The sequence below is a fragment of the Metabacillus sp. SLBN-84 genome, assembly GCF_053629595.1.
In genome coordinates, this window is sequence record NZ_JBRJIP010000001.1 from 115,343 (window position 1) to 173,013 (window position 57,671).

The following is a 57,671-nucleotide window of genomic DNA, read 5'->3' on the forward strand; positions in this document are numbered from 1 at the left end:
CGTTGATGGACGTCTTCAGTCACGCAGCTATGAAGACCAGACTGGCAAGCGCGTATACGTAACCGAAGTGGTTGCAGAAAGCGTCCAGTTCCTTGAGCCTAAAAGCGGCGGTGGTGGAAACAGCGGCGGTGGCGGAAACAACAATTATTACGGCGGAGGCCAGGGTGGACAAGGCGGACAGCAAAATCCATTCAGCCAAAACCAAAACCAAAATCAAAATCAGAATCAGCGTAATCAAGGGCGTTCGAACTTTGATGACGATCCATTCGCTAACGATGGAAAGCCGATTGATATCTCTGATGATGACTTACCGTTCTAAAACATACAGCTCGAACTAAATAAAGTTACGGAAGGAGGAAACAACTATGGCAGGCGGACGCAAAGGTGGACGTGCAAAACGTCGTAAAGTGTGCTACTTCACTGCACACGGAATCACTCACATCGACTACAAAGATGTAGATTTGCTTAAAAAATTCGTTTCTGAGCGCGGTAAAATCTTACCACGTCGTGTAACAGGAACTAGCGCTAAATATCAGCGTAAATTAACGATTGCTATCAAACGCTCTCGTCAAATGGCTTTACTTCCATACGTTTCTGGCGAATAATAAGATGAAAAAGGCAGTGAGGATTCCTTGCTGCTTTTTTTATTATTCAAAGAAACCCTGACATGATTTGATTTGCATGCAGCGCTTCATTTAAAATAAGCTTGGAAGGTAAAAAAGAGGTGAATCTGTGAAACGTGTTAACGTACTGACAGAAGGCGCGATTCTTTTGGCGCTGTTTGCTGTCTTAACATTTATGACGCTTTATCTGCCGCTGTTTGGGGCAATATTAATGTTCTTTATGCCGCTGCCGTTTATTTTGTATACGGTCAGGCATGGGTTAAAGCCGGCAGGCATTCTGACGGCTGCATCGTGTGCTGTGCCATTGTTAATTGGTTCTTTGTTTGCTTTGCCGCTGACCCTGATTTTTTCAATAAGCGGGATTGTGATGGGTCATTTCTACAGAAAAAAGCAGACAGCAGGAGCTTTAATCGCTGGAACACTTTCCTTTCTGCTGAGCTTTGTCGTGCTGTATGCTGCATCCGTTGCGTTTTTTCAGGTTGATCCTGTGAAGGAAATGACAGCTGCGATGGATGAAACCTTTGAAATGGCGAGATCCATGATGGCAGCAGTGGGCCAGGAAGCAAATGAAGACGCAATTCAACAATTGGAAGAGCAGATGAAGCTCATAGGCTACTTGATTCCAAGTGTCCTTCTCTCTTCTGCTTTTATTTTCACCCTGCTCTCGCACGCCGCGGCCATTCCGGTGATGAAAAGACTGAATGTGCAGATGGCAAAGCTTAAGCACTTCCGCGAGTGGAAACTGCCTTCAAGCATCGTATGGTATTACCTCGGTGTAAGTTTTCTGATGTTTTTCGATCTTCAGGAAGGAAGCTTTCTTTTTATCGCCGCTGTTAACCTTCTGTTTATGCTGCAGATGCTCCTTGTCATCCAGGGATTTTCATTCATCTGGTTCTACAGCTATGTGAAAAATTATTCAAAAGCGATACCGGTTGTTGCGGTCATTGTGTCATTGATTGTGCCGATCCTGATGTATCTCGTAAGAATCTTAGGTATAATTGATTTAGCATTTAATTTGCGGGGCCGTGTGAAAAAATAAAAGAAAAGCGCATAAACTAGATTCATACATTGACTAAAGCAATCTTGCGTATGTTTCACTGTAGGTTTGAGGAGATGAAACAACATGCCCAGCTTTTTTGAAAAACCATTAATCAGGTACCCCCTTTTAGCATTGATTGCCCTGACCGCGATTTCCATCATCATCCTCTTTTACTATCAGTGGATGATCGGTTTAGCCGGGGTCCTTCTTTTAGGTGCGATTTTGTTTCTTCTCCGGGCTGCCGATAGAAAAATAAAAGCAGAGATGGAGACTTATATTTCCACGCTCTCCTACCGCCTGAAGCGGGTTGGAGAGGAAGCTTTGATGGAAATGCCGATTGGCATCATGCTGTTTAATGAACAGTTCCATATTGAATGGACCAATCCATTCCTTACCTCTTGTTTTCATGAGGATACCCTTGTCGGGCGGTCCATGTATGATGTCGCAGAAGCTCTCGTTCCGCTTGTGAAACAGGAAGTGGACACCGAAACGATCACCCTTCATGAACGGAAATTCAAGGTGATCATTAAGCGCGAAGAACGGCTCCTCTATTTCTTTGATGTAACAGAGCAGATTGAAATTGAGAAGCAGTATGAAGATGAGCGCACGGTTCTGGGGCTCATTTTCCTGGATAATTACGATGAAGTGACCCAGGGTCTGGATGATCAGACCAAGAGTTCGATCAACTCTCATGTCACGTCCATCCTGAACAAATGGGCGACCGAAAACGGCATTTATTTGAAACGAACATCCTCAGAACGCTTTATGGCGATCCTGAATGAACATATTTTAATTAAGCTTGAAAAAGGAAAGTTTTCGATTCTTGACGAAGTAAGAGAGCAGACGACCGTTGAAAACATTTCCCTGACGCTGAGCATCGGAATCGGGTCAGGTGTCCCTTCTCTGACAGAGCTTGGCGACCTTGCCCAGTCGAGTCTTGATCTTGCACTAGGACGCGGAGGCGACCAGGTGGCCATCAAGCAGACGAACGGAAAAGTGAAATTCTACGGCGGAAAAACGAATCCGATGGAAAAACGAACGCGCGTACGTGCAAGGGTTATATCACACGCTCTGACAGAGATTATTTCTGAGAGCGACAAGGTCATCATTATGGGCCACAAATACCCTGATATGGACTCGATCGGATCCGCTATCGGCATCCTGAAAGTGGCGCAGGTGAACGATAAAGAAGGCTTTATCGTGCTTGATCAAAACGAAATTGATACAGGTGTACAGCGCTTGATCCAGGAAGTCAGACAGCACTCGGATCTCTGGTCCCGTTTTATTACGAGAGACGAGGCGCAAGAGATATCGACCGATGATTCTGTGCTGATTGTCGTAGACACGCATAAGCCATCCCTTGTCATCGATGAAAAACTGCTCAATAAAATGGACAATGTCGTCGTCATCGACCATCACAGACGCGGGGAAGAATTTATTAAAGATCCGCTTCTCGTCTACATGGAGCCTTATGCTTCTTCAACGGCCGAGCTAGTAACAGAGCTTCTGGAATATCAGACAAAACGTCTGAAAATGAACATGATTGAAGCGACGTCGCTGCTTGCCGGCATCATCGTGGATACGAAAAGCTTCACGCTAAGAACGGGATCGCGCACATTTGACGCGGCTTCTTATTTAAGGTCCAAAGGGGCAGACACGATCCTCGTGCAGAAGTTTATGAGAGAAGACATTACCCACTACGTGAAGCGTTCAAAACTGATTCAAAATACAAACATGCTGAGAGAAGGCATCGCAATCGCTAAGGCAGATCCTGATTCAGAGGAAACGTTTGATCAGGTCATCATCGCCCAGACAGCGGACACCCTGCTGTCGATGAGCGGAGTTGTGGCATCGTTTGTCCTTGCCCGAAGAAACGACCAGACCATCGGCATCAGCGCCCGTTCACTCGGGGACATAAACGTCCAGCTGATCATGGAAGCCCTGGACGGCGGCGGACACCTTACGAATGCTGCCACTCAGCTTGAGAACCTGTCCCTAAACGCGGCAGAAGAGAGATTAGAACAGGCAATCCTGGAGTATTTAGAAGGAGGAACCAAATCATGAAAGTTATATTCCTGAAAGATGTTAAAGGCAAAGGAAAAAAAGGGGAAGTGAAAAATGTAGCAGACGGCTACGCACATAACTTCCTGATCAAACAGGGGCTTGCAATCGAAGCCAACAACTCAGAAATCAGCAAACTGCAGGGCCAGAAGAAAAAAGAAGAAAAAGAAGCCGCAGCAGAGCTTGAGCGCTCAAAAGAACTGAAAGAAACGCTCGAGAGCCTGACAGTTGAGCTCAAAGCAAAATCAGGAGAAGGCGGCCGCCTTTTCGGATCGATCACAAGCAAGCAAATCGCAGATGAACTGCTGAAAACACACGGCCATAAACTCGACAAGCGCAAAATCGAGCTGCCGGATGCCATCCGCGCTCTAGGGTTTACAAACGTGCCTGTCAAGCTTCACCCTGACGTAACAGCAACACTGAAAGTGCATGTAACTGAACAATAATAAGCAAGATGTGATGTGTGAATGGATGCTGCTTCTTTTCTGCGCATCACATCTTTTTTGCAGGCTTAAGTCCTGCCTAAATCAAGTTAAGGACGGTGATCATCATGAATGAAATGTTTGATGACCGGATTCCTCCACAGAACATTGAGGCGGAGCAAGCCGTGCTCGGAGCCATTTTTCTCGAACCCGCATCATTGATTACAGCTTCTGAAATTCTGATTCCAGAAGACTTTTACAGAGCATCTCATCAGAAGATTTACAATGTCATGCTCGGGCTTGCGGATAAAGGAGAGCCTGTTGACTTAGTAACAGTCACCTCAGAGCTTGCAGATGCCAATTTACTAGAGGAAATCGGCGGTGTATCTTATTTAAGCGACCTGGCGGGTTCCGTCCCGACAGCAGCCAATATTGAATATTACGGCAGAATCGTCGAAGAAAAATCCATTCTCAGACGCCTGATCCGCACGGCAACCACCATTGCCCAGGACGGATATTCACGCGAAGACGAAGTGGCCGTTCTCCTCAACGAAGCCGAAAAAAACATCATGGAAGTCTCACAGCGCAAAAATGCAGGAGCTTTCCAAAATATAAAAGATGTACTCGTTCAAACGTACGATAACATTGAATTGCTGCACACACGAAAAGGCGACATCACGGGAATTGCGACAGGATTTACCGAGCTCGACCGGATGACGGCAGGCTTTCAGCGAAATGACCTCATCATCGTGGCGGCCCGTCCATCCGTTGGTAAAACCGCCTTTGCCCTGAATATCGCCCAGAACGTCGCAACAAAAACGGACGAAAACGTCGCCATCTTCAGTCTCGAGATGGGTGCGGACCAGCTCGTCATGAGGATGCTCTGTGCAGAAGGCAACATTAACGCCCAGGCACTTCGTACAGGAAACCTGACCCCTGAAGACTGGGGCAAGCTTACAATGGCCATGGGAAGCCTCTCTGACTCAGGCATCTACATCGATGATACGCCCGGTATCCGCGTCAGCGACATCCGCGCCAAATGCCGCCGCCTGAAGCAGGAAAGCGGCCTCGGCATGATCCTGATCGATTACCTGCAGCTCATCCAGGGAAGCGGACGTAACAAGGACAACCGTCAGCAGGAAGTATCCGAGATCTCCCGGACACTGAAGTCCCTCGCAAGGGAACTCAAAGTCCCGGTCATCGCCCTTTCCCAGCTTTCCCGCGGCGTTGAGCAGCGTCAGGACAAGCGTCCGATGATGTCCGACATCCGTGAATCCGGAAGTATCGAGCAGGATGCGGATATCGTAGCCTTCCTATACCGGGACGATTACTACGATAAAGAATCCGAAAACAAAAACATCATTGAAATCATCATCGCCAAGCAGCGTAACGGACCGGTCGGCACCGTCAGCCTGGCGTTTGTAAAAGAATACAACAAATTCGTCAACCTGGAACGGCGCTTCGATGATGCCGGCGTGCCACCAGGTGCTTAGAAGCTGTCCTTTGCGGGGCGGCTTTTTTTTGTTTGGGACAGGGCTGCGGATGCATGTATGAAGGATGCGTGCTTTTATTTAGGCGTAATCTTGAAATTTTCAAGTAAACGGCTGTTTGCGGCAAGTAACGGATCGGTTTTTTCTAGTAAAAGAGGTATTCCGGCAAGTATTCCGCATGTGGTGACAAGTAAACGGTCTGAATCACTCTCACACTTCGTTTTTAAGTTGTTTAACTCCAGTGGATTGCAGCGTAAGGCATTTGACTCGTTGTCCAGCTGTAGCGCCCAACTCCTCTGTCAGAACAAAATCCCCCAAAAAGTCAACACCGGACTTTTCGTGTGATTTCTTATCTGACTGCCGGAGCAAAAAGGGAGCTTCCACTTTTCTATGGGATGCAGAGGGAATGGGAGATCCCGCAATGCTTGCCGAGGAAGCTCCTATCCCTCCCCGCGGAAAGCAAATGCCTGGAGCGAAAAGGAACGGGTATGATTGCGCCACATCTTCCCCTGACAAAATGAAACCCCAAATCAGGGGTTAACCTATGAAAAGAGGAACCAAATCACACACAATCACAACATATTACGAACGAAAAGAAAATGAAATCTCATTAATGTTCGTCTTTTCATTGACTTTCCGCCCTTTAACTGGTAGAATTAGCTTGTTTGATTGAGCGAAACTAGAACGTGTTTTAAATAACCGGAGGTGCACATTAATGTCTTCAGTAGTAGTAGTTGGTACACAATGGGGAGATGAAGGAAAAGGCAAAATTACCGATTTCCTTTCCGAAAATGCGGAGGTCATTGCCCGTTATCAAGGCGGAAACAACGCCGGACATACAATTAAATTCAACGGTGAAACATATAAGCTGCACTTAATTCCATCAGGTATCTTTTACAGTGATAAGACCTGTGTAATCGGCAATGGAATGGTCGTTGATCCTAAAGCTCTTATGACGGAGCTTAAATATCTTCACGACCGCGGCGTCAGCACGGACAACCTGCGCATCAGCAACCGCGCGCACGTTATTCTGCCTTATCACCTTAAACTTGATGAAGTGGAAGAAGAGCGCAAAGGCGCGAACAAAATCGGCACAACAAAAAAAGGAATCGGACCTGCTTATATGGACAAAGCAGCGCGCGTCGGCATCCGTATTGCTGACCTCCTTGACCGTGAAGCATTTGAAGAAAAGCTTGCACGCAACCTTGAAGAAAAGAACCGCATGCTTGAAAAGTACTATGAAACAGAAGGCTTCACAATGGAAGAAATTCTTGATGAGTACTATGAGTACGGCCAGCAGTTCAAACAATACGTCTGCGATACAGCCGTTGTGCTGAACGATGCTCTTGACGGCGGCAGACGCGTGCTGTTTGAAGGTGCACAGGGCGTTATGCTTGATATCGACCAGGGCACATATCCGTTCGTTACATCATCAAACCCTGTTGCAGGGGGCGTAACGATCGGTTCAGGCGTCGGCCCGACGAAAATCAACCATGTTGTCGGCGTATCCAAAGCCTACACAACACGTGTTGGAGACGGTCCGTTCCCGACAGAACTTGATAACGAAATCGGCTACCAGATCCGTGAAGTCGGACGCGAGTACGGAACAACAACAGGCCGCGCGCGCCGTGTCGGCTGGTTTGACAGCGTCGTTGTCCGCCACGCACGCCGCGTCAGCGGAATCACAGACCTGTCCCTTAACTCAATTGACGTTCTGACAGGCATTGAAACACTGAAAATCTGTACAGCATACAAATACAAAGGCGAAATCATGGAATCATTCCCTGCAAGCCTTAAAGTCCTTGCTGAATGCGAGCCGGTATACGAAGAGCTTCCAGGCTGGACAGAAGACATCACAGGCGTACGCGACCTCGGAGAACTTCCGCAGAACGCACGCAACTACATCGAGCGCGTATCGCAGCTTACAGGCATTCCGCTTTCCGTCTTCTCTGTCGGTCCTGACAGAACGCAGACAAACGTTGTAAGAAGCGTATACAGCTAAGCCATTGAATCGAAAGGGATCCGTCCCTTTCGATTTTTTAATTATTTTTAAAATAGTCTTGTGTTTGAGCTGTTATTGAACTATAATAATTTAGGTCGGCAGATAATCGCTGATCCATACATACTTCGGCTTGGTAGCTCAGTCGGTAGAGCAAAGGACTGAAAATCCTTGTGTCGGCGGTTCGATTCCGTCCCAAGCCACTACGAAAAGCTTCAGCACTGGGTGCTGAAGCTGGACACAGAAAAAAGACATGATCCTTAATCGGATGCATGTCTTTTTTGTTATGCCTATAGTCGCATAACCGTTACATAAAAGTGCAAATTTTTACATCAAAAACTAAAATATGACATCAATAATACAGAAATGTTACATTTTTGAAAATGGCTAGGTAATAGTCTGATAATATGGTAGGTTAGTAGAGTGGCTAAAAAAGAAATCCGCAAACATAGCACTATAGGCTTATATAGATGATAGATAAAGTACTGATCAGTGGTCAATTGGGAGGAAATTGTATCGTGTTTAAAGCGCATAACTGGATTCGTTGGAAACAACGTGAAGCATACAAACAGCACTATAAAGAAGGCATTATTCGGTCTGACTTTCGCAGGCGCCATGACATTCGGCATGAATGCTTCTGCAGAGGAAAATCTTGAGACCGTTTACCATATTTATCTGGACGGCGAAAGAATCGGAACGGTAGACAGTCAGCAGTTAATTGATGACCTTTCAAAGCAAAAGATTGAAGAGGCCAAAAAAGAGTATAAAGATTATCAATTAACGGTTGAAGAGATGGAAGTAATCCCTGAGCAAATGTTCCGTCCTGCTGCAAGCAACGAGGAAACTCTTGCCAAGCTTAAAGAAGAGCTTAATGTAGCAGCAGACGCAGCTTTACTTAAAATAGATAATCAGACTGTCGGCTACTTCAAGAACAAAGAAGAAGCAGAGAGAGTTCTAAAAGCTTACAAAGCCAAGTACGTTCCGGCTGAACAGGTAGAACAGGCCGAGAAAATGAAGCAGTCCCCACAGCCGCTTCAGCCATTAAAAGAAAATGAATCTCGTATACTAGACGTTTCATTCTCGGGAAAAGTTTCAATTTCAGAGGAGAAAATTTCTCCTGAAGAGGTGCTGACGGCACAGGAAGGCGTAAAGCTTCTTGCAAAAGGCACGCTTGAAGAGAAAAAACACAAAGTAAAAGATGAAGATGTTCTTTCAAAGGTCGCTTCTGAATACAAGCTTTCCGTTGAAGAATTGCTTGCTCTAAATCCGGGTCTGTCAGATGAAAATGTAATCAAGCCTGGTGAGGAACTAAACGTAAAAGACTACAAGCCTTTCACAAATGTCCTAGTAAAAGAAGAGGTTTCAAAAAAAGAAGCCATTGCCTATGAAACAGAAGTGGTTGAAGATTCTTCCATGTTTAAAGGCGACAAAAAAACGAAGCAAGAAGGAAAAGATGGACAGAAGCTTCTTAACTATGTTGTTCACAAGGAAAACGGCAAAGAAGTAAAACGTGAAACGACAAAAGAAGAAACGCTTGCTGAACCGGTAAAAGAAATCATCGTAAAAGGCACAAAAGTGGTTCCTTCACGCGGAAACGGCTCTCTTCAGTGGCCGGCTGTCGGCGGATATGTTTCAAGCAAGCTTGGAACGCGCTGGGGCAAGATGCACAAAGGAATCGACATTGCCCGTCCGAGTGACCGCACAATCAAAGCGGCAGACAACGGCAAGATTATCTCTGCAGGCAATGATGGCGCATACGGGAATAAAGTCGAAATTGATCATGGAAATGGCATGAAGACGGTTTATGCCCACCTTGATTCAATCTCTGTATCGGTTGGCGATACAGTGTCTCAGGGACAGAAAATCGGTGTCATGGGTTCTACCGGCCGCTCAACTGGCGTTCACCTTCACTTTGAAGTCTATGAGAACGGAAAACTGAAAGATCCATTGAAGTATTTAAAGAGATAACCTTGGGCCCTGCCTGAGGTTTTCCTCATTTTTCACATCGGACTTGTATTTATGACTCGGCACTGCGCCGGGTTTTTGTCTTTTTACCGCTGATTTGCCTGACAGAGTTTGGGATATCCTAAAAAGAAACTGCCTGAAAAGATGAATCTGCCTGTCATAAGTGGTAAATTAAGAAGAGAGAACGTAACACCTTATATAAAAGGGGCGATTGGCCGTGGAAAAGAAAATCTTAGTTGTCGATGATGAAAAGCCGATTGCAGATATTCTGCAGTTTAACTTAAAAAAAGAGGGCTACGACGTTTATTGCGCCTATGACGGAAACGAAGCGCTTGAAATGGTCGAAGAAGTGCAGCCTGACTTAATCCTATTAGATATTATGCTTCCGAACAAAGACGGAATGGAAGTCTGCCGCGAGGTCCGTAAAAAATATGAAATTCCGATTATCATGCTGACGGCAAAAGACTCGGAAATTGATAAAGTGCTTGGACTTGAGCTCGGAGCGGATGACTATGTGACGAAGCCTTTCAGCACAAGAGAACTGCTTGCGCGGGTAAAAGCAAATTTAAGAAGACTTCAGGCGCTGCCCCCTGAGCAGCAGTCAGATAAAAACGAAATCGAAATCGGTTCCCTCACGATTCACCCTGATGCTTATGTAGTATCAAAACGCGGGGAAACAATCGAACTGACACACCGCGAGTTCGAACTGCTTCATTATCTGGCTAAGCATATCGGACAGGTCATGACCCGCGAGCATCTTCTCCAGACCGTATGGGGCTATGATTATTTCGGTGATGTGCGCACAGTTGACGTCACGGTCCGCAGACTAAGGGAAAAAATTGAAGACAACCCAAGTCATCCAACATGGATTGTGACAAGACGAGGTGTCGGGTACTACCTGCGAAACCCTGAACAGGAGTAGGATTCATGAATAAAGTTGGTTTTTTCAGATCCATCCATTTCAAATTCGTCATGGTCTATGTCCTGCTGATCATGATTGCCATGCAGATTATCGGTGTCTATTTCGTTCAGCAACTTGAACGGTCCCTCACCGAAAATTTCAATACATCCATCACGCAGCGAATCAATTTCATCAACTACAGCATCGAACAGGAAATGTCCAAGGAGAGGACGGAGGATCCGACCGGAACCCTCCCCACTCTCGAAGAAGACATCACCGCCATACTAAAGGATTTCGCGAAAGATGAAATCCAGGAAATCCGTGTCATCGATAAAAACAGCCGCGTCATTGCAACATCAGATCCGAACAACAGCGACATTATCGGCAAGCGTACGACGGAAGTGCTTGTGAAACGAACGCTTGTCTTTGAAAAGCCTGATGAAAAAGTCTATATAGATAAACCAACAAGCAGGCGCGTGAAAATTTCTTCTACACCGATTAAAAACATCAATCAGGAAACGATTGGCGCCCTCTATCTGGTCGCATCAATGGAAGAAGTCTTCTCCCAAATGCGCGTCATCAACGGGATTCTCGCGACCGGAACTGGTATTTCCTTGGCAATTACGGCACTTCTCGGGGTCTTTCTTGCAAGAACGATTACAAGACCGATGTCCGATATGCGAAAGCAGGCATTGGAGCTTGCGAAGGGGAACTTTTCTCGAAAAGTCCGCGTTTACGGCGAGGATGAAATCGGCCAGCTTGCGGTGACTTTTAACAACCTGACAGACAAGCTTGAAGAAGCCCAGGCATCAACTGAAGGCGAGCGGAAAAAGCTTGCATCCGTGATTGCCCATATGACGGACGGCGTTATCGCGACAAACCGCGCAGGCGATGTGATTCTCGTGAACAGTCCTGCGATCGAAATGCTGAACGTTTCACGTGAAACGGTGCTCGATGTTCCAATCACGAAGGTTCTCGGCATTGACGATGAATATACGTTTGATAGTTTAATTGACCAGCAGGACTCTCTCATCCTTGATGCAAGCACAGAGGACAAACCGTACATCCTTAAGGTTAACTTTTCGACGATTCAGCAGGAACAAAAGCGCATCACCGGTTTAATCGCGGTGATTTACGATATTACGGAGCAGGAGAAAATCGATGAGGAGCGCCGCGAATTTGTTGCGAACGTGTCACATGAGCTCCGGACGCCGCTTACGACGATGCGCAGCTACCTGGAAGCACTTGCCGATGGGGCGTGGGAAGACAGGGACATTGCCCCGCAGTTTTTAAATGTAACTCAGAATGAAACCGAGCGGATGATCCGCCTTGTCAACGATCTTCTGCAGCTGTCAAAGCTCGACAGCAAGGATTACCGCATCAATAAAGAATGGGTCAACTTCACAGCCTTCTTCAATCAGATTATCGACAGGTTTGAAATGACGAAAGAGCAGCATGTCTCCTTCCTTCGCGACCTGCCTGAAGAAAAGCTCTATGTCGATATTGATCCTGATAAAATTACACAGGTGCTCGACAACATTATTTCCAATGCCCTGAAATATTCTCCAGAGGGCGGACTGATTACCTTTAAGACAGAAATCATGGATGACATGCTCCAAATCAGTGTCACAGACCAGGGCATGGGCATTCCAAAAGGAACAGAGCACAAGATTTTTGAGCGGTTTTACCGCGTGGATAAAGCAAGAACGAGAAAGCTTGGCGGCACTGGACTGGGGCTTGCCATCGCAAAAGAAATGATCGGGGCCCATGACGGTGAAATCTGGGCGGAAAGCGTGGAAGGCAAAGGGACAACGATCCTGTTTACCCTTCCATTTACAAGGGATCAAGAGGATGAGTGGGATGAATCGTGAAAATATAAAAACCGTTATATTGGTGCTGCTCGTCTGTGGAAGTGTGTTTTTCACCTACAACCTTTGGACGTTTAAGCCGAACTACGATTTCATCGACAGCAGCCAGTACCTTGAAAATGAGCCGATCAGCAACGTGAAGCATGAGCCGGAGGACGTCATCCGTCCCTATCAGATGATGGTTCACGACAAAGCCGAGCATTACGGCACCTACCGGCCGGAACGGATTGATTTTGTCTGGAATCAGCTGAAAAACTGGAACATGGGCGAAGTGAAAAATGTATCCGGCAAATACACGGCAGATGAGCTGGATGAGTGGCTGACGGGAAAAAGCGAATCGAGAAAGATCGAGTTTCTCTTCAGCGACAAAGTTCCGTTTGAACTCTTTCAGTCTATTTTTCAATACAAGTCACAAAAAACGATCTACTCATCATTTGACCGGATCGTCCTTCCAAGCGGGAAAAACGGATCGTTTCAAAAAATCCTGTTTATTTCAATGGAGCAAAGGCTCGTCTATGAAGCTTCCATCAGCAATGAGAACGCCAAAGGCATCGTTGCGTCAGTCATCGAAAAGCGGGAAAACCTTGACCGCTTCGTGCCAGAGGTGATTTCTGAAGACAATCGACTGCTGCTTCCTGAGGGCCGGATTGCTCTGGATGAAATCGAATATATCATTAACTCCGTCAATGGCGAGGCGTTCAAGCGGGCGCTCTTTACGAATCCCGATTATGTCCGCCGGGAAATGAAGCCGACACAAAACGTTTATACGGACGGGACAAGTCTTTTGACAATCTACCCGAGCCAGGAACGGCTGCGGTTTGTGAACCCGACCATTGACCCGAGCATGTTTATTGAACGGGGAAAAGCAATGAAGCAAAGCATCGAATTTTTGAACGATCACGGCGGATGGACGGATGAGTACCACTTCTACAGCATGAATCCCGACAGCCAGCTTGTCTCATTCCGGCTGATGATCGATTCCATTCCCGTTTTTGAAAACAATTCAAAAACATTCGGCCCGACAGAGATCGCGATGCGCTGGGGAGATAATGAAATCGCCACCTACTCAAGACCGCTCTACCGCCTGAATTCAGGCTACAGCCCAAGCGCTGTTGACATGCTTTCAAGCAAAGAAATTGTCAGCGAGCTAAAGCAGAAAAAAAGCATCGAACCTGATAAAGTGAAGCGGGTCTTCCCTGCCTATGAAATGTCGGCAACGGCAGAGCCGAGAATTGTTGCCATCAAACCGTACTGGTACGCTGAAACAACGGGCGGCCAATACGTGAAACTGCATACCGAAACGCTTGGAGGGAACAGCGATGGACTGGAGTAAAACGAAAACCATTTTCATTCTGGCTTTCCTTGTCCTAAACACCTTCTTAGCCATTCAATATTTCAATATCGTCATCACCAACAGCCGGTATGATGTCATTAAAGAGCCGCTGATCGAGGAGCAGCTTGCGGCAGAGGGCATTACGTACAAGAAGCTCCCGGAAGGCAATGAAACCGGCGCTTACATTACGGCTGAAAGCAAGGTGTTTACAAAGGAAGAACTAGAGTCCCTCCCTGCTCAGGACGTACTGAATCTCGAGGATGATATTACGTCCCTGCGGGCGGAATTTGAAAAGCCCTTCACCCTGCCTGAAACAAACACACAAAGCAAGCTTAATCAGATTGTGAGAGAAAACATTCTCTCAGGCGACCAATATGCCTTCTGGAAAACGGACAACGTGAAAAACACGATCATCTACATCCAGACCTACAATGACCGGCTTGTGTTTCAGGACCTGTCAGCCGACCAGAAAATCGGGATGCTGACCCTGTTTTTAAACGATAAAAATCAGCTCGTCAGCTATGAGCAGACGCTGCTTGAAAACATTCAGGACCTTGAGGGCAAGCAGGACACGCTCCCTGCCATTAAGGCGCTTGAGGCCCTTTACAACAAGAATGACTTAAAACCGAATAGCACGGTGACAGAGGTTCAGTTCGGCTATTATACGCCGTTCCCGCTCTCGGGCGAACAGATCCTCGCCCCGACCTGGCACATCGTCGTCAATGATTCGGAGGATTATTACGTAAATGCATTAGAAGGACAGGTCATCCGTTCTAATGAAAAATTGGAGTGAACGCAATGAGTCTGCAATTCAGTGTTCTCGCAAGCGGAAGCACGGGAAATGCAACATATGTCGAAACAGACAAGCACTCTCTGCTCGTTGATGCCGGATTCAGCGGAAAGCAGATGGAAGCCCTGTTTCAGCAGATCGGAAGAAAAATCAACAAGCTGTCAGGTATACTCGTAACCCATGAGCACAGCGACCACATCAAAGGACTCGGCATCCTGGCACGCAAGTACAATCTGCCTGTCTATGCCAACGAAAAAACGTGGCAGGCGATGGAAGGACTGATTGGAGCGATCCATCCCGACCAGAAATTCATCTTCCAGACCGGGACCGTTCAATCGTTCGGCGGAATCGACGTTGAATCATTCGGCGTGTCCCATGACGCGGCCGAGCCGATGTTCTACACCTTCCACCACGAAGGGAAAAAGCTAGCTCTGATCACAGACACCGGATATGTCAGCGACAGAATGAAAGGCATCATCCACAATGCGGATGCCTTCGTGTTTGAAAGCAACCATGACGTCGACATGCTGCGCATGGGCCACTATCCGTGGAGCGTCAAGCGCCGAATCCTGAGCGATGTCGGCCACGTTTCCAATGAAGACGCGGCGCTTGCCATGACCGATGTCATCGGCGACAACACAAAACGCATCTACCTTGCCCATCTCAGCAAAGACAACAACATGAAAGAGCTCGCACGCATGTCCGTCCAGCAGACGCTTGAAGGCAAAGGCTACATGCCTGGAGAGCAGTTCGACCTTTACGACACAGACCCAAAAACCCCCACCCCCCTGGTGCTTGTTTAGCACAGCAAATGGAGTTTTTTTGAAGATCCTTGGGTATACTGAATCTATATAACGTCCTGCAAAAGCTCCTGCTTAAAAGGAGCTTTCGCGCTACATAAAAGATGGGTGGGATAACCAATGGGGTACTATGATCAGGACTATGAACACTACAGCCGGAAGCAAAAAGGCAACCGCGGCGGCAAATTTCTGCCCGGGCTGCTCGGCGCCATCCTTGGCGGCCTGCTCGTCCTTTTTTCCGTTCCGATCCTTGCCAACATGAACATCCTTCCTTATGACCTCGCACTCGGCGGGGACGAGGAGGATAAAGAAGACGAAACGCCTAACTCGACCGTTCCATCCCGGAACATCTCCGTGGATGTGAGCACGGCGGTCACAAAAGCGGTCGACAGCGTCTCAAAAGCGGTCGTTGGCGTCGTCAACATCCAGGAAGCGGGATTCTGGAATGAAAAAGGCGAAGCCGGCACAGGATCAGGCGTCATTTACAAAAAAGAAGGCGGAAGTGCCTTCATCGTCACCAACTACCATGTAATCGAGGGAGCCACGCAAATCGAGCTCAGCCTGAGCGACGGCACCCGGATCCCTGCTGAAGTACTCGGCAGCGATGAGCTTATGGACCTTGCTGTTCTAAGATCCGAAAGCAAAGCCGTCGAGCAGGTCGCCGAATTTGCCAACTCTGACAACGTGAAGCCTGGAGAACCGGTCATCGCCATCGGAAATCCGCTTGGCCTCCAGTTCTCGGGCTCTGTCACACAGGGCATCATCTCCGGCACCGAGCGCGCCATTCCGGTCGACTCGAACCAGGACGGAGAAGTTGACTGGAATGCAGAGGTCCTCCAGACAGACGCAGCCATCAACCCCGGCAACAGCGGCGGGGCGCTCGTCAACATCGACGGCAAGCTCATCGGCATCAACTCCATGAAGATTGCCGAATCAGCGGTAGAGGGAATCGGCCTCGCCATCCCAATCAACCTGGCGGCACCAATCATCGAAGACCTTGAAAAATACGGCGAAGTCAGACGCCCGTTCCTTGGAATCGGCATGAGATCCCTAAACGAAGTCTCAAGCTACCACTGGGAGCAGACGCTCAAGCTGCCTGACAAAGTATTATCCGGCGTTGTCGTCATGAGCGTGAACCCGGTCTCGCCTGCAGGTCAGGCAGGACTTAAGGAAATGGACGTCATCACCGAATTTGACGGTCAGGAAATCAAAGACATCATCGACCTGCGCAAGCAGCTCTATAAACGATCAGTCGGGGAAGAAATCGACATCACCTACTACCGTGAAGGCAAACAGGAATCAGTGAAGCTAAAGCTCGGAGAAGAACAGGAGGGGTAAACTTCTCCTGTTTTTTCTTTGAGGCAAACTGTGGATAAGGAGAAAATATAATGAAATGCTGCGAAGAACACATTGAATTAGCGATCGATATGTATGTAGACGAGCACGAAATCGCTCCAGAAATCGAAAAAATCAGAGAAATCAACAAGTTATCCACACCCTGTGAATTGTGCACAAACCCTGCTGTATATATAGTGGGGAACTAATATTCGCACACTAAATGTGGATAAGTTGTACACAAATGTGGATAACATCTGTTGTTAATCTGAATCAAAGTGGGGATAGCCTGTGAACATCACAATTTGCACAATCGGCAAGCTAAAAGAAAAATACCTGAAACAAGGAATCGACGAATTCCTCAAGCGTCTCACACCATACGCCAAAGTCGACATCATCGAACTCCCGGACGAAAAAGCACCCGAAAATCTCAGCGAATCCGAAATGGAAATGGTGAAACAAAAAGAAGGCGAGCGCCTCCTTTCAAAAATTTCCGATGATACTCATGTCATCGCGCTGGCGATCAAAGGGAAAATGAAATCATCAGAGGAGCTTGCAGCTGATCTGGACCGTCTTGCGACGTACGGAAAGAGCAAGGTGGCTTTTGTCATTGGCGGATCTCTTGGGTTAAGTGATGAAGTTATGAAGAGGGCGAATGATACCCTGTCGTTCTCCAAAATGACATTTCCGCATCAGTTGATGAGATTGATTTTGGTGGAGCAGGTTTATAGGGCTTTTCGGATTAATCGGGGGGAGCCGTATCATAAGTAAGCCAAAATCATGATGAGAAAAAGAGGAACTATACTGTTTTTGTAATTTCGAAATCTTAATATTAAATTATGCGAATACTAAATTTAAATTTTTGTTGAGATATATTGAGGTTCTGTTTATTTAAATAATTTGATAAAATTTCGTGCTTTAAATAATTTTGGAAACTAAAATAGGATATAATTAGTATAAATTCCATTTATTAAAAATAAAAGTGTGGAGTGATATAATTTATGTCAATAAGCTTGCCTTCGAGATATGAAGATCTTGATGAAACATACCGAGGAAGACTGGTACCTAATAGAAATCTATTATCTATAATAAATAAAGCCCAAAAATCCATGATGATTAGTGGAGGAATTCGTTTTTTACCCATTTATGGTGAAAGTGGAGCAGGGAAAAGTAGTGCTGCTAGAGAATTAAGTACCCATTTACCTGGTTTAAAGACGTTTGTTTTAGAGAGGAATGAAATAGAATCTAGAGATACCTTAGTTAATAGGGTAGCAACTGAATATGAAAGAAATAAAGATAAAATTTTGGTTGCTATTGTCGATCAATATGAAGAAAATGTAGCATCCCGAGAAAAAATTCCTACTCAGTTTGTAGAGTATTTAAGTTTATTGGATAGAGGCCAGTTTAGAAAAATTCCTATCATTTTCATTTGGTTGACTACAGATAAAGATTTTCAAAAATTATTAGTAAATGCAACTACTAGAAACAGAAGGATACTATTGGACGAAGAATTTACAATTCATGGTCCAGAAAAAGATGATTGGCCTAAAATTATTGAAGAAACTTTTTCTTTTCACAATAGTGAAAAATCACTGGCAGATTACGGACTAATAGAACCGGATCTAATTAGTATAGGTTTCGAGAACAAGACATTGGGTTCCGCTATACAAGATACTGGAACTAGACTTTCTGAAAATCTTGATGACATACAAAATTTATCAGAATATCAAGTTATTATAATGTGGCCTGTAGCCGATTCATTAAGAAATCAAAGAGTTATGCAATTTTCCAAACCTAGAGAAGGCTATAAATTAAACTGGGATGCATGGTATAGTGAGCTAAATAGTGAGGATAAAATACAGTTACCTCTTAGAGAACTAAATAGAACAAGATTATATTTTGATCTACGGATTGTTCCAGTCAGAGTAGCAGATTTACATAAATTGTGTTTAAATTTAGAACAAAATGAAGTTAAGTTAGCTAATACGTATATACAACGGTTTACGAAGACACATTTTTATCACGTTGTTTCTAACACTTGGGAAAGTTACGAATACAACCCTGTTAGAGAAAGAGAATCTCAAAGATCTAGTGATGCAGAACAGTGGTATTCTACTGTGACTGGGAAACCTACACTTCTAGGTAGAAGACTGGCAAAAATATTTAATCAATGTGGGTTTGAAGGTGTGCATGAAGAAAGTTTAACTTCTTCATATGGAAAAATTAGAGCAGATGTGTTTATTAAGAGACCTGAAATACAAAAAAATAAGGTGATAATCGAGTTAAAAGTTTTTTCATCTGAAAATACTATGCCTTCTACGATAAAAGATGCTATTAAAGTTACCTTAAGGAGACATGCGCAGTTTGCCGGGTTTTTACAAAGGCAATAAACCTACATAAATCTAAGAATGTTTTCAGGACGATATTTATAGACTGTAAAATTTGATATATGCCACTTTATGCAATTCATCTATTATATGAAACTTTGGTTCAATTTCTCCTGCACTGTATATTTTAGATTTACAGATTACACTTTAGCGTATTGAAAGCTTGCTGCAATTTCTTACAGAAGAGGCTGAATGTCGAATTTTCTAACCTTTCAATTATTCAATAATTATCAGAATCTGTATAAAATAGGGACGGCTCTAATGCTTTCTACCGTAAATGGAAATGTTAGACCCGTCCCATTGCTTTTAATTTCTACTCTATTCTCTGCAGCCACTACTCTCTGACTAGATGACGAATCGTTGTAAAACGACAGTTTTATTAAGGCGATCTCTGATACACCCATTTAATTCTGGATACATACATAAGATAAAACACTCCTATCCTCTACTCATTAGCGTTCGTCATGCATTCACTGAGTCAGAGATGAGCCTTTTCTGGAAAGAACAGGAGTTAACATATACCAATTTTATTTTTTTACATGTTTCAATTAGCGTACTATAAATAATAAGTTAGCACATTATTGTCTGTTATGCCGTTAGTGGGGATGGAATAAAAACTATGGCAATATCTAGAGGCTTCCTTCTGCCGCTAATCGGTTTTTGGGCATTTTCTCATAGCTATTGCAAGCACGAGCCTAAGGGTTCAGCATTTTCAGTGAATGTAATTGATGATATTTCCGGTCCGCTAGTTATTATTAAGGGTAGTATAGCTAAATTTTAAAAAGAATAGCATAACTTTTGAGTATAACATTTAATAGGGAGATTAAATGAAGGAGGATATATTTATGTCTAATAATTTTATAAGTTATATACCTCTTTTAATAACCATAATAACAGTAATCGCTGGGTTCATTACATGGGGATTAAATGAACGTAGCAAAAGAAAACATGAAAGCTATAAAAGGAAAGAAGAACGTTATGCTGAATTAATAAAAAGTATAAAGGGTTTTTATGTTAATTCCGGCAACACAGATTTAAAATCAAATTTCTTAGAACAAGTAAACTTGTGTTGGTTGTATTGTCCAGATGAAGTTGTAATAAAGCTTTATGAATTTTTAGAAACTGTGAAAACAACTTCAAGTGATGACAATCAAAAGGAAATTGCACTCGGTAAAGTTATGGTTGCTATTAGAAATGATTTACTGAAGGACACCAAAATGAATAATAATTTAACTCATGAAAATTTTAGAATATATTTAGTAAATTAGGTTCTAAACATATGAGTTTTAATAGGTTCTTATTATAAATTATGAAATTTTAAAATCTCAATTCAATGGAATTAAACAAACTCACATTATTTCCGTTTGAAGATTGACGAGTGAGCATAAGTAATGAACTTATTAATAGTGAATTCAACAAAACAATGCTCGAGGTTTATCAATTGTCATTTTTATTACTTTTGGGATGTACTAATGCTTATTTGGCCTCTTAGATATCTGCTGTGAACCGTATAAAAAATAGTAAAAGCAGAGAGTGGAAGAAACAATTTTAAAGATAATATAAAACTAACATAAAAAAGAGTGTAGTTTTATAGGGGGAAATTACACTTCCTGGGTTTTCACTTTGTTGATTGTAAGTCAGACTACAAATATCCCATATGAATTCTTAAAAATAGGATAAAGGTTCTTGATACCTCCTCCCAACCCCTCTCTCAAAAGCAGCCAAATGATTAAGCGAAGCATCTCTCAATTGAGTAAAAACCAGTCTCGCATCACTTGGGATATCGAAAGTCAGGAATCTATTGTACATGCCGATATTGTCGATTTCCCCTTGAACTCCAGCTGCATAGGCTGCTTTAATGTTTGGTGGCGTTGTCACGAATGACTGTGATATATCCTCAGGTATAGGAACCTGATAGCGTTCAAAGAGTGGCAGTAAGGCGCTTATGTGTCTCAGTTCTGCTTCTTTGATCCGTGCAAATGTAGGGATATATCCAAATGTCCCTAGAATATTGTTGTATCTTGCTTGAGCCAGATATTCGTCCTGAAGAGCATAAGTCAGCATTTGAGGAAAAGACAGCGTTGCTGCATTTAGTGCTCCTTTAGCACCGAAATTTTCGATTTGTCTATAAAGGTTTGCATGACCTGCTATATGATTTGTCCCGGCGGGAGCATAATAGAATGGATTTCTGTTGTATACATACACGGTGAGCAATTCCCTCCCTGTTGTCATTTTTAGGTTTAGCATATGTTTTCTCATCAGTATGGTGTAAGGACATCGTATGATTTTATAACTACTTAAATACAGGAAATGTATGTATGGTTTATTCAAAGATCACGATTTAAAAAGAAGGACCAAGAACCCCCCAGCGTTCTTGGTCCTTCTTTTTTACATAATAAACCAATCCTCCGGCAACCATAAAAAGGTAAATCTATACAGCCTGGAGATGCCTATGCAAAGTCTAACGAAAATCCTTATACCGAGACAGCTGTTTACGCTCCTGATCTTATCCACTGGTCTTCTTAATCACGTCATTCTCATTCCTAATTTGCTGACCGCTTCAGGAAGGGACAGCTGGTTGAGTGTTCTTTTGTGCTGTCCGGTGGCCTTATTCTTTTTATGGCTTGTTTCTTACATTGTTAAAAATTGTCCGGATGAAGGTTTTTTCAGTATGGTCAGGAACCGGTTCGGCAAGGTATTATCCGCCCTTTTATCGCTTCCGGTCGTTCTTTTTTTGTTTTGCAGTTCGTATTTAACCTTTAAAGATCTTGTTTTATGGCTGAACGCTTATTTTCTCGCGGATGCTTCATTGTTATTGATCAATATCATGCTCATTATTGTCTGTTGTGCCGTTACTTGGGCTGGAATAAAAACGATGGCGATAGCAAGCGGCTTTCTTCTGCCGCTGGTCATTCTTTTTGGCATTTTCATAGCCATTACAAACACCAGTGTGAAGGACCCGCAGCTTCTGTTTCCTTTACTCGCAGATGGCTATGAGCCTGTTATAAAAGGGGGAATCTACACATTGTCAGGCCTGCTTGAAATCTATCTTGTCATCCTCCTGCAGCCCTTCTCCCAGGCAAGGATTAAGTTTGGCCAGCTGCTTGTGCTTCTGATCATTCTGATTGGCTTGATTCTCGGTCCTCTCACTGCCGCCATTATGGAATTTGGTCCGACAGAAGCAGTCACGTACCGCTATCCGGCCTATGAACAGTGGCGGATCCTGAAGATCGGGGAATACATTTCCCATCTCGATTTTTTTGCTTTGTATCAGTGGCTGAGCGGGGCTGTCATCCGTATAGGCCTGTTCATGTATTTGCTTGGTGCTTTTTTTACAAAGAAAAAACACCATTACAGGCTGAATGCCAAGCTTGTCATGATCATGTATTTGCTCTTATTTGCCGCAATCATGATTGAAGCGGATACCTATACCTTTTCTCAAGTCATTTATCATTACTTTTTGCCTGTATGCATGGCATTCTTTTTAATCCAGATACTACTATCAGCGCTACTCATATTTGTAATCAAAAAAAGGGATGAAAAGCATGGCAATGACACAAGGATCGACTCCTCAGGGTGAGGTGAGCACGGCAGAGAAAGCAGCGGGACTTAAGGGGAAATTCTCGAAAAGTCAGGATCTTGTCTGGAAGCGGCATGAGACGGATATCGGCAGCTTCCAACTTATTTATCTGGATACCTTAATTGACAGCCATTTTATGAATCAATCGATCCTGCCGAAGCTTGGAGAGGTCCATGAAGGAACGATAGAAAAGACAATCAAGGCGCGATTTCAGGCGGAGGATGTTACCTGTCAGTCGGCAGAAGAACTGTCTCAGCTGCTTTTTGAAGGGAATGTGCTGTTTCTGATTGAAGAGAGGCTTTTAAGCATCCAGGCAGGGGATTTCCCGAAGCGCCAGCCGGAGGAATCGTCACTGGAGACATCCATTAGAGGCCCAAAGGATGGGTTTGTAGAGGATATCAGAACGAACATCTCCTTAATCAGAAGAAGGCTTAATACAACTTCCCTTTGCCTTGAGAAGTTTACAATCGGAAAAAGAAGCAACACAAAAGTGGCCCTCATGTACCTGGGTGATGTCATTGATCCAAACGTTCTCGATGAAGTTCGTAAACGATTGAATGGGGTTGAATTGGATCTTTTAACAAGTATTTATGAATTAGAATCCGCGATCCGGGATACTCCTTATTCCGTCTTTCCTACTATGGACTATACGGGGAGGCCGGATTTTATCGTACAGGCTATGAACCAGGGCAGATTTGCCCTTTTAGTCGACGGGAATCCTACAGTCTCCTATGCGCCAATCAATTTGCTGCTGCAGACGAAATCTCCTGAAGACACGTATATCAACTATGCTTATGTGTCATTGGAGAGAATCATCAGAGTCATAGGCATTACGGTATCCGGCTTTCTGCCGAGCATCTGGATTGCGTTCTCCGCCTTTAACATTGAGCAGATTCCCTATCTTCTTGTGGCCACTATCTCTGTCTCACGGTTCGGCCTGCCTTTATCGGCACCCATTGAAATGTTTGTCATTCTTTTTCTTTTTGAACTGTTTAATGAAGCAGGAGTGCGTCTTCCGCGTGCAATTGGACAGACGGTTGCCGTTCTCGGGGGCTTGATTGTGGGAGATGCTGCAATTAGAGCAGGCCTGACCTCGCCGACTATGCTTGTCGTTGCGGCGATCACCTATATTTCCTCCTTTACACTGGTGAATCAATCGCTTAGTTCTGCCATCACCATCATCAGATTTGGAGCAATCTTTCTTAGTACTTTCCTGGGATTGTTCGGTGTCGTGTTAGGGTTTATTCTAACTGTCTTTTATTTTTCTACCCTGACGTCCTTTGGCACGCCATACTTCGGTTCACTGGCTCCTATCAGTTTGAAAGAGGGCATCAAGTCATTCCTTAGGGCGCCGATCCAATTTTATAAATCACGAACGTCCTCCACCAGTCCGAACGATTCCACAAGGGGGGACCAGTCATAATGGGCAAGGCTGCACTCTTTATTCTCAGCTGCATCCTATTTCTTACAGGATGTTCAGGGGTAAAGAATATCCAGGATCTTACCTATATTGTGGCAATCGGGATGGACTATGATGAGGCAGAGGAAGAATATGTCGTATACCTTCAGGGGCTGAATTTTGCCAATGTCGCCAAGCAGGAGGGCGCGAAATCAGTGGATCCTGTCCCAATTTTTATCGCTACGGGAAGAGGAGAAACGCTGAATATGGCCGTAAGCAAGCTTTACGGAAAATCCGAACCGCCGCTTTACTTCGGGCATGTAAGTACGCTGGTTTTAACGAACCGTCTCATCCAAAGCAAGGCAGGCGAAGTACTGGAGGAAATCGGAAGAAACCGTTCCCTGCGTCCTACCATGAGAGTATTTACAACAGAAGAGAAAATCGAGGATGTCTTCAATTTGCCGGCTCTTTTCAACTATCCTGCAGTTTACACAGTTCTTTTCAAAGCGAAGATCAATCAATTGGCACAGAATGAATTAAAAGCGATTACGATGATGAATTTCCTTCGTGACTATTATGAGCCGATGGGTACGGCAAAAATTCCGTCTGTAAAAATTGATGAAGGCAGCTGGAAGGCCAATCAGGAATATCCGGTCTTATACCTCAATGGATTTTCCGCCTTTCAGCACCAGGAGTATAAAAAAGACATTCCTTTAGAGCATGCAGTCATCATAAATTGGCTGACGGAAAAGGGAATATCTATTGATCAGAGGGTCGAAGAGGCGGGTAAGCTTGCAGCTGCAGTCAGGCTTGGGGAGCCGAAGATGAAAATAAAGTACGATGAAACAGCAGAGAAACCAGCGTTCTCCATAGAAGTTTCCGTCAGTGCGGATCTCCTGGAAAAAATACAGAAGGACCTCACATTGAATTCTTTGAAAAAGCAGATAGAAGAAGATATAAAAGCAAAGATTGAATCCATCTACGATGAAGGCGTGGAAAACAAGCTGGATATCCTGAATGCAGGGGAGAAATGGTACAGAAAGCACCCAAAGCAATATCAAAAATTAAAGGAAAACCGCACCTTTTATCTTGATCAGGAATCTCTCACAGAGGTGAAGGTCAACGTTCAAATCCTGCATTTCAACAGCTATAAATTCAAACGGAGTATAGACGGGGAATTATAAGAATTACAGTGAATGAAGCGCCGTGTCTTTTAGAAAGAAAATCAATAACAGAATTGATACAGATCCGTAAAGGCTGTGTATGCTGTTTCAGTTCAAAGGTGACATTGGCATGATAAAAGGATAAATAGATAAAGGATAGATCAAAACAGAAATACTCTGTTCATCTATCCTTTATTTAATATACCTATTTTATGGATTCGTCGACCATAACCCAGCTGTTTTTACGAATACTCTGCGGTTTAGTTTTAATCCGGAAACAAGGAGTTCAGCCAGATCCTCTGGATGCATGACCCTTTCCGGATCTCCATTGATCAGGTTGGCATCATAGGCTAAATCAGTGGCTACTGTGCTTGGAGTTAGTGCTGTCACACGGATATTGTGTTTGCGTACTTCCAGCATTAAGGATTCAGTCAACCCTAATACTGCGAATTTTGAAGCGCTGTAGGCGCTGGTGACAGGTGCTCCTTTTTGACCGGCAGAGGATGAGATATTCACGATATCGCCTGTTTTTCTTTCGATCATTTCAGGGAGAACAGCACGTGTGACATTGTAGACGCCCATTACATTTACACGTATTATTTTTTCCCATTCTTCAGGTGATAACTCAAGAAAACCGCCGAATTGAGCAATTCCTGCATTGTTGATGAGAATGTCGATGGATCCAAGTTCGGATTTGATGTGCTCGACAGCCTGTGTGACTGATTCAAGGTCAGCAACGTCACCAGATGCGATTGAAACCTTGATATCGTATTCCTGTAATTCGGTTTTCACTTTTTCAAGGTTGTCCGGGTTCAGTCCCAGCAGGCCGAGGTTTACGCCTTCTTTAGCCAAAGCGATGGCAGTCGATCGCCCAATGCCTCTTCCTGCTCCTGTAATTAATGCTGCTTTTCCTTTTATTGAAGCCATAACGATTCACTCCCAGTAAAGATAATAATAATCTTAGGCGGAGACAAAAGAGTTCTGGAACTCTTTTATATCTCTGCCTAAGACGTTATCACATCTATTCCAAATTAGCGTGTTTGCCATACATTTTATCGGTATCTAGTCCCTTTTTCTCCATGAACCGCAAGATCATCGCATCATAAAAAAGTAAAAGGGTTTGTTCAAACAGTGAGCCCATAGGCTGAATGGTTTTATACTCTGATTCTGTTTGATCCTTGGGTGAGCCGGGCAAGGTGACGGTTATATCGGCAAGTTTACCGATGGTCGAGTCTGGAAATAAGGTAACCGCGGCTATTTTTCCGCCAATGGCAGTGGCTTTTTGTGCAAGGGGTACTAAACTTTTTGTTTCTCCAGATCCAGAACCAATGATCAAAAGATCATCCTTTTCAAAATTGGGGGTCACTGTTTCACCTATGACGTATGCATCTATGCCCATATGCATCATCCGCATGGCAAAGGATTTGGCCATAAAGCCGGATCTCCCGGCTCCGGCAACAAAGACCTTTTTGGAGCCAAGGATGCCGGTTAACAGCTTTTCGGCTTCTTCATCAGAAATCAACTGTACGGATTGGCTGAGCTCTTCTATTATTTTGGCTAAAAAGCGTGATGTCTGCATTATTGTTGCCCCTGTTTCACCATTTCCTGCATTTGGGCAGCTGCCGCTTTCTTATCTTCTTTACCGGTAATTCCCCCGCCGACAATGACAAGATCCGGCTGAGCCTTAATCACTTCCGGCAATGTTTCCAGCTTGATTCCGCCGGCAATGGCTGTTTTTGCCTGTTTAACGACATTTTTGATTGTTTGAAGGTCTTCGAAAGAATTTTTTCCGACTGCCTGAAGATCATAACCAGTGTGAACACAAATGTAATCTACACCCATTTCATCAACCTGCTTTGCGCGTTCCGCAAGATCCTTTACAGCAATCATGTCTACAAGGATTTTTTTTCCTTGTTTTTTGGCTTCATCTACAGCACCTTTAATGGACATGTCCTCTGCAGCGCCAAGAATAGTAACAATATCTGCACCGGCTTCAGAAGCCTTCATCACTTCATAGCCCGCTGCATCCATAATTTTTAAATCTGCTAATACTTTTAAGTGTGGAAATGCTTCTTTTACTTCTTTTACGGCGCGAAGTCCCTCATTAATGACGACAGGAGTTCCGATTTCTACGATATCAATGTGTTCCTCTACTTCTTTAACTAGTTGAATAGCTTCTGGGATATTCACTAAGTCTAATGCTAGCTGTAATTGCATGTATATCACTCCTACTGGATTTTTTGGTGACGATTTGTTAAGAGTCCTTATCTACTTGCTGGCTGAATAAGGACTGTAGATGTAAGTTTAACGAATATGACATGTAATTAAAAGTACGCACTTTATTTTTACATAGTGATAAAAACATTACATAGTGTTAAAAAGTATACTGTGTGATATAGTATGTATTATTCAACTAACGGAGGTGCACCACATGTCCCGCACACAAGATAAATTGTTTAACTGTGAGAAAGAACTGACTCTGTCTGTCATCGGCGGAAAATGGAAAATGCTTATACTGTGGCATTTGGGGAAAGAAGGCACGAAACGATTTGGTGAATTGAAATCTCTTATCCCCGGCATTACCCAAAGAATGTTAGTGAATCAGCTCAGGGAGCTTGAGGAAGATCTTATCGTTAAACGCGAGGTCTATCCTGTTGTTCCCCCGAAAGTGGAATATTCACTGACTGAACAAGGTGAAACACTTATGCCGATATTAGACTCCATGTACGAATGGGGTAAAAATTATATGGGGAATGTATTGGGAAATGAAGATTTGCTTCGATCAAAATCAATCAAGTAATCAAAAAGAAGCACCAAAGAACATTCAACGTTCTTGGTACTTCTTTTTATTTTGTCTATACATAAATCCTTCAACCCGTCCGCAGCTTCTCACCGCTAACCGTTTCTTTCTGCTTCTGATCCAACCGATAGCTAAGGAACGTCAATAGACTTGCGGCGAGGGCAACAATTCCTCCTACCCACGTTACATTCATCAGCTCTCCCTGATGGTAGACGATTCCGCCCAGCGCGGAGCCGAATGCGATGCCGACGTTGCTTGCGACAGGCATGAGGGAGGCGGCAAGGCCTGTTGCTTTTGGCTGGTAGATGCCGGCAAGGTCGATTAGGTAAAGCTGGGTGGATGTGGTTAACAGGATGGCCATCAGGGACATGAGGCCGATATTAATTAAACCGAGCGTGAACTGATTGGTTGTCCAGTATAAACTGATCAGGACAAGGGCCTGGATGAGAAAAACAAATCTGAGTCGCCCGATAGCGTTGCGGCTCGCGATTTTGCCGGCGAGTATGTTGCTGAAAATTGAGATGAATCCGTAGCCGAACAGAATCAGGCTGATGGAGCCGCCTGGCGCTTCCATCTGCTTCAGGATTGGGACGAGATACGTAAAGACGGCATACGTTGCTCCAAATCCAAGAGACGGGATGAAAAAGGCCATTAAGATTCTCGGGTGCGTCAATAATGAGAATTGATCACGCATCGAACTTCGGGCTTGCTTCTGAAGATCAGGCAAGACGAAGAAAGCGGCTAAAAAGGCAATTCCTCCGAGAAGAGTTGTCAGCATAAACGTTGCATTCCAGTTGAACCAGCCGGCGATCAGCGTGCCAAGTGGGACGCCAACGACGTTTGCAAGGGTAAACCCGCCAAATACAAAGGAGATGGCAAGGCTGCGTTTTGCGGCCGGCATCGTTTCACTGGCAACCATCATGGCAAGCGAAATGAGAACCCCTGTGACAATGGCCGTCAGCATTCTGAGCACAAGTAGCACGATATAGCTGGATGAAATAATGCACAGCGCATTCAGCATGATGAACGCACTGATTAAAAACAGCATCCATTTGCGCTTTGAAAAATGGCTTGTTGCTGACATGACGAGCGGTGTGGCCACGGCAAATGTGATCGCAAAGGCGGAAACAAGTGTGCCGGCCTGTGAATTGGTTATTCCAAGACTCGAGGAAATGTCGGTCAGGATCCCGACGATAACAAATTCGCTCGTGCCAAGGACAAATGTTAAGAGTGAAAGTGTTAAAATAAGCAGCCAGTGCCGCTCAGTCAATTCTGTAGTGTTCATAATGACCTTCCTTCTTAGATGAACTTGCGCAATAAACAATTTAATTATGATAACACAGATGCGCTTTGCGAACGGAAAGAAACGTTTGGTAATGATAGGTTGAATTCTTACGTTGCATAGGTCAAAAGTTTCATCTACCTATTAGCAGAGTTTCTTTGCAGATGTTTTTTCATTTTCTAGTAGTTTTTACCCTCGTTATTTCAATAAAATGGTATAATTTACATTGGAATGATAGACAATCAAGCTGTACGCAGAAGTCTTTTCTGCAGTGATTTTCAGATAATAATAGATGAATAGAAAAACAAGGAGTGGTCATAAATGAACGCCATGCTGCAAATGGGCGGAAATACCGTCTTAAGCTCTCCAAAAGGCTTTGTAAGGGTGAGTTTTGATCGGTCAAATACGATTGATATTTCGTTAACCGCTTTCCTTTTAACAGATACAGATAAAGTGCAGGGGGACAGCGGAATTATCTTTTACAATCAGCCGAATGGTCCTGCCGGTGTTGCGACGCTGCTTCCGTCTGAGAATGTGGGGAATACGGTCATACATAACCTTCAGTTTGATTTGAGCAAAGCGCCTGCCGGAATCAGCAAGATTGCCATTACGCTGACAGAGGACAACCACACGGGGTTTGCGAATGTGCGGAATATAAAAGCCCAGGTGCGTTCAGGTGATACGGTGATCGAGCTAACGCCTTCCAGCTTTTCAAAGGAAAATGGGATCGTGGTGCTGGAGCTGTATGTGAGGAACGGCCAGACGAAGGCGAAGTCCATCTGGCGCGGGTTTGATTCGGGCCTTGAAGGACTGTGCAGGAATTTCGGTGTGGAAGTGGAGCCGGAGGAGCAAACTGTGCCTCCAAAAGCTGTTAAAACTCAGCCCGTCAAAGAACCTGTAAAGGCGCCGCCTGCTCCTGAGAAGAAAATCGTTCTTGAAAAGGTAAAGGGCAAGATCAATCTCGACAAAGGCCAGAAGCCGGTCATGATTGAAAAGACGCCGGAAATTACGGCTACGGTGTCCTGGAAGACGGGGACGGATTATGATATCTATGCGCTCGTTTACACGAAGGACGGCAGGCAGGTCGATGTCGCGATGTTTGGAGCTGCAGGGGTCCTTCCGCTCAGAAAGTTCGCAGGCGGAGCTGTGGAGCATATGGGAGATGTCGGGCGCAACAGCTTTTCAACGAAGACAGAGGTGATTAAACTAAGGCTGACAAACGACATCCTTGCCGTCGTGCCAGTCGTTTATTCTGCCCAGTCCAACGGAACCGGTTCTTTCTACAGATACAAGGTGTCGATGAGCATCGACAACCATAACGGGACCTCCGTTACGATTTCCGCCAAGAATGCCAATGACAACGACAGGATTTATACGTGCGTGCCGGGTATTCTGCACAATACACCTGATGGCGTGATTATCAGTCCGCTGGAGCTTTACAGCTTGCCGAACTCAGAGCACAGGCCCAAGCTTAGAATGGGTGCATCCGGTATGGTCGAAGTTGTTATGGATGCCGGGCCGATTAATCATTATAAATAGAAAAAAAGCGGACTTACCTACCTGCTGGGCAGGTCCGCTTTTTTGCTGTCTTCGACGATTCAATTGGAATAAAACTATCCCTCCTTTCTTCCCAACGGTTCAGGCATTCACCCTCTAACAGAAGGTTTATTCATGTATATGAAAAAAGAATATTGACATAAAAATGATTTCGGTTACAATTGAGATTGACTATCAATTGCAATTAATACATAGGGGAGTGTCAACAGTGAAAAAGTTCAGTCTTATGATCAGTTTCATGCTTGTACTGGTACTGGCCTTAACTGGCTGCGTGAGCAGTACGGACAAAAATAATGAGCAAAAAGAATCGGCAGGTAAAGAAAAAACGGAAGAATCCGGTGAAGTGAACGTTTATACAAGCCGTCATTATGAGGCAGATCAGGAGCTTTATAAGAAGTTCGAAGAAGAAACAGGCATTAAAGTCAATGTTGTTGAAGGCGAAGGCGATGAGCTGATGGAGCGCCTGAGCATGGAAGGTGAAGCAACGGAAGCGGATGTCTACATCACGGCAGATGCCGGAAACCTTTATCAGGCAAAGGACCGCGAGTTGCTTCAGGCTGTTGAGAGCGACGTTCTTGCTGAAAACATCCCTGAAAAACTTCGTGATGCTGACAATCAGTGGTTTGGTTTAACAAAGCGTGCACGTGTCATTGTGTATGCGAAGGACCGCGTGAAACCGGAAGAGCTGTCAACGTATGAGGCTTTAACAGAGCCTGAATGGAAGGACCGCGTAGTCGTGAGATCTTCTGAGAATATGTACAATATGTCCCTTTTAGCATCATTCATTGATGTGATGGGTGCTGATAAAGCGAAGGAATGGGCTGCAGGCATCAAAGGAAACATGGCCCGTGATCCTGAGGGAGGCGACCGTGATCAGGCTAAAGCAGTAGTGGCCGGTGAAGCGGATGTTGCAATCATGAACACGTACTACTTAGGCGTTATGGCAAATGGTGAAGATGAAGAAGAACGCAAAGTTGCTGAAAACGTAGGTGTGTTCTTCCCTAACCAAGATACAACAGGTACACATATTAATGTAAGCGGCGCAGGTGTTACGAAGAACGCTAAAAACAAAGAAAATGCTGTGAAGTTCATTGAATTCCTGAGCAGCGAAGAAGCACAGGGCCAATTTGCGGAAGCAAACTATGAATATCCTGTAAACAAAAACGTTGAGCCTTCTGAGTTCCTTAAATCATGGGGTGATTTCAAGGAGCAGGATGTGAATCTTTCTGTCCTTGGAGAAAACCAGCAGGAAGCCATTCGCATTTTCAACGAAGTAGGCTGGAAATAAGACGCTGAAATATGGACAAATCATGAACCGAGGCACACTAGACAGGTGCCTCGGTTCTTTTTATATGAATTTGGTATTCTATTTGATAATGATTTTCATTATAATGGAGATGGATAAAAGAAATGGGTAACCGGTTTCATGAACAAAGGATGTGACATCAGTGAAGAGTTTCCATTGGTCAAGAGTCCGCCACAAGGGATGGGCACTGGCAAGCTTACTTTTAATCGCAATCATTTTCATACCAAATATTATTATCGCCGTAAAATTCTTGACGGAACCTAACGAAAACTGGCTGCATATCCGGGAGTATTTGTTAAAGGATTACTTGCAAAATTCAGTGATCATCGTCTTTTTTACCGCCTTGACGACCATGCTGATCGGAACAAGCCTTGCTTGGCTGATTACGATCTACCAATTTCCGCTCCGGAATTTTCTGAAGTGGGCATTGATTTTGCCGCTTGCGATTCCGCCTTATATCGCTGCCTACACATTTCACGGCATGCTGAACTATACAGGAATCATCCAGACTACTTTGCGGAATTCGTTTGATGTACAGGTTAACCAGTCTTATTTTGATATGATGAGCCTTCCGGGGGCAGTATTCGTTTTCACCGTGACTTTATTTCCATACGTTTATGCCATCACGAGAAGCTTTTTTCAGAATTTGTCGGCGTCGGTGCTGGAAAATGCCCGCCTGCTTGGCGGAAACGACATCGATGCTTTTTTCCGTGTTGCGCTGCCGATTTCAAGAGCAGCCATCGTGGGCAGTGTTACACTCGTTGTCCTTGAGGTGCTGAACGATTACGGGGTGACCAGCTACTTCGGCATTCAGACGGTGAGTACCGCCATTTTTAAAACGTGGTACGGGATGATGGACCTTGATTCGGCACTGAAGCTTGCCGGCACGCTGATGATCCTCGTCATGATTGTGCTGGTGATGGAACGGGTTCTTAGAGGAAGGAAGAAATTTTACGATCCTTCATCAAAGGTCCGGCCGATTCAGCCAAAAGTACTTACTGGCGCGAAAGCATGGTGGGTTTTCGCCTATTGCTTCGGCATTTTCACCCTGACGTTCATCATTCCCCTGCTTCAGCTGCTGCAGTGGGCATTCAGGACGTATGAGAAGGTGTTTAACGCAGAATTTCTCGTGTTGGCGAAAAATTCCGTGTTCGTTGCGGGAATCGCATCCTGCCTGATTATCGTGATTGCGCTGATTATCTCGAATTACACCCGCCTGCAGCCCGGGCTTGGAACGAAATTTATTTCACGGGTGACGACGCTCGGCTATTCCATACCTGGTGCGGCTATCGCTATTGCCATCATCACGATTTTCATCTCGCTTGATCAGTTCATTGTATCGTTTTTGGCCCAGTTTGAACTGAAGCCTGAGTTTGTGCTCAGGACGACACTGGTTATGCTGATTTTCGCGTATGTGATCAGGTTTCTGGCAATCGGCTTTAACAACATCGAGGCCGGATTTGAGAAAATCGGAAACCGGTATTCGGAAACATCTAATGTGCTCGGAGCTTCAACGTTAAAAACATTTTTCCGCATAGACCTCCCTCTGCTGCGCGGCGCGGCCGTCAGCGGATTTATTCTGGTGTTTGTGGACATTTTAAAAGAACTGCCGTTAACGTTGTTCCTGCAGCCGTTTAACTTTGCAACTCTTGCGACACAGGCGTTTAAATATGCGAATGATGAGCGTGTTCAGGAGGCTTCCGTTGCTTCTCTGATCATTATCCTCATCAGCGCACTGTGCATCTTTCTTTTTCACCGCGTACTTGATAAGGAGGCAAAATGATGTATATCCAGATCAAAGACCTGCAGTTTCAGTATAAGCATGCAAACCGCAATACGCTTGAACGCGTTCAGATTGAAATCGAACGAGGAGAGATCATATCGATTCTCGGGAAAAGCGGGAGCGGCAAGAGCACGCTTCTGCGCATTATAGCCGGGCTTGAAAATCCTTCCGGGGGCAGCCTTGAGGTGAACGGAGAGACCATGTTTGACCCTGCAACCTTTGTTGCGCCGGAGAAGCGCGGAATCGGTGTGGTGTTTCAGGATTACGCCCTGTTTCCCCATATGACCGTCGGCCAAAACATCCAGTACGGACTGCGGAAAATGAGCAGAAAGAAAAAGCAGGAACGTGTGGAGGAAATGCTGGAGCTTGTGAATATGGCAGAATACAGACAGCGCTATCCCTACGAGCTGAGCGGAGGACAGCAGCAGCGGGTGGCCCTTGCAAGAGCGCTTGCGCCTGCACCTTCCCTCCTTCTGCTCGATGAACCGTTCAGTAACCTGGATGCGGATCTGCAGGAAAAAATCCGTGATGAGCTGAAGGATGTGCTGAAGAAGACGGGCATCACCTCTATTCTTGTCACGCATGACGTTGCTGATGCTGAAGCCCTTGCTGACCGCATCTTCTACATGAACGAGGGTATCCTCGCAGATCATGCCCGCGAACTTGCGGGAGTTAACGGATAACAAAAGCATAGAAACCTGAAACTGACCGGAAATCACCCAATAAAAGCCAAAAATAGACCCCTATTTTTGGCTTTTTTTCATTCAAATTATACTGCTGATCCAGCCTCAGACATTATCTTTCTTTCCTCTTCCAGCTCCGGGTGCACCTTCCTAACCACGCTCGGCCTTGCCAAGGTAACAACCACTCCGAGCAGAATTGCTGCCGAGGCAAGCAGGATGTACTGGCCCGGTACGGCGTCGTACAGGAATCCGAATAGAATCATTCCGAGCGGCATGAGGGCCATGGCCATTGTTTCAATAAGGGAGAAGACGCGGCCTTTGTAGTCGTCTTCGATCATTTTCTGCATCATGACCTGTATCGGTGTGTTGATTAGGATAATCATGGCGCCGAAGCTGAACATGAGAATCATATAAAAGGTGAAGATGGCCCAGTAGGATAAATCAATCATGAGCGGCAGCGCGGTGGCTCCGAGGATGAAGCCGATGGCGAGTATGCCGCGTTTTGAGACGAGAAACGGGTACTTGACTTCTTTTCGGACTGAGAAGTAGATCGACAGGATGAGCATGCCGGCAGCGAAGGCTCCCTGGGTAAATCCGAAATGCTGGGAGGCAAGGTTCAGCTTTTCGATCAGGACGTAGGAGTAGCCTACCTCAAAGGCACCGAACAGGAAATTGACGATGAGGCAGAGCCAGATCATGGTCATGAGAACCTGTTTCGTTTTCAAATAGCTTACGCCTGCTTTCATGCTCTGCCACATGGATTCTTTGGTCTTTCCTTCGGCTTTGCGCTTTGCAAAAAGGGTGAAATTCATGGTGGATTCAAGAAGTACGGCTATGATGGAAGCGGCGATGTAGATAATCAGAAAGGTCTCCATTGAAACGGCTCCATATAACAATCCGCCGGCTGCCGGGCTGCCGATTGCGGCGAAGGACATGGCCATCTGGTTCAGTGACATGGCCCGCTGGATGCGTGCTTCGTCGACTAAGCCGGTGATGGAGGACGAGAACGTGACGGAAGAAAAGGTGGATGCGATGGCAAGGATGCTGGTTGTGATGTAGATGGCGGTCAATGAAAGTCCGTGTGTCAGGCTGACGTAAAGAAGTCCGCTGATGGCAAGGGTGGTCGAGATCTGTGCGAGGATGACGATTTTTTTCCGTGAGTATTTGTCTGCGACGTAGCCTGCAAAGGGTGAAATCAGCGTCCGAGGCAGAATGTTGCAGAGCAGGTTTGCGGCAAAGCTTGTGGCCGATCCCGTGATCTGCAGGATGTGGAAGCTGATCGCAAAGGCATACACCTGTGCGCCGAACGTTGAGATGAGCTTGCTGATGGTGAAGGTGAACAAATGGTAGGTTGCCATTTTTAATTTTCTTATTTCATCCATTAAAAACCCTCCAAGTATCAAAAGTTTAATTTAATTAAACAAATTATAACGCATCCTGCTCTTCCATTTCAAGGAAAAGTTTAATAAAATTAAACTAATTAGAAAAATTGGGGTGTTAACCATGATTGGCGAACGAATACGAAAGCTGCGGAAGCAGAAAAAACTGACACTTGCGGAGCTTGCGGGATCCGAACTTACGAAAGGGATGCTCAGCCTGATTGAGAACAATAAAGCGAATCCATCCATGGAAAGCCTGGCCTATATCGCGAAGCGGCTTGAGGTGGATGTGTCCCAGCTTGTTAATGAAGTGAATGTGGTTGAGCTGAGAGAAGTGCTTGATGAGGCAGAGGAGTTATTCAATCTGGATATAGAAGAGATACCTGATAAATATGAAACACTCGTTCGTCTGATAGAGCCGCATATTTCTAAGCTGCAGCAGGGATATGAAGCGGCAAGACTTCTTGATATCTACGGGCAAAGTTTGCACCGGACCGATAAGGAATGGAAGATTCCAATAGCTAAAGCCTCTGCATTGTATGAGGAAATGAACCTTGCACAGAAGCGGGCGAATATTGGGGTCTTCCGTGCCAATGTCCGCTTCAGACAGCATCATTATGGAGAAGCGCTGGAAGTTCTTCTCACTGAGCGGAGCAGGATTGAAAAGAAGGCGGCTTACATTGATGCAATGACTCGGCTGGAGCTGGATTACCACGAGGCCATCTTTTATTTTGCAGTCGGCGATACCTTGTCTGCAAAACGAGTAATGGATGCAGCAATCGCCTATTCGAAGGAAAACAAAACCTTTTACTTAATAGATGATTTGTACCGTCTTGCGGGTGCAGCTGCCATGATGTCTGAAGATGCAGAGCTTCACGACTATTACTTAGCGAAACTAAAGCAATATGCTGATTTTTCCGAAGATGAGGGATCCCTGCTCAGCTATCAACTGTTCCATATTGAATCTCTTATATCGGTCAAACGCGATTACGAGGCTGCTCTTAAAATCATTAATCCGCAGTTGGAGAAATCCGAGTCTGTCGTCAGGTTCAAAGAGTGGTTCCTCCTTGAAAAAGGGAAAGCCCTGCACGGACTCGGGGAATATGAGGAGGCCATAAGGTATTTTGATCAAGCACAATTACCATCCCACCACCATCATCCGTTTGATCTGTCACAGTTTTACCTGAAAGATACGTATAAAGCCCACTGCTATAAGGAGCTTGGAGATCAGCAAAAAGCACTGATATCCGCGAGAACTGCGGTGGAACAGTTTGAGGCGATGCCGGATTCGCCGTATAAGGAGTTCAGCAGAAGGACGTATGAGGAGCTTTTGGGAAGCTAAATGCCTTAAACAACCGTGTTCCAGTAAGCTAACACGGTTGTTTAAGGTTCTAAATGTGACATTGTCATGCTTTAATCTTAGGTTTCTTAGAGTAAAAAGAATACGAAGTATCAATCACTAACAAAATAAGAGCGACTCCGATTGATAGAGTCAGATTGATGTCTTCACTCAAGTTAGTAAAAATTCCGATTATGTAAAACGCTGCTGCTCTCGACAAGGACAGGGATAAATTGCTGTAAATGGTATCACCCATCAGGTAGTCGAAAATCTTACTAAAGATCGAGTCGATGGTGAGCCAATAAATAAGGTAACTGGTTCCGACAATGAGCAGCTGGCCGGTATCAATCTGTAATGAAAAGACACTGTCGACTACCTTCATGGAACCTATTATCACAAACAGGAAAAAAGCAAACACCAGGGTGCTTAATACTGAAAACAGTATTGCCATGCTGATCAGCGCTAGCGGACTGTCTTTTTCCTTGTCTTTTTTGTTTTCACGGGTGAAAAACCAATAAAGAACGACAAATGAAAGGATAAAAATAATAGATAATAAGAAGGGAATTTTCAAGTGGATCTGCTCCTCTATTTCTAGTTGTTTATGAAATCAGTCTAAGTAGAAATACGAAAAGATATGGAAAAAGTTTCACATTTTGTTTTGAAACGCAGTTGTGGTAAAGAAGTGTGCCTTTAGGAGCTTAATGATGAGAGACAAAAGGGAACCACATGGGATTACTGCGCTCTTTTTTACAATTAGCGTGTTGGGTTACATTTCCAATACTGGTATAATGGTGATACGAGGTGAGCGGATCGATGAAGAAAAACTATACAGTTATGTTTATTATGCTTTTTACAGCATCCATTACGGGCGGAATGGCGGCAAAGGGTTTGTTTGAGTATTCAGTGATAGTGGGATGGGGGCTGGGAATACTATTCCTTTTATGTGCTTCATATTTCGCCGTAAAGAATGAAAAGAAATCAGGGTCACAGTGAAATGGCTGTGACTTTTTTGTTTTAGAAGATCAAGTTATGGAAAGAAAGGACAAGGCTATGGATTGGAATGACAATGAAAAATTAGAACGGGAAAAAACGAAGCTTACCACCAAAATCGGGTGTTTTTTAGTTGCCGTCATTTTAGGAATCCTGATCCTTTCAACAGCGGCCTGGTACGTTTTATCCCCTCAGGAAACCCGGTTGAAAGTAAGTGAATCTCCTAATCAGGTAAACTCAATCGAGATTGTCAAAAGAGACGATTTTCCTTCCCCTTCCATCAGAATCAACTACGGTAACAAAAGCATAGTGAAAACAAAAATACCGGATGAGATTTCTGTTGAATGGAAAAGCGATTATGAAGCGGTTGTTATCCTGACAAAACGAGGCAGAGAGCCAGATGTTGTTCACGTAGAGTTTTAAGGCCTGTATGCTGTCAGCCATTAAAAAAAGGAAGAAAACCTATATCTAACGGTTTCCTTCCTTTATATCCCAGTCGATTCATCCCCTTTTTATAAACCGTCAATACACACTGCATTCCCTCTTCACATGATGTCTTCCAATCGGCACCACAGACGGAGAGCCCGAGACCGGGTCCGGTATGACGGTGCAGTTGAGGCCGAAGGTGTCTTTGATCAATGTGCTTGTGATGACCTCTGAAGGTGTGCCTTCCGCGACAAGCCGTCCCTGCTGAAGGGCAAAGATGTGGTCTGCATAGCGGGCGGACAGGTTGATGTCATGAAGGACCATGACGATGGTCGTGCCGTGCTTCCTGTTCAGGTCTGTCAGCAGATCAAGAATTTCGATCTGATAGGTGATATCCAGATAGGTTGTCGGTTCGTCGAGAAACAGGATGTCCGTTTGCTGCGCGAGAGCCATGGCTATCCAGACACGCTGTCTTTGGCCGCCTGAAAGCTCGTCGATGCTGCGGTCGGCAAATTCTGTGATGTTCATGATTTCCATGGCTTCGGCGACCGCTTCATAGTCCTTTTTTGTCCAGCCTTTCAGAAACGTCTGATGAGGGTACCTTCCGCGTCCTACCAGGTCAGCAACAGTTATCCCCTCAGGGACGATCGGGGATTGGGGCAATAGCCCGAGCACTCTTGCAAGCTGTTTTGGCGGGATCTTGCTGATGGGTTTTCCGTTAAGAGTGACTTGCCCGGAAACGGGTTTAATGAGCCTTGCCATCGTTTTGAGCAGGGTGGATTTTCCGCAGCCGTTTGCTCCGATCATGATGCTGATTTTATTGCTTGGAATCGAGAGGCTGACATCATGAAGGATGAGGTTGTTCTCGTATCCAGCCGTGATTTGTTCGGATTTAAAGGTAAGTGCCGGTTTCATTATAAATCTCCTTTCCGGTTCATTCGGATCAGCAGGTAAATTAAGTACGGCGCTCCAAGGATGCCGGTGATGACGCCGACCGGGTACCTGGCAGTAAAGGCAAACTGTCCAATAAGGTCAGATGCGAGCACAAGGATGATGCCTGTAAGACCTGCCGGAATAATCGGTGAAAATCCGGCACCTGTCAGTCTTTTTGCGATCGGTCCGGAAAGGAATGCGACAAACGCGATCGGTCCCGTTGCAGCGGTGGCAAGCGCAATGATTAGAACAGAGCTGATAATCAGGACCAGTCGTGTTTGATCCGTATTTACACCGAGAGAGGATGCTGCCTCTTCCCCAAGCTCCAGCATGTCCAGACGTTTTCCGAGTCCTACAAGGACGGGAGTGAACACCAAAACAGCGATAATCAGGGGATAGAGGGTCTCCATCTTCGATCCGTTCAGGCTTCCGCTCAGCCACCTCATAGCTGTTGGAATGTCGTGTTCCTGTCCGATTAGCAGCAGGTAAGAAATCACGGCATCAAGCATGGCCTGAATGCCGATGCCGATCAAGATCAACCGGCCGATTGAAAAAGAGGATCCTTTTGATAACAGGAAAATAACGAGTACTGCGGCAAGGCCGCCAAAAATAGAAGCAACGGAAACGACGGTATTGCTTGCATGAAGGACAACGATGCAAAAAACGGCGGCTGCACTTGAGCCGGCTGTTATCCCGATGACATTCGGGTTCGCCAGCGGGTTTCGCAGCATGGTCTGAAAGACTGCTCCTGCAGCGCCGAAAGCAAAACCGGCAAACAAGCCTGCAATCATCCTCGGAAACCGGAGTGTGCCTACTGTAAATGTGGCTCCTTGTACTTTTTCCCCCAGCAGGACACGGATGACATCCTGAACGGGATAAATCGTATTCCCGAGCATGAGCATGGCGCAGCAAAGGGCAAACGCAATGACTGCCAGAAGGGAAGTCACGAGGATGAACCGGAGCCGTCTCTTTTTTCTGCCTGTCATAATAAGGTTAATCGTATCGTTCATCATAAGGCACGCATTTTCGCTTTCATAGTTAGTAGGATTAAGATGGGAGCCCCGATAAAGGCTGTCACGACGCCGACTTCAAGCTCGCCGGGTCTTCCGGCAAGCCTGCCGCACACATCAGATATCGTTAAAATAATGGCCCCTGAAAGTGCGGACATCGGAATGACATACCGCAAATCAGGACCGATGACGAGCCGTATTACGTGAGTGGAAAGTAAACCGATAAAGCCGATCGGACCTGCCAGCGCCGTTGCTGCCCCGCACAGCAGGACGCCGCCAAAAGCAGCAAACAGCCTGAGCGTGCCTGTGCGTACGCCTAAACCTGAGGCAGCTTCATCGCCTAAAGCAAGTGCATTCAGCGCAGGTGCCGAGAAGACGGCAATCAGAACTCCGGTAAGAAGAAACGGAACAAACAGAGAGATAGAATCCCAGTTCCCTGCCCCGACGCTCCCTACCTGCCAATAACGGAATTGATCCATGACGCTTGAACGGGGAATCATGATGGCCATCACAAGCGATGATAAGGCTGCACTTGTGGCCGCACCCGCTAAAACGAGTTTAAGGGGCGTGGCTCCGCCACTCCCCATTGAACCGATTCCGAATACAAAAATGGCCGTTATGATTGCCCCTGCAAGTGCAAGCCAGATATAATGGCCTGCCGTACTGATATTTAAAAAGGTAATGCCACAGACGACAAAGAGTGCCGCCCCTGTGTTTACTCCCAATATGCTCGGATCTGCAATCGGATTGCGCGTGACAGACTGCATGAGGGCGCCTGAGATGCCAAGGGCCGCGCCGCACATGAGGCTGAATACCGTCCGTGCAATTCTCTGGCGGACAACATTTGCTCCGTGGGACTGTACGTCAGGATGGAACAGACCGTCCATGAGTTCCTTCCATCCAACTGTTCGGGACCCGAACATAAGAGAAGCCGCTGTGCATAAGCCGAGCAAAATGAGGGAAAAAATCAAAACCTTTATGAAATGTCTGGGTATCATCAGCTGCTTCTTTTCTGTAACGGACTGGTTCATCATGTTACTTTACTTTGCCTGCAGCTTCTGAAAGTAATGTTAAGTATTCATCGATGGAATATTCAATTGCAAGCGGGTTTGGATTGCCGGCCGCAGCGAGCGGAGTGTTGTCTCCAATGATGACAACAGATCCATTTTGAACCGCAGGAATTTTTCCAAGGATCGGGTCTTCCTGTAAGGCTTTTAACGTATTTTCATTTCCATATGAAACAAGGATTTCAGCACCGTTCAGCATATCCGCATTCTCTGCACTTAATTCAAGATAGAAACCGTCTTCATCCTTAAGCTGGCTCGTAATGCTTTCAGGGTATTCCATCCCAAGCTCGCTCAGGAACTCTCCGCGCGGATCAGCTGGAGTGTATATGTAAAACTTGGAGAGATCATCAGCTGAAATGCTGACGAATGCCGCTTTCTTCCCTTTAAGTTCAGGGTGATCGCCTGCTTTTTCCTGGATGAGTTTTTCTGTATCGGCAATCAGCTTTTTGCCTTCCTCTTCCATTCCCATACCCATTGCATTATAGATGACCTGTTCGCGCCATGAAGCAACCCAAGGGGCTGACTTATAAGCTACAACCGGTGCGATTTCACTTAATGTATCGTATTCTTCCTGCGTGATGCCTGAGTAGGCTGCCAAAATCACATCCGGCTGTGAGTCAGAGATCGCTTCAAAGTCTAATCCGTCTGTATCCTGATAGATGTTCGGATTGTCTTCACCGAGTTCTTTCACTTTTTCTTTCGTCCATGGCAGCATGCCGCTGTCATCCTGAATGCCGTAGTTTGCTGCTGAAAAACCTACCGGCACCACACCTAAAGCAAGTGCAACATCATGGTTTGCCCATGATATGGTTGCAACGCGTTCCGGCTTCTCTTCAATGACTGTTTCGCCGAATGCATGCTTGATCGTGATTGGGTATTGTGTATCTTCCCCTTTTGAATCAGCTTTCTTTTCAGAAGATTTTTCCGATGTGCCTGATTGCTCGCTTGAGCAGCCTGCAAGCGCAATCATAAGTACAGCTATAATAGAAAGAGCCAGTGTTAAAAATTTGCGTCTTGTATTCATTTGTCGTTCCTTCCTTAGTACCAGTTTATTTGATAACAATTATCATTATCATTAATTTATCCTCAATATGACGGGTTGTCAATGAAAATAATTATCAATTAGAGCGTGGAACTTTCTTCCTTGCATTGCAGGACTGTTGACAAGGAATGCCACACCCCCTACAATTAGTCATTATTCAGAAATACTCAAATTTTAATAGAGCAGGCTATGATGGCTGTGGATTACACTACAGCCGGAGCAGCTTCTGGAGAGACCGCTTTAGCGGCGCCGAAGGGTTCACAATCTCAGGCAAAAGGACAGAAGAGTATAGATTTAGAGTTTGGTGTACCCGTTTTTCGGGCGGCAAATGCTATTTTGGTATTCTTCAAAAAGAGATTGGGAGTCTTCCCGTCTCTTTTTTTATTGGGTTTTTTACATCTATGAAGGAGGAATTCACAAATGGCACAGCAGGAATTGAAACGAGATTTGGCGAACCGCCATGTGCAGCTGATTGCAATAGGCGGAACGATTGGAACGGGGTTGTTTTTGGGGTCGGGCAAGGCGATTCAGCTTGCAGGACCGTCCATTATTTTCGCTTACTTGATTGTCGGGGTTGCACTGTTTTTCATGATGAGGGCGCTTGGGGAGCTCCTGCTGTCAAAGGCGGGGTATGAGTCGTTTACGGATATTGCCGAGGATTATCTGGGCCCGAGGGCGGCGTTTGTAACAGGGTGGACGTACTGGTTCTGCTGGATCATGACGGCGATGGCCGATGTCATTGCAGTCGGGGTATATGTGCAGTACTGGTATGACATTCCGCAGTGGGTTCCTGCCATTGTGTGCCTGCTTCTGCTGCTTGGGCTCAATCTGCTGACGGTGAAGCTTTTTGGGGAACTCGAGTTTTGGTTTTCACTGATCAAAGTGGTGACGATCCTTGCGCTGATCGTCGTTGGGGTGATTTTGATTGTGATGGGGTTCAAGACAGATGCGGGAACTGTTTCGGTAAGCAATCTGTGGGAGCACGGCGGCCTGTTTCCGAACGGCATGACGGGATTTCTGCTTTCGTTCCAAATGGTTGTGTTTGCGTTTGTCGGGGTGGAGCTGGTCGGGGTATCTGCCGCGGAAACGTCCAATCCGCGAAAAAACATTCCGTCTGCCATCAATAAGATTCCGCTTCGGATTCTGTTTTTCTACGTCGGCGCTTTGATCGTCCTGCTCAGCATCAATCCATGGACGGAGCTGAACGCTTCTGAGAGTCCTTTTGTGAAGACGTTCAGCCTCATCGGAATTCCGCTTGCTGCGGGAATCATTAATTTTGTTGTCCTGACGTCTGCAGCATCTGCCTGCAACAGCGGCCTGTTTTCGACAAGCCGGATCTTGTTCACGCTGAGCAAACGCGGCCAGGCGCCGTCCTCCATGAGGAAGCTGACAAAGCAGCACGTGCCCGGCAACGCGCTGTGGCTTTCGGCTGCCGTTGTGTCAGCGGGTGCGCTTCTAAGCAAGCTGATTCCCGAGCAGGCCTTCAGCATTGTGACGACAATCAGCGCCATCTGCTTTATCTGGGTGTGGAGCGTGATTTTAATCTGCCACATCAAATACCGGAGAACCCGAGGGGACCTGCATGCAAAGTCTGAATTCAAGGCTCCGTTTGCGCCGTTCATCAACTATGCCGTGCTGGCGCTGTTCGGGCTGATTCTCATCGTGATGCTAGTGGCGGAAGAGACACGTCCGGCGCTGATGCTGACCCCTGTGTGGTTTATCTTGCTGTATGTGCTGTATTCATCGAGAAAAAGGTCCCTGACCTGATGAAAAGAGGCTGCATGACAATTGTCTGCAGCCTCTTTTGCGGTTTAAATGGAGGAGGTAGTTCCTTCTTTCGTCAGCCGCTGTTTTGCCGAGGCGCGGCTTGCTTCAATCGGAATAAAGCTGAGTGCTTTTCCTAAGCCGTACGCAGGCATGTTTCCATAGATCGATTCGTAGTTTCCGGCTTTTACTTCATAGGTTTCATGGTATATGCCGACTGAAGGATTGCTTCCGATCTTCTGATTGAAGTTTTTCCATGCCGTCATGTGCTTATCGCTTCTTGCATATGCGAGCAGATCCTCTGTTGAGCGCCAATATTGAATCATGACCGTTGTTCTAAGACCGAAATAGCTTTCCATGGACAGGAAGCCTAATTCATCCTTGTTCATATAAAGCTCCCTGATCATTCCCGGCATGGCAAAAAAGACCGGAAGCCACTTGTGCAGGGCGAGTCGCTTGTTTACCCTCATTCCGATCAGAAAAACAACGATGTTTTCCTGGTTGTCTGTCGTGTACCTCCCTGCATTCACCCTTTGAGCCATTCTTATTCCTCCTCTTTTACCAGCTGTTCAAGAGTAAACATACACCATTCAATTGCCGCCTTTGTCATTCGTTTTCCGTAATCCAGTGTGAAGAGCCAATAGACGGCATCTTCTGCGTGATCTTTATGGGCCGTAATGCTTTCTTCGATGCTTGTATATGTAAGGTACCGGGCTTCCAGATTTGTCTTATAATCCTTTAAAACCCTTACCGTGTTTTCTTTGGACTGATGGCGTCCGAAAAACAATTTGAGCAGCATTTCATTGCGCTCTGCAGGGATTTGTTTAATCGGTTCTTCAAGCCAGTTCTTAAGCGTTTCCTTCCCTTTTGCCGTGAGATGATATTCCTTTCGCTCCGGTTTCGACGGCTGAGAGGTGATCGTGACGGTTGCCAGTTCCTCTTCGACGATGGTTTTAAGAGTCGGATAGATTTGCCCGTAGCTGATTTTCCAGAAATGGGTCAGACTCCTGTCAATCAGCTGCTTTATATCGTAGCCGGTTCTGCAGTCTGTCGTTAAAATGCCAAGAATGGCGTAGGTCGTATCGCTGTAGGTTTTCAATTCTGTTCACCCTATCTAAAAGATATATATCATTTAGATACATTATACATGAATCTTTAAAATATACAATATGTGTAAATTTCAGTTCCCCGGCACGGGATGTCCGAATAAGTCTTTTTTGCCGGAAAAAATCATACAATAATTGGGGAATTGCATATCCGCTGAGAACTTATCCTTTTTAACCGCCCGGAAATGGTTTATAATTATCAGATAATAGTAAAATTTAATCTATTCATAATAGACTGTGATAAACTGATATTCAGAAGACTTGTGTATGTTCAAAGGTGGCTTCCTGCATGTTTATGCGGTAGCCTGCTCGTTTTTGCAAATTTAGGGGATAAGGATGGGTAGTATGAGCAGCTTAAAGAACAAAACAGACGTGGTTCTAATTGGTGCCGGGGTTATGAGTGCAACGCTTGGAGCGATGCTGAAAGAGGTAGCACCAGAGTGGAACATTAAAGTATTTGAAAAACTCGGAAGTCCGGGTGAAGAGAGCTCGAATGAATGGAACAATGCAGGTACGGGTCATGCTGCGCTGTGCGAGCTTAACTATACATCGGAAAAAGCGGACGGTTCGATTGATATCGGCAAGGCTGTGAAGGTGAATGAGCAGTTCCAGCTTTCCAGACAGTTCTGGTCCTACTTGGTCAAACGGAATCTGATCCGAAGTCCTGAGGATTTTATCATGCCGATTCCGCATATGAGCTTTGTGGAAGGGGAAAAAAATGTTGCGTTTCTGAAAAAAAGATTGGAAGCGTTATCAGACAACCCGCTGTTTCACGGGATGGAATTTTCAAGCGACCATCAAAAGCTGAGGGAATGGATTCCGCTTATGATGGAAGGACGCACATCGTCCGAGCCGATTGCAGCGACGAAAATCGATTCAGGTACGGATGTAAACTTCGGGGCTTTAACCCGTATGCTCTTCGATCATTTGGAGAGAAAAAATGTGGAGGTCCACTACAAGCACAGTGTCGAGGACTTAAAGCGCACGCGTGACGGTTCATGGGAACTGAAAGTGAAGAACGGTTTCGGACAGGTTGAGCGCCACCGGGCGAAATTCGTGTTTATCGGAGGCGGAGGCGGCAGTCTGCATCTGCTGCAGAAAACAGGTATTCCGGAGTCGAAGCAGATCGGGGGCTTCCCTGTCAGCGGACTGTTCCTCGTCTGCAAGAATCCGGATGTTATTGCGAAGCATCACGCGAAAGTGTACGGCAAGGCAAAGGTCGGCGCTCCGCCGATGTCGGTTCCGCATCTTGACACACGGTACATCGACGGGAAAAAATCCCTGCTTTTCGGACCGTTTGCGGGATTTTCGCCAAAGTTCCTAAAAACGGGTTCCAACCTTGATCTGATCAGCTCAGTCAAGCCGAACAATCTGATGACGATGCTTGCTGCAGGCGTGAAAGAGATGGCGCTGACCAAGTATCTGATTCAGCAGGTCATGCTGTCGCATGAAAAACGCATGGATGAGCTGCGAGAATTCATTCCGAACGCCAAAAACGAGGAATGGGATATCGTGGTCGCGGGCCAGCGCGTTCAGGTCATCAAAGATACGGATGCCGGCAAAGGAACGCTTCAGTTCGGTACAGAAGTGGTGAGTGCTGCAGACGGTTCTGTCGCTGCCCTTCTTGGAGCATCTCCTGGTGCTTCAACGGCTGTTCATGTCATGCTCGAGGTCTTTGAAAAATGCTTCCCGCAGCACATGACAGCATGGGAGCCGAAGCTGAAGGAAATGATTCCTTCCTACGGTCTGTCCCTTTCAGATCATCCTGAGATTTTCCGCAAAATGGAAGAATCGACCGGACAGACGCTTGGTCTTGTGAAAAAAAAAGAACTCGTTTATAGCTAGGACCCCAAAAACAAGGGGATTTGGACAACTATAAGCAGGAAAAGGTGCATTGCCCGGGGCAATGCCCTTTTTGCTGTGAGTAAGTATACAACCCCCGTAATGCGTTAAGAATGCAAGTATGATCAAACGTTTGGGGTGAATGAATGTATCTTTTGCTTGTAATCGCAGTCTGGATCTTATTTGCTTATAAATTTATCGATTGGAAACAATGGGAGAAGCAGTATCCGACGGTGCTTTTTTTTATTGTCGTGAATATGACGTACAATTATTTTTATTACGACCACACGCTTTGGGCATTCAGAGGGGTGACGGCAGAATGGCTGAACCATTCCATTATTAATGCCGCTTTTACCTTTTTCATCTGTCCGATGGGGCTGATTATTTATCTTCAGAGATTTCCTGCTAAAAGAAGAAATCAGTGGATCTACATAGCGGTCTGGACGGCCTTTTACTCCGCACTTGAATGGATTTTTTCACATAAAGGCATGTATGTGTATGACAACGGGTGGAACGGCTGGCTGAATATCCCGCTGAATCTGATTCTGTTTATCGTCCTGACAATTCATTACAGGAAGCCTTCTATTGCTATTTTGGTATCTGTTTTATCCGTCGTTCTTTTTTACTTATTCTTCCCGTTTTCATGGGGAAACCTAAAGTAAAGGAGGATGCGAGATGCTGATACACGATGTTCTATCTGTACCCGTGTTTCTCCTGCTGCTCTTTGTGACATACGGGTCTATGTGGCTGTATATCATGAGACAGGAGAAGAATTTAAAGTGAAAAGCTGCTGATGACCTCAGCAGCTTTTTATGATGGCTTTTGTGATATATTTCGCCGGCCATTCGTTTAAAAGGCCGAAGACTTCAGCTTCATGGAAGCCGCTGCGCCGGATTTTGCTTGTGGCTTCTCCTTTAAGGATCTGCACGAGCATGTGGTTTGGGACAGTCTCTTCCTGCAGGAAAAGCTGGATTTTTTCGTATTCCGATCTAAGCAGCCGGAAACCTTTGATTTCAAAGATGATATCATTTGGCCGCGGCTTGTGTTTTTCGGCGAGCTCCTGAAGTGTTTCAAGATGCTGCTCAAGGCTTTCTCCAAGGTCATGTGCGAGCTGTTTTTTCCAGGTTTCTGCTTTTTTAAGGACAGATGCATCGGGCACAGAAACGCTTGATAGACTGAGCAAGTCAGGCTGGATTGTATCCGGAAAGACCAGCTGCTCAATCTCTGTATAGATTGCTGCCGCAGGATGGTTTTCCGATGTGTCGTCAAGCCGGGTTTGAAGGTCTTGTATCTGTTTGATGATTGGAGCGTGCTGCTCTAATTCGGTTTGGATCTCTTTTAAAGCGTAAAGCTTCTCCATCGTTTCCTTAGATTGAACCGCAATTTCGTTAAACTGCCGTTCGATGGTTGCAATTCGCTTTGTTGCCTGTGGGATATTGACTTCATCCGGAAGGGTTGCCCCTTCCTTTGTAACATGATAGGAAACCGAGTAGCGGCAGGTGCTGCATGTGCAGATAATCGAATCTGAATCCGCATGCAGCGCAAGCTCTTTTTCGTGGCTGCAGACCGTCCATTGCCAGGCCGGCGGAATGCTGCGATACGGCCTCATGACAATTTCGACGCGGTGCCGCCAATAGGCGATATCTTCCGGATATTTCAGGACGCCGAGCAGGGAAGATTTATTCATGATTTCGACCGCATGTATGACAGCCTCTTTGCTTGATGCAAGCCTGATCAAAGGATGCTGCGTGTAGGCGGTGCTTATTTTCTCAAGCCAGTGTTTGCGTTCAAATTTATTCAGCCTTGCGCAAAACAGGTATTCCTGCACCACTTTTTTCACATGCCTGGAGAGGTCTTGAGCTGATAAGGTGCCATAGACCTCCGGATAAAAATAGCTGCTGTTGATGGGGAGTCCGCGCTGAACGGAATGTTTTTTCCAGAGAAACATTTCAGGCCTGATCAGGTGCGGATAGAGCCGTTCCTGTTTGTAGACCGGAAGAGGAATAGAAGGCCGGTTTGTTCCAAGAAAGGTTTTTAAAAGGGTCATCTCTTCTTCAGGAACTGACTGGAGTTCCTGCGCGGCTGCCTGCTGCAGCCTTGACAGTGCCGCGCGTTCCTCTTTATGGCCGATCGAGCGGATCTCCGGATACTTGCGGCCTGCCGGTACAAACAAGAGAGAAGGATAGTCATCAAACTGATAGGCGATTTGCTGAAGCTGCATATGCTGACACCCCGTTCATTGGAATATGTCACATTATAGAACGTTTTGTGGGTGGACTCCAGTTTGGATGTTTCCTATATAATAGTGGGAGAAGGAGTGGTGCAGCATGGAAAGCGGCAGGCAGGTAATCTGCGAAAAAAGAACCTATTCGAGAGAGTTTCATTCCCATAAGCATGACTTTGGGCAGTTTCTTTTTCCGCTGCAGGGTTCTCTTGAGATCCGGACAGACCGTCAGCAAATCCATTTAAGCGAGGATTCATGCTTTTACATACCGCCGGAATACAATCATGTGTACCGTTCCAATGATAAGAATGAATTTCTGATTTTGGATATCCCGGTTTATTATTTGCCGGGTCAAACTGAAAGCATGTTTTTAAGCCTGGATCAGCAATGGTCCGCCATCCGCTTTTTGCTGCTGGAAGAGGCGGCCGGCAGCAGGTCAGGGCTGAGCGAGCTTACGCGATACGTGACTCAGAAACTGCATAAGACTCTGCCGCCTTCCATTGCCTGGCTTCATCAGCATTACAACCGTCCGGTAACATTGGAAATGCTGGCAGAGATTGAGCATTATCATCCGAATTATTATGCTGCCTGGTTTAAAGCGCAAACGGGGAAAAGTCCAAAGGCTTATCTCTCAGAGCTGCGGATGAAGGAAGCAAAACGGCTGCTTTCAGGGACGGACATATCCATCTCCCGCATCAGCGAAGAGATCGGGTTTGAGCACGTTTCTTCGTTTACGAGATGGTTTACAGGACGGGAAGGCGTTTCTCCAAAAACCTTCAGGCAAAACGGCTAAAAAGAACCTTACTCTCTGTAAAGAAAAACGTTCTGTTCTTCTTTATGATGAGGGTAAGGTCTTTTTTATTGGAGTGATTGGGATGAAAGAAAAGCTTGCTCCTCTGTGGGTGCTGCTCGCAGGGGTACTATGGGGAACAACGGGCACGGCACAGACGTATGCACCGGATGCCGCGCATCCGATTGCTGTCGGGGCAGCGCGGCTTGCGGTTGGAGGTTTTTCCTTATTGCTTGTCGCCCTGCTGATTGGACAATTAAATATTCGGAACTGGCCCATTCGAGTGACCGTTGCGGCTGCACTGTGCATGGCCGCCTATCAGCCGCTCTTTTTTACCGCCGTGGAGCAGACAGGAGTGGCTGTCGGAACCGTCATCGCCATCGGGAGCGCTCCCCTCTTATCCGGTGCATTAGAGTGGCTGCTGCTTAGAAAAACGCCTTCAAAAGGTTGGTGGATCTCGACGTTGCTGTCCATCATCGGGTGCTTTCTGCTCTTTTTCAATAAAGGTGCCGCAAATGCAGATCCTTCGGGCATACTCATGGCACTTGGCGCCGGTCTTTCCTTTGCTGTCTATACAATGGTCAGCAAGGGGCTAGTGCACACTGCATCATCCTTGTCGGTTGTCGCTGTCGTCTTTACGCTGAGTGCCGTCTTTTTATCTCCGGTTCTCTTTTTCTATGATATGAGCTGGATGGCTGAGCCTGGCGGGCTGGCCGTGAGTCTTCACCTCGGCCTGCTTGCGACTGGCGCTGCGTATCTTCTTTTTGCCAAAGCGCTCGTGCACGTTCCCTCCTCGACCGCCGTCACGCTGGCATTGGCAGAGCCCCTGACCGCCGCCATGCTTGGGGGGGTGCTGGTTCGTGAACAGCTGGATCTGCTTTCGTGGACTGGGATTTCCTGTTTGATTTTGGGTATTGGATTTTTGGCGATTTTTTCGAGGAGGGATCGGGCTGAAAAAGTGGTAAAGCAGTCTGCTGGTTTCAAAAAAACACTATGATTTTCTTGCACTCTTAAACTCTCCTATAATAAAACCAAAAGCAAAAAGGAGAGTGCCTCATGAATTTTGAAGATGTTTTAATCATCGGAGCGGGAATCAGCGGACTGACGGCTGCCCAAAAGGTGCAGGAGCTTTCTGAAAACAAGGTGCTTCTTCTTGATAAAGGAAGAAGTCCCGGGGGACGATTTGCTACAAGGAGGATTGGAAGCGGTACGTTTGATCATGGCGCCCAGTTCCTTTCTGCTTCCAGCAGGGAAGGCCAGGATCTTCTGGAAGACTGGCAGCAGCGCAGCTGGATTCGGCCGTGGTTTGAGGAAAACGCCGTAAGGTTTATGGCTGATAAAGGCATGAACGGACTGGCAAAACGGGTGGCTGAAGGTCTTCGGGTTGAGTGTGAGTATGAGGTTGAAAGAATAGTGGATCACGGAGAGTATTATGCAGCTGAAGGATTAAATAAGAAAACGAACGAGCCATTTTCAGTGAAGGCCCGCTCCCTTTTCATGACATGTCCTCTCCCTCAAACCTTGAAGCTTCTTGATGCGGGAAATGTGCAGATGAAAGCCGTACAGCGAAACGAGCTTGAAAGCGTCAAATACGTTCCCTGCCTTGCCGTTTTAATGGAGCTTTCCGGAGAATCAGGTCTTTCCTATAAAAAGGAGCCTGTTCCGGGTGTAATATCCTGGATGGCTGATAACCGCGCAAAAGGCATCAGTGAAACCGGTGCTTTAACGGTTCATATGGATTATGAGTGGTCATCTCTTCATTACAATCTGTCAGATGATGAGATTCTGGCACAGGTCATGCCATCTATTCGAACAGCTTTAGGCTATGAACCTGACATACTCAGCGTTCAGGTGAAAAGATGGCGCTATGCTCAGGCTATTAAGCAGATCGAACGTTCTTTTTTGAATGAGGGAGAGAACAAACCGCTGCTCATTGGAGGAGATGCATGTAAGGGAGACAGCAAATCCTCTGCCTCTAAAGCCGAGCATGCCATTCGCTCGGGGCTTGCAGCGGGTGTGTTTTTGTCACGGTTATGAGTCATTATGATAACGTTCCCACTCGTTGATTTGATCTCATTTGTGTGATACGTTAAATCTATCTTTTCAGGAAATGGGGGTTTTCTCAATGACAGCATCTATTAGACTTCGATTCCAGGCTTTGAACGCTTGCTAGCATACAATCAAAGGCTCTGCACGCACGCAGAGTAAATGGAAGTGGTCTGCCTGCTTAGGGAAACCTTTATTCAGCGATTTGCATAATAAGAAGGGGCATGACTGCGCCTGGATAGGCTTCTTTTTCTATCACCATTTCCTCTTTGATTGTCTGTATTTATAAAATAATACGAATCAAAAGGAGAAGCCGGTATGAATAAAAATAAAGTGATAGAGATCGCACATAAACATGCTATTTATGTTAAAGAGAATTCATTGACATTTAATCAGTCAGGACTTGATTTTCTTGTCGTTTTTGCAGAGGACGCAGATGAGGAAAGATGGGTTTTGCGCTTTCCGAGAAGAGAAGATGTTCTGGCATCTGCGGATAAGGAAAAACGTACATTGGATCTAATTGTGCCGCGGATTGCTGTTGAAGCTCCGCAGTGGCGCGTATATACGGATGAGTTAATTGCTTACAAACAGTTAACTGGTGTTCCTGCGGGGACCATCGATCACGAGGCAATGGCTTATGTGTGGGAAATTGATGAAAAGAATGTGCCGTCTGAATTTACAAAAACCCTTGCAGAGGCAATGGTATCGCTTCACCGGGTTAATGGGAAAGCAGTTGAAACGGCAAACTTACCAGTAGAAAACGCTGAAGAGGCAAGAAAGAATATGATGAGACGAATGGAAAACGTAAGAGCTTCGTTTGATGTGAATGAAATGCTATGGAAAAGGTGGCAGGAGTGGGTGAACGACGACACGCTGTGGCCTGCTGAAACGTGCCTTGTTCATGGTGATCTTCATGCGGGTCACATTTTAATCAATGCATCTGCTAAAGTGACCGGTATTATCGACTGGACAGAGGCTTCTGTGACAGATCCTGCAAATGATTTTGTACCCCACTTTCGCACTTTTGGAGAACAGGCTCTAAACGATCTCATTTTCCACTATGAAAAAGCGGGCGGGTATGTCTGGCCCAATATGGAAAAACACATTATTGAATTAACTGCAGCATATCCAATTGGTATTGCTGAGTTTGCGCAGAAATCAGGACTGGAAGAATACAAGCAAATGGCAAAGCAAGTATTGGGCGGAAATCAGTAAGTCCTTGGCTCTCTCCCTTATGGGGAGGGAGTTTTTTTGTAACACTAATAAAAACCCTGCAAAACTGAACGCAAAAAGATCGGAGGCCCGCATGAAATTCCTGCTAATCTGTTATCAAAGGAGGTCATCTGATGGGGATGCTTGAACACATGAATGAGGCGCTGGCTTACATTGAGGAAAATCTGGCAGAAGAGCTTGATTATAAGGAAGCAGCCCGGATTGCGCTCTGTTCGGAGTACCATTTTAAACGAATGTTTTCATCTCTTGCCGGTATTTCTCTTACTGAATATATCCGGAGAAGAAGGCTTACACTTGCGGCATTTGAGCTGAGGGACAAAGGCATGAAAGTGATTGATGTCGCAATCAAGTATGGATATCTTTCACCGGACTCATTCACGCGTGCGTTTCAGCAGCTGCATGGAGTGACGCCGTCTGAAGCGAGGAACGGAAAACATTCACTTAAAGCTTTTCCGAGGATGACCTTCCAGTTAATCATTAAGGGAGGCAGTGAAATGAAGTACCGTGTAGAAGAAAAAGAAGCTTTTCACATTGCAGGCATCAAAAAAAGAGTACCCATTATATTTAACGGGGTGAACCCTGAGATTGCCGCGATGTGGCAAAGCCTGACCATGGATGCCATTCGTGAATTAAAAGACCTTTCTAATGTTGAGCCATCCGGTATTATAAGCGCATCTGCAAACTTTTCAGAAGGAAGGATGGAGGAAAAAGGCGAGCTCGATCATTATATTGGCGCAGCCACGATAAAAGAGATTCCTGATCACCTTGATCACTTGAAGGTGCCGGCTATGACATGGGCTGTTTTTGAAGCGTGCGGCCCTTTTCCAGAAACGCTTCAGGAGATATGGGGCCGCATCTATTCGGAGTGGTTTCCTTCGTCGTCCTATGAGCTGGCAGACGGTCCGGAAATTCTCTGGAACGAGCAGAAGGATACGAAAGCACCGGATTTTAAGAGTGAGATCTGGATACCTGTTATAAAAAAGAACGGATGATAGACGCCCCCTCAAATACAAGCTATACTTTTGGATAAACATCCCAATATGAGAGGGGCTCACCTTGTGAAAAAGCTCATCCTTCCTGTGTTCGCTGTCCTTTTTCTGGCCGGCTGCGGGTCAGAAGAAGAAGAAGCGGCAGCTTATACGGAGCAGCAGGTCGAAAAGCTGTACGGCGTTGAAGCAGAAACAGTCAAAATAGAAGAACAGCAGGGGTATGGTTCAACAATTGTTATAGTTCTCGCATCACTTTTCGGAGATACCTACGATCTTACGCTGAAAACGGAGGATGATCTGACTTTCAGTGCGTCCGTTACTGGGGAACTGACTCAATTTCATGTTTCATACGTTTCTATAAAGCATGAATCCCTTTTGAAAGAAAATGAAGAGTATCAGAAGCTTGCCGGCATACTCGAAGAAAATGGAATCAGCGAAATAAAGCTTGGCAAGGGATTTGAGTCAACAATTGAAGCAAGCGGGAAAATAAGGGCAGAAAACGCAAATGCCGGACAGATCATGGATGCACTTACCGGAATGTCCGAGATGATTATAAAGGATGTACCGTACAGTCTGTCTTTGAACATGGAGACAGAAGAACCGGGTGAAACCATTGAGACACTTGCCTACAGCGACAGTGAGACAGAGGAGCTGAAGAATGCTCTTGAAACATATCTGCAGACCCTCAGACTCCATCACACCTTTGAAACGTCTGTTAAAAGGGAGCTGGAACCATTTGGACTCTCGGGTCTTTCGTTTCTCAGCAGGAGTTTTGAAGAAGACGAAGAGAGGTACTACGAGCAATCAATCGGACTGAGTTTAACAGAAAACTACAATGAGGAGAATCTGTTAAAAGGAATCGCACTTTTGAGAGAAAAAGGCATGAGTGATGCATTGGTGTATATCAACATTGAACCGGGAAGCCATACAGAATCATGTCAGGCAAGTGTTTTGAAGAATGCTGCTGACTTAAGACGCTGCTTTGGAATTGAGAACGAATGAAAAGAACCTCCGGCCACCCGGAGGTTCTTCTTATAATGCTTCTTTAATTACTTTTTTGGAGTAAAGAACAGACAGTACACCAAAGATTGAGTAGAGCACCGTATACAGGACCATCACGATGATCATCGGAGTCCAAACTTCGGCCCCGAAGATGAACCAGCCGGACTGAACAGCGAAATAGCTGTGGAGCAGGCCGATTACAAGCGGAATGCCGAAGCTGAAAAGCTGTTTTGCGCGCAGGCCTTTCAGCAGGTCTCCCTGTGTAAAGCCGAGCTTGCGCAAAATCGTGTAGCTTGGCTGTTCTTCTTCGCTTTCGCCCATTTGTTTAAAGTACAAAATGCATCCTGATGTGACAAGGAATGAAAGTCCAAGGAACCCGACGATGAACATGGCAAGACCCATGTTGCGCTTTTGGCTGTTGAGTGTTTCAAGCTGAGATTCGTTCGGCGCATTTTCGTTCAGCTTCATCGAAAGGAACAGATCATTTGCTTTCGTTTTATTCTGAGGGTCTTTTATGTCAAACGCGATATGCGTCGAAGTCGACCGCTGCAGCTCAGGATCCAGGTCTTTTTGAAGCTGTTTAAACACTTCATCATCTACAATGGCCGTAGGCATGCCGCCGGATGTATAGTACCAGGATATATACGTTTCTTTTTCCATCCCGATATACGTCTGAGGGATTTTTGCCGTTTTTCCAAGAAGGGTAATATCTCCTTCACTTTCAAGCGGCATGAATTTCTGCAGCAGGTCACTGTAACCGGTAAACAGCGTTTCGTCCTTCGAAAGTTCCTTGCCGGCGGATTTTTCACTGATTACTGCAAGTGTCATTGTATTTGGGTCAAAATTCATCCCTTCAAGCTTAGTGAGCATAATGTCTTTTACATTAAAATCCGCCAGGACAATCTCCGTGCTCTTCTCTTTGTAGGAGATTCCGCCTTCCTTCAATGCCTGAGCAAATTGTTCAGCATCTTTGCTGTCCGTAAAAGAAAAGTCAGAAGGCACCTGGCTTTTGGCCGTCGCCTCAGCTGAGTAATAGGAAATGTAGCTTAAGGAAAGCAATCCAATGGCAAGAGCGGATACGGTTGTGATGATGGTAAGCAGCATGGCATTTGATTTCATCCGGAACATAATGGATGAAAGGGACAGGACTTCATCCACCTTCAAATACCCGCCTTTTTTCTTGCGGATCAGATGGAAAAGAAAGCTGACAGATCCTTTGTAAAAGAAGTAGGTTCCAAGGATTACGGACCCTAAGATGAAAATCATCGCCAGGAACAGGCCGTTTGTCGATTTGAAATCTCCGCCGAACAGTCTGGATGACACATAATATCCTGCAGCGATCATGACCATGCCAAGCAGGCCGATCACAATTTCTGCAGCCGTCATTTTTCTTACCTTTTCCTCTGCCGATGAAAGCACTCTAAAGAGTGAGAGAATGCTCTGCCTCTTGATGAAAAGATAGTTCATCAGCATAATCAGCGTGTAGATGACCGTAAATACGATCAATGTCTGAACTAAGGCCTCAGCTGAAAAGTGGAGCTTTGCCACATCATCTGTACCTGTAATTTTGAAGAGAATCATCATCACAAGCTTGGAGATGGCAAATCCGGCAAAAATACCAAGGGCAAGAGAACCAAAATACAGCATGAAGTTCTCGGCGGTCAGCAGCCGGAAGATTCTGTGTTTCGTCATGCCAATCAGCTGAAACAGCCCGATCTCTTTGCTGCGGCGCTTAATGAAAATGTTGTTAGCATAGAGCAGAAAGATCGTGACTATGGCAACGAGGAGCACAGAAGCTGTTTTTATGGCTGCGCCGCCCTTAATTGAGCCTTCTATGGCATCCATGGACGGGTCATACTGAAGGGTGACAAACGAAAAATACAGCGCCACGCTGACGACCAGCGCAAAAATATACAGATAGTA

The 57,671-nt window shown here is 45.6% G+C and carries 52 protein-coding genes, 1 tRNA gene, 1 pseudogene and 1 riboswitch (2 of these 55 running past the window's edge); of the genes and pseudogenes, 39 read left to right on the forward strand and 15 right to left on the reverse strand.

Annotation, left to right across the window (positions count from 1 at the left end; all coding sequences use genetic code 11):
• The 19 genes from ssb to RKD52_RS00695 all read left to right on the forward strand — a co-directional run.
• Nucleotides 1-319: the 3' portion of a single-stranded DNA-binding protein gene (gene ssb / locus RKD52_RS00605; RefSeq protein ID WP_426864868.1), read on the forward strand. 215 nt of this gene lie to the left of the window's left edge; 319 of the gene's 534 nt are visible here — the last part of the coding sequence; the start codon falls outside the window, past its left edge; its stop codon occupies nt 317-319.
• 46 nt (nt 320-365) lie between these two features.
• Nucleotides 366-605 carry a 30S ribosomal protein S18 gene (gene rpsR, locus RKD52_RS00610; RefSeq protein WP_029282950.1) on the forward strand — a complete coding sequence of 80 codons (240 nt, stop codon included), beginning with the start codon at nt 366-368 and terminating at the stop codon, nt 603-605.
• Nucleotides 606-732: 127 nt separating this feature from the next.
• Nucleotides 733-1,662, forward strand: a complete 930-nt coding sequence (locus tag RKD52_RS00615; RefSeq protein WP_426864869.1) for a YybS family protein — start codon at nt 733-735, stop codon at nt 1,660-1,662.
• Nucleotides 1,663-1,746: 84 nt separating this feature from the next.
• Nucleotides 1,747-3,726, forward strand: coding sequence for a DHH family phosphoesterase (locus tag RKD52_RS00620; protein ID WP_454098247.1), 1,980 nt, complete (start codon nt 1,747-1,749; stop codon nt 3,724-3,726).
• Entirely contained in the window at nt 3,723-4,169 is a 447-nt protein-coding gene (gene rplI, locus RKD52_RS00625) for a 50S ribosomal protein L9 (RefSeq protein ID WP_369734868.1), read from the forward strand. Before RKD52_RS00620 ends, rplI begins: the two co-directional genes overlap by 4 nt.
• Nucleotides 4,170-4,273: 104 nt before the next feature.
• Complete coding sequence (gene dnaB / locus RKD52_RS00630; RefSeq protein WP_029282958.1) at nt 4,274-5,638, forward strand: replicative DNA helicase; 1,365 nt, start codon at nt 4,274-4,276, stop codon at nt 5,636-5,638.
• Nucleotides 5,639-6,350: 712 nt separating this feature from the next.
• Nucleotides 6,351-7,637 (forward strand): adenylosuccinate synthase, encoded by a 1,287-nt coding sequence (locus tag RKD52_RS00635; RefSeq protein ID WP_454098248.1) that lies wholly within the window; start codon nt 6,351-6,353, stop codon nt 7,635-7,637.
• Between the two features lie 127 nt (nt 7,638-7,764).
• Nucleotides 7,765-7,837, forward strand: a tRNA-Phe gene (locus RKD52_RS00640).
• Nucleotides 7,838-8,189: 352 nt separating this feature from the next.
• On the forward strand, nt 8,190-9,602 hold the full coding sequence (locus RKD52_RS00645; protein ID WP_454098249.1) for a peptidoglycan DD-metalloendopeptidase family protein: 1,413 nt from the start codon (nt 8,190-8,192) through the stop codon (nt 9,600-9,602).
• Nucleotides 9,603-9,816: 214 nt separating this feature from the next.
• Nucleotides 9,817-10,521 (forward strand): response regulator YycF, encoded by a 705-nt coding sequence (gene yycF, locus RKD52_RS00650; RefSeq protein ID WP_369734871.1) that lies wholly within the window; start codon nt 9,817-9,819, stop codon nt 10,519-10,521.
• A 5-nt stretch (nt 10,522-10,526) separates the two neighbouring features.
• Nucleotides 10,527-12,371 (forward strand): cell wall metabolism sensor histidine kinase WalK, encoded by a 1,845-nt coding sequence (gene walK / locus RKD52_RS00655; protein WP_369734873.1) that lies wholly within the window; start codon nt 10,527-10,529, stop codon nt 12,369-12,371.
• Nucleotides 12,361-13,701 (forward strand): YycH family regulatory protein, encoded by a 1,341-nt coding sequence (locus RKD52_RS00660; RefSeq protein ID WP_454098250.1) that lies wholly within the window; start codon nt 12,361-12,363, stop codon nt 13,699-13,701. Before walK ends, RKD52_RS00660 begins: the two co-directional genes overlap by 11 nt.
• The gene (locus tag RKD52_RS00665; protein WP_454098251.1) at nt 13,688-14,494 is read left to right on the forward strand and encodes a two-component system regulatory protein YycI; all 807 of its coding nucleotides are present in this window, start codon (nt 13,688-13,690) and stop codon (nt 14,492-14,494) included. Before RKD52_RS00660 ends, RKD52_RS00665 begins: the two co-directional genes overlap by 14 nt.
• A 5-nt stretch (nt 14,495-14,499) precedes the next feature.
• Nucleotides 14,500-15,294 carry an MBL fold metallo-hydrolase gene (locus RKD52_RS00670; protein WP_282033560.1) on the forward strand — a complete coding sequence of 265 codons (795 nt, stop codon included), beginning with the start codon at nt 14,500-14,502 and terminating at the stop codon, nt 15,292-15,294.
• Nucleotides 15,295-15,411: 117 nt separating this feature from the next.
• Nucleotides 15,412-16,629: a S1C family serine protease gene (locus RKD52_RS00675; protein WP_454098252.1), complete on the forward strand. Its 1,218-nt coding sequence runs from the start codon at nt 15,412-15,414 to the stop codon at nt 16,627-16,629.
• Nucleotides 16,630-16,679: 50 nt separating this feature from the next.
• Nucleotides 16,680-16,835 carry a CxxH/CxxC protein gene (locus RKD52_RS00680; RefSeq protein ID WP_411334240.1) on the forward strand — a complete coding sequence of 52 codons (156 nt, stop codon included), beginning with the start codon at nt 16,680-16,682 and terminating at the stop codon, nt 16,833-16,835.
• 82 nt (nt 16,836-16,917) lie between these two features.
• The gene (gene rlmH / locus RKD52_RS00685; protein ID WP_411334239.1) at nt 16,918-17,397 is read left to right on the forward strand and encodes a 23S rRNA (pseudouridine(1915)-N(3))-methyltransferase RlmH; all 480 of its coding nucleotides are present in this window, start codon (nt 16,918-16,920) and stop codon (nt 17,395-17,397) included.
• Between the two features lie 230 nt (nt 17,398-17,627).
• Nucleotides 17,628-19,016, forward strand: coding sequence for an ATP-binding protein (locus RKD52_RS00690; RefSeq protein WP_454098253.1), 1,389 nt, complete (start codon nt 17,628-17,630; stop codon nt 19,014-19,016).
• An 842-nt stretch (nt 19,017-19,858) separates the two neighbouring features.
• Entirely contained in the window at nt 19,859-20,281 is a 423-nt protein-coding gene (locus RKD52_RS00695; RefSeq protein ID WP_454098254.1) for a hypothetical protein, read from the forward strand.
• A 397-nt stretch (nt 20,282-20,678) separates the two neighbouring features.
• Here RKD52_RS00695 and RKD52_RS00700 read toward each other — a convergent pair.
• Nucleotides 20,679-21,140: pseudogene (locus RKD52_RS00700) on the reverse strand (ferritin-like domain-containing protein); the annotation flags it as partial.
• A 325-nt stretch (nt 21,141-21,465) separates the two neighbouring features.
• Between RKD52_RS00700 and RKD52_RS00705 the strand changes: the two are divergent.
• Genes RKD52_RS00705 through RKD52_RS00715 form a run of 3 tightly spaced genes read left to right on the forward strand, consistent with a single transcriptional unit; the run spans nt 21,466 to nt 25,176 of the window.
• The gene (locus RKD52_RS00705) at nt 21,466-22,593 is read left to right on the forward strand and encodes a GerAB/ArcD/ProY family transporter (RefSeq protein WP_454098255.1); all 1,128 of its coding nucleotides are present in this window, start codon (nt 21,466-21,468) and stop codon (nt 22,591-22,593) included.
• Nucleotides 22,559-24,016, forward strand: a complete 1,458-nt coding sequence (locus RKD52_RS00710) for a spore germination protein (protein ID WP_454098256.1) — start codon at nt 22,559-22,561, stop codon at nt 24,014-24,016. Before RKD52_RS00705 ends, RKD52_RS00710 begins: the two co-directional genes overlap by 35 nt.
• Nucleotides 24,016-25,176, forward strand: a complete 1,161-nt coding sequence (locus RKD52_RS00715; protein WP_454098257.1) for a Ger(x)C family spore germination protein — start codon at nt 24,016-24,018, stop codon at nt 25,174-25,176. Before RKD52_RS00710 ends, RKD52_RS00715 begins: the two co-directional genes overlap by 1 nt.
• A gap of 189 nt (nt 25,177-25,365) precedes the next feature.
• Here RKD52_RS00715 and RKD52_RS00720 read toward each other — a convergent pair whose 3' ends face one another.
• The 3 genes from RKD52_RS00720 to hxlA form a co-directional block, all read right to left on the reverse strand.
• Nucleotides 25,366-26,082, reverse strand: a complete 717-nt coding sequence (locus RKD52_RS00720; RefSeq protein WP_029282993.1) for a 3-ketoacyl-ACP reductase — start codon at nt 26,080-26,082, stop codon at nt 25,366-25,368.
• A 94-nt stretch (nt 26,083-26,176) separates the two neighbouring features.
• Nucleotides 26,177-26,734, reverse strand: coding sequence for a 6-phospho-3-hexuloisomerase (gene hxlB, locus RKD52_RS00725; RefSeq protein WP_454098258.1), 558 nt, complete (start codon nt 26,732-26,734; stop codon nt 26,177-26,179).
• Nucleotides 26,734-27,372: a 3-hexulose-6-phosphate synthase gene (gene hxlA / locus RKD52_RS00730; RefSeq protein WP_454098259.1), complete on the reverse strand. Its 639-nt coding sequence runs from the start codon at nt 27,370-27,372 to the stop codon at nt 26,734-26,736. The genes hxlB and hxlA overlap by 1 nt, the downstream gene beginning before the upstream one ends.
• A 214-nt stretch (nt 27,373-27,586) precedes the next feature.
• Here hxlA and RKD52_RS00735 point away from each other — a divergent pair, with 214 nt between their 5' ends.
• The gene (locus RKD52_RS00735; protein WP_454098260.1) at nt 27,587-27,955 is read left to right on the forward strand and encodes a winged helix-turn-helix transcriptional regulator; all 369 of its coding nucleotides are present in this window, start codon (nt 27,587-27,589) and stop codon (nt 27,953-27,955) included.
• A gap of 70 nt (nt 27,956-28,025) precedes the next feature.
• Here RKD52_RS00735 and RKD52_RS00740 read toward each other — a convergent pair whose 3' ends face one another.
• Nucleotides 28,026-29,240, reverse strand: coding sequence for an MFS transporter (locus RKD52_RS00740; RefSeq protein ID WP_454098261.1), 1,215 nt, complete (start codon nt 29,238-29,240; stop codon nt 28,026-28,028).
• A 318-nt stretch (nt 29,241-29,558) separates the two neighbouring features.
• Here RKD52_RS00740 and RKD52_RS00745 point away from each other — a divergent pair, with 318 nt between their 5' ends.
• From RKD52_RS00745 to RKD52_RS00760, 4 genes are all read left to right on the forward strand, one after another.
• On the forward strand, nt 29,559-30,776 hold the full coding sequence (locus RKD52_RS00745) for a TerD family protein (RefSeq protein WP_454098262.1): 1,218 nt from the start codon (nt 29,559-29,561) through the stop codon (nt 30,774-30,776).
• A gap of 226 nt (nt 30,777-31,002) precedes the next feature.
• Nucleotides 31,003-32,082 (forward strand): Fe(3+) ABC transporter substrate-binding protein, encoded by a 1,080-nt coding sequence (locus RKD52_RS00750; protein ID WP_454098263.1) that lies wholly within the window; start codon nt 31,003-31,005, stop codon nt 32,080-32,082.
• A 160-nt stretch (nt 32,083-32,242) separates the two neighbouring features.
• Nucleotides 32,243-33,883, forward strand: a complete 1,641-nt coding sequence (locus RKD52_RS00755; protein ID WP_454098264.1) for an ABC transporter permease — start codon at nt 32,243-32,245, stop codon at nt 33,881-33,883.
• Nucleotides 33,883-34,566, forward strand: coding sequence for an ABC transporter ATP-binding protein (locus RKD52_RS00760; RefSeq protein ID WP_454101112.1), 684 nt, complete (start codon nt 33,883-33,885; stop codon nt 34,564-34,566). Before RKD52_RS00755 ends, RKD52_RS00760 begins: the two co-directional genes overlap by 1 nt.
• Before the next feature lie 86 nt (nt 34,567-34,652).
• Here the strand turns inward: RKD52_RS00760 and RKD52_RS00765 are convergent, their stop codons facing one another.
• Nucleotides 34,653-35,948, reverse strand: a complete 1,296-nt coding sequence (locus RKD52_RS00765; protein ID WP_454098265.1) for an MFS transporter — start codon at nt 35,946-35,948, stop codon at nt 34,653-34,655.
• A 121-nt stretch (nt 35,949-36,069) separates the two neighbouring features.
• Between RKD52_RS00765 and RKD52_RS00770 the strand changes: the two genes are divergently transcribed.
• The gene (locus tag RKD52_RS00770; protein ID WP_454098266.1) at nt 36,070-37,287 is read left to right on the forward strand and encodes a helix-turn-helix domain-containing protein; all 1,218 of its coding nucleotides are present in this window, start codon (nt 36,070-36,072) and stop codon (nt 37,285-37,287) included.
• Nucleotides 37,288-37,351: 64 nt separating this feature from the next.
• Here RKD52_RS00770 and RKD52_RS00775 read toward each other — a convergent pair whose 3' ends face one another.
• Complete coding sequence (locus tag RKD52_RS00775; protein WP_454098267.1) at nt 37,352-37,855, reverse strand: hypothetical protein; 504 nt, start codon at nt 37,853-37,855, stop codon at nt 37,352-37,354.
• 242 nt (nt 37,856-38,097) lie between these two features.
• Here RKD52_RS00775 and RKD52_RS00780 point away from each other — a divergent pair, with 242 nt between their 5' ends.
• Together RKD52_RS00780 and RKD52_RS00785 are read left to right on the forward strand one after the other, a co-directional pair.
• Entirely contained in the window at nt 38,098-38,277 is a 180-nt protein-coding gene (locus RKD52_RS00780) for a hypothetical protein (protein ID WP_454098268.1), read from the forward strand.
• Between the two features lie 36 nt (nt 38,278-38,313).
• Nucleotides 38,314-38,697, forward strand: coding sequence for a hypothetical protein (locus RKD52_RS00785; protein WP_454098269.1), 384 nt, complete (start codon nt 38,314-38,316; stop codon nt 38,695-38,697).
• Nucleotides 38,698-38,796: 99 nt separating this feature from the next.
• On the opposite strand, the gene RKD52_RS00790 is transcribed toward RKD52_RS00785, so the two are convergent.
• Genes RKD52_RS00790 through RKD52_RS00805 form a run of 4 tightly spaced genes read right to left on the reverse strand, consistent with a single transcriptional unit; the run spans nt 38,797 to nt 42,734 of the window.
• Nucleotides 38,797-39,615, reverse strand: a complete 819-nt coding sequence (locus RKD52_RS00790) for an ABC transporter ATP-binding protein (protein ID WP_454098270.1) — start codon at nt 39,613-39,615, stop codon at nt 38,797-38,799.
• On the reverse strand, nt 39,615-40,646 hold the full coding sequence (locus tag RKD52_RS00795; protein ID WP_454098271.1) for a FecCD family ABC transporter permease: 1,032 nt from the start codon (nt 40,644-40,646) through the stop codon (nt 39,615-39,617). Before RKD52_RS00795 ends, RKD52_RS00790 begins: the two co-directional genes overlap by 1 nt.
• Nucleotides 40,643-41,677, reverse strand: coding sequence for a FecCD family ABC transporter permease (locus RKD52_RS00800; protein WP_454098272.1), 1,035 nt, complete (start codon nt 41,675-41,677; stop codon nt 40,643-40,645). Before RKD52_RS00800 ends, RKD52_RS00795 begins: the two co-directional genes overlap by 4 nt.
• 1 nt (nt 41,678) lies before the next feature.
• Nucleotides 41,679-42,734 carry an iron-siderophore ABC transporter substrate-binding protein gene (locus RKD52_RS00805; RefSeq protein WP_454098273.1) on the reverse strand — a complete coding sequence of 352 codons (1,056 nt, stop codon included), beginning with the start codon at nt 42,732-42,734 and terminating at the stop codon, nt 41,679-41,681.
• A 234-nt stretch (nt 42,735-42,968) separates the two neighbouring features.
• Nucleotides 42,969-43,044, forward strand: a riboswitch (glycine riboswitch).
• A gap of 128 nt (nt 43,045-43,172) precedes the next feature.
• Between RKD52_RS00805 and RKD52_RS00810 the strand changes: the two genes are divergently transcribed.
• Nucleotides 43,173-44,519: an amino acid permease gene (locus RKD52_RS00810; protein ID WP_454098274.1), complete on the forward strand. Its 1,347-nt coding sequence runs from the start codon at nt 43,173-43,175 to the stop codon at nt 44,517-44,519.
• 44 nt (nt 44,520-44,563) lie between these two features.
• Here the strand turns inward: RKD52_RS00810 and RKD52_RS00815 are convergent, their stop codons facing one another.
• Together RKD52_RS00815 and RKD52_RS00820 are read right to left on the reverse strand one after the other, a co-directional pair.
• A complete protein-coding gene (locus RKD52_RS00815) occupies nt 44,564-45,058 on the reverse strand; it encodes a DUF4188 domain-containing protein (protein WP_454098275.1) in 495 nt (164 codons plus the stop codon).
• 2 nt (nt 45,059-45,060) lie between these two features.
• Nucleotides 45,061-45,615 carry a PadR family transcriptional regulator gene (locus RKD52_RS00820; protein ID WP_454098276.1) on the reverse strand — a complete coding sequence of 185 codons (555 nt, stop codon included), beginning with the start codon at nt 45,613-45,615 and terminating at the stop codon, nt 45,061-45,063.
• A 352-nt stretch (nt 45,616-45,967) separates the two neighbouring features.
• Here RKD52_RS00820 and RKD52_RS00825 point away from each other — a divergent pair, with 352 nt between their 5' ends.
• The gene (locus RKD52_RS00825) at nt 45,968-47,467 is read left to right on the forward strand and encodes a malate:quinone oxidoreductase (RefSeq protein WP_454098277.1); all 1,500 of its coding nucleotides are present in this window, start codon (nt 45,968-45,970) and stop codon (nt 47,465-47,467) included.
• Nucleotides 47,468-47,610: 143 nt separating this feature from the next.
• The gene (locus RKD52_RS00830; protein WP_454098278.1) at nt 47,611-48,126 is read left to right on the forward strand and encodes a CBO0543 family protein; all 516 of its coding nucleotides are present in this window, start codon (nt 47,611-47,613) and stop codon (nt 48,124-48,126) included.
• 137 nt (nt 48,127-48,263) lie between these two features.
• Here the strand turns inward: RKD52_RS00830 and RKD52_RS00835 are convergent, their stop codons facing one another.
• A complete protein-coding gene (locus RKD52_RS00835; protein WP_454098279.1) occupies nt 48,264-49,685 on the reverse strand; it encodes an RQC-minor-2 family DNA-binding protein in 1,422 nt (473 codons plus the stop codon).
• Between the two features lie 106 nt (nt 49,686-49,791).
• Between RKD52_RS00835 and RKD52_RS00840 the strand changes: the two genes are divergently transcribed.
• The 6 genes from RKD52_RS00840 to RKD52_RS00865 all read left to right on the forward strand — a co-directional run bounded on the left by RKD52_RS00840 (nt 49,792) and on the right by RKD52_RS00865 (nt 55,748).
• Complete coding sequence (locus RKD52_RS00840) at nt 49,792-50,481, forward strand: AraC family transcriptional regulator (protein ID WP_454098280.1); 690 nt, start codon at nt 49,792-49,794, stop codon at nt 50,479-50,481.
• Nucleotides 50,482-50,563: 82 nt separating this feature from the next.
• Entirely contained in the window at nt 50,564-51,475 is a 912-nt protein-coding gene (locus RKD52_RS00845; RefSeq protein WP_454101113.1) for an EamA family transporter, read from the forward strand.
• A 59-nt stretch (nt 51,476-51,534) separates the two neighbouring features.
• Nucleotides 51,535-52,515 carry an NAD(P)/FAD-dependent oxidoreductase gene (locus tag RKD52_RS00850; RefSeq protein ID WP_454098281.1) on the forward strand — a complete coding sequence of 327 codons (981 nt, stop codon included), beginning with the start codon at nt 51,535-51,537 and terminating at the stop codon, nt 52,513-52,515.
• Between the two features lie 327 nt (nt 52,516-52,842).
• Nucleotides 52,843-53,739 (forward strand): macrolide 2'-phosphotransferase, encoded by an 897-nt coding sequence (locus RKD52_RS00855; protein ID WP_454098282.1) that lies wholly within the window; start codon nt 52,843-52,845, stop codon nt 53,737-53,739.
• A gap of 131 nt (nt 53,740-53,870) precedes the next feature.
• Nucleotides 53,871-54,749 carry an AraC family transcriptional regulator gene (locus tag RKD52_RS00860; protein WP_454098283.1) on the forward strand — a complete coding sequence of 293 codons (879 nt, stop codon included), beginning with the start codon at nt 53,871-53,873 and terminating at the stop codon, nt 54,747-54,749.
• Between the two features lie 66 nt (nt 54,750-54,815).
• Nucleotides 54,816-55,748, forward strand: coding sequence for a hypothetical protein (locus RKD52_RS00865; RefSeq protein ID WP_454098284.1), 933 nt, complete (start codon nt 54,816-54,818; stop codon nt 55,746-55,748).
• A 30-nt stretch (nt 55,749-55,778) separates the two neighbouring features.
• On the opposite strand, the gene RKD52_RS00870 is transcribed toward RKD52_RS00865, so the two are convergent.
• Nucleotides 55,779-57,671, reverse strand: the 3' portion of a protein-coding gene (locus tag RKD52_RS00870; protein ID WP_454098285.1) for an FtsX-like permease family protein. 51 nt of this gene lie beyond the right edge of the window; the window shows 1,893 of its 1,944 coding nt (coding positions 52-1,944); the start codon falls outside the window, past its right edge; its stop codon occupies nt 55,779-55,781.

Bases quoted from the DNA above. Each gene is read 5' to 3' on its own strand.
- RKD52_RS00745 (WP_454098262.1), top strand. From the start codon at position 29,559: ATGAACGCCATGCTGCAAATGGGCGGAAATACCGTCTTAAGCTCTCCA.
- RKD52_RS00795 (WP_454098271.1), bottom strand. From the start codon at position 40,646: ATGATGAACGATACGATTAACCTTATTATGACAGGCAGAAAAAAGAGA.
- dnaB (WP_029282958.1), top strand. From the start codon at position 4,274: ATGAATGAAATGTTTGATGACCGGATTCCTCCACAGAACATTGAGGCG.
- walK (WP_369734873.1), top strand. From the start codon at position 10,527: ATGAATAAAGTTGGTTTTTTCAGATCCATCCATTTCAAATTCGTCATG.
- RKD52_RS00680 (WP_411334240.1), top strand. From the start codon at position 16,680: ATGAAATGCTGCGAAGAACACATTGAATTAGCGATCGATATGTATGTA.
- RKD52_RS00740 (WP_454098261.1), bottom strand. From the start codon at position 29,240: ATGAACACTACAGAATTGACTGAGCGGCACTGGCTGCTTATTTTAACA.
- RKD52_RS00675 (WP_454098252.1), top strand. From the start codon at position 15,412: ATGGGGTACTATGATCAGGACTATGAACACTACAGCCGGAAGCAAAAA.
- RKD52_RS00810 (WP_454098274.1), top strand. From the start codon at position 43,173: ATGGCACAGCAGGAATTGAAACGAGATTTGGCGAACCGCCATGTGCAG.
- RKD52_RS00765 (WP_454098265.1), bottom strand. From the start codon at position 35,948: ATGGATGAAATAAGAAAATTAAAAATGGCAACCTACCATTTGTTCACC.
- RKD52_RS00785 (WP_454098269.1), top strand. From the start codon at position 38,314: ATGGAAAGAAAGGACAAGGCTATGGATTGGAATGACAATGAAAAATTA.
- RKD52_RS00835 (WP_454098279.1), bottom strand. From the start codon at position 49,685: ATGCAGCTTCAGCAAATCGCCTATCAGTTTGATGACTATCCTTCTCTC.
- RKD52_RS00850 (WP_454098281.1), top strand. From the start codon at position 51,535: ATGAATTTTGAAGATGTTTTAATCATCGGAGCGGGAATCAGCGGACTG.
- RKD52_RS00695 (WP_454098254.1), top strand. From the start codon at position 19,859: ATGTCTAATAATTTTATAAGTTATATACCTCTTTTAATAACCATAATA.
- hxlA (WP_454098259.1), bottom strand. From the start codon at position 27,372: ATGCAATTACAGCTAGCATTAGACTTAGTGAATATCCCAGAAGCTATT.
- RKD52_RS00705 (WP_454098255.1), top strand. From the start codon at position 21,466: ATGCAAAGTCTAACGAAAATCCTTATACCGAGACAGCTGTTTACGCTC.
- RKD52_RS00780 (WP_454098268.1), top strand. From the start codon at position 38,098: ATGAAGAAAAACTATACAGTTATGTTTATTATGCTTTTTACAGCATCC.
- RKD52_RS00855 (WP_454098282.1), top strand. From the start codon at position 52,843: ATGAATAAAAATAAAGTGATAGAGATCGCACATAAACATGCTATTTAT.
- RKD52_RS00800 (WP_454098272.1), bottom strand. From the start codon at position 41,677: ATGATGAACCAGTCCGTTACAGAAAAGAAGCAGCTGATGATACCCAGA.
- RKD52_RS00710 (WP_454098256.1), top strand. From the start codon at position 22,559: ATGGCAATGACACAAGGATCGACTCCTCAGGGTGAGGTGAGCACGGCA.
- rplI (WP_369734868.1), top strand. From the start codon at position 3,723: ATGAAAGTTATATTCCTGAAAGATGTTAAAGGCAAAGGAAAAAAAGGG.
- RKD52_RS00825 (WP_454098277.1), top strand. From the start codon at position 45,968: ATGAGCAGCTTAAAGAACAAAACAGACGTGGTTCTAATTGGTGCCGGG.
- RKD52_RS00770 (WP_454098266.1), top strand. From the start codon at position 36,070: ATGATTGGCGAACGAATACGAAAGCTGCGGAAGCAGAAAAAACTGACA.
- RKD52_RS00840 (WP_454098280.1), top strand. From the start codon at position 49,792: ATGGAAAGCGGCAGGCAGGTAATCTGCGAAAAAAGAACCTATTCGAGA.
- RKD52_RS00720 (WP_029282993.1), bottom strand. From the start codon at position 26,082: ATGGCTTCAATAAAAGGAAAAGCAGCATTAATTACAGGAGCAGGAAGA.
- rpsR (WP_029282950.1), top strand. From the start codon at position 366: ATGGCAGGCGGACGCAAAGGTGGACGTGCAAAACGTCGTAAAGTGTGC.
- RKD52_RS00845 (WP_454101113.1), top strand. From the start codon at position 50,564: ATGAAAGAAAAGCTTGCTCCTCTGTGGGTGCTGCTCGCAGGGGTACTA.
- RKD52_RS00665 (WP_454098251.1), top strand. From the start codon at position 13,688: ATGGACTGGAGTAAAACGAAAACCATTTTCATTCTGGCTTTCCTTGTC.
- hxlB (WP_454098258.1), bottom strand. From the start codon at position 26,734: ATGCAGACATCACGCTTTTTAGCCAAAATAATAGAAGAGCTCAGCCAA.
- RKD52_RS00620 (WP_454098247.1), top strand. From the start codon at position 1,747: ATGCCCAGCTTTTTTGAAAAACCATTAATCAGGTACCCCCTTTTAGCA.
- RKD52_RS00690 (WP_454098253.1), top strand. From the start codon at position 17,628: ATGTCAATAAGCTTGCCTTCGAGATATGAAGATCTTGATGAAACATAC.
- RKD52_RS00790 (WP_454098270.1), bottom strand. From the start codon at position 39,615: ATGAAACCGGCACTTACCTTTAAATCCGAACAAATCACGGCTGGATAC.
- RKD52_RS00760 (WP_454101112.1), top strand. From the start codon at position 33,883: ATGTATATCCAGATCAAAGACCTGCAGTTTCAGTATAAGCATGCAAAC.
- RKD52_RS00715 (WP_454098257.1), top strand. From the start codon at position 24,016: ATGGGCAAGGCTGCACTCTTTATTCTCAGCTGCATCCTATTTCTTACA.
- RKD52_RS00805 (WP_454098273.1), bottom strand. From the start codon at position 42,734: ATGAATACAAGACGCAAATTTTTAACACTGGCTCTTTCTATTATAGCT.
- RKD52_RS00830 (WP_454098278.1), top strand. From the start codon at position 47,611: ATGTATCTTTTGCTTGTAATCGCAGTCTGGATCTTATTTGCTTATAAA.
- RKD52_RS00660 (WP_454098250.1), top strand. From the start codon at position 12,361: ATGAATCGTGAAAATATAAAAACCGTTATATTGGTGCTGCTCGTCTGT.
- RKD52_RS00815 (WP_454098275.1), bottom strand. From the start codon at position 45,058: ATGGCTCAAAGGGTGAATGCAGGGAGGTACACGACAGACAACCAGGAA.
- RKD52_RS00635 (WP_454098248.1), top strand. From the start codon at position 6,351: ATGTCTTCAGTAGTAGTAGTTGGTACACAATGGGGAGATGAAGGAAAA.
- RKD52_RS00860 (WP_454098283.1), top strand. From the start codon at position 53,871: ATGGGGATGCTTGAACACATGAATGAGGCGCTGGCTTACATTGAGGAA.
- RKD52_RS00735 (WP_454098260.1), top strand. From the start codon at position 27,587: ATGTCCCGCACACAAGATAAATTGTTTAACTGTGAGAAAGAACTGACT.
- RKD52_RS00670 (WP_282033560.1), top strand. From the start codon at position 14,500: ATGAGTCTGCAATTCAGTGTTCTCGCAAGCGGAAGCACGGGAAATGCA.